The organism is Clostridium sardiniense (assembly GCF_050584765.1).
GTDB lineage: Bacteria > Bacillota > Clostridia > Clostridiales > Clostridiaceae > Clostridium > Clostridium sardiniense_A.
The window spans coordinates 10,553-68,223 of the sequence record NZ_JBNOOR010000002.1 but is presented as its reverse complement, the minus strand read 5'-3'; the positions used below and the strand labels follow the sequence as shown (position 1 = coordinate 68,223).

Below are 57,671 nucleotides of genomic sequence, written 5' to 3'. Positions count from 1 at the left end.
CCGTCATATCTGTCTACAAATCCAGCAAATAATATTAATAAAGCAGCTTGAACATATCTACCCTGTCCGTCAAATGTTGATAAAATTGATAATACCCCACATGATAAATTAATAAAGGTAAATATATTAGGAATACAACTTTTTCTCATATAACCACTCCTAAAAATCATAAATAACTTACAGTAAGTAATTATAGCATACAAACTAGGATAATATAAAGGCTTAAATAAGATTTAAGAAAAAATTTAGGTAGTATTAAGGAATAAATTATATAGTATTTAGTGTTATATTAACCGGTGGACAACCAGTAGACAACATATGAAACCAAATGTATAATATAAGTTAGTTCTATCATAAGGAGGAATAATAATGCGAAAGGTACGCTTCATTTATAATCCGTATTCGGGGGAGAATTCAATATTAAGTGAGCTAGATAATGTTATAAAAATTCATCAAAACTATGGATATCAAATAGTTCCATATAGAATAGAACGTGGTAGAGAGATAATTGAAGCTCTAGATTATATTGATAAAAGTTATGCATATATACTTATAGCTGGAGGCGATGGTACTGTAGATTCAGTTTTAAATGCTATGATGAAAAAGGGAATAAAACTTCCAATAGCAATATTACCAGTCGGAACAGCAAATGACTTTGGTAAATTTATAGAAATGCCTCAGAACGTAACGGAAGCTTGCAAAAGAATAGTTAAATCAAAGCCACAACCAGTAGACATAGGTAAAATAAATGATAAATATTTTATAAATGTTGCAAGTACGGGACTTTTTACAGATATATCACAAAAAACAGATGTACATCTTAAAAATGCTATTGGAAAACTAGCTTATTATATTAAAGGATTAGAGGAATTACCTAATTTTAGAAAACTTGATGTTAAGATAAGATCAAAAGAATATAATTATGATGGGCAAATGTATCTATTATTATTATTTAACGGAAAAACAGCAGGGAATTTAAATTTAGCAACAAGAGCAGATATACAAGATGGAATGCTTGATTTAATCTTATTTAAAGCAGTTCAAGTAATTGAGCTTTTACCACTTTTCTTAAAAGTTTTAAGAGGGGATCATTTAGATTCAGAAAAAGTTGTTTACTTTAAAACAAATGATGTTTTAATTGAATGTGAGGAAGATATAGTCACAGATATAGATGGAGAAAAAGGGCCTGAGTTTCCACTTAGAGTTCAGTGTATAAAAGGTGGAATAGAAGTTTTAGGGTTAAAGGAATAAAGCGGAGCTTAATTTAATAAGTATAAATAACAGAAGTATGGTTTTAGGAGTGAGTTTTTTATGAACCTTATATACTATATGAGTTTGTTATTTATACTTTTTTTTATACTGTTTTTAATAGATAAGGATAGAAGTAAGGCTCCTAAGAAAATAAGAGTTTTTCTTGGGGTATCTCTTGCAGTACTTTTTATTAGGAACTTATCATTACTATTAATGTGTGTAATAAAAAATGTAGAGATAATTTATTTACTTAAAAATTTAATATATTTAGATTACTTAATAATACCTATAATTATTTTAACTTTATATTATATTTATTTTAGATTTGATAATATAAATTTCAATGTAAATTATATTGTAAGTGCAGTTTTATGTTTAGTGTATTTAGGGGTTATATGTAATATAGATGGAAGTATAACACTTAGTGCTTCTTTTGGATATTTCATAATACTAAGTTACGGTAATATAATAAAAGGAGTAGTACTTGCTATAATTGGTGTACTTCTTTTAGTTGGAGCATTATTAATAGATAAGCCAAATAGTAATAAAAGGGGAATATTTATAATAATAGGAGTTTTAATATCTATAGTTATTGAACATGTATTAATTATATTAGGATCATGGGTATTCCCATATTGTATAATAAGTGAAATACTATTACTTTTAGCAGTAAATAATTCTCTAAATAGTTTTAAGTAAAAGAAAATAATAAAAAAACTCTCATAAAATTTGTGGGAGTTTTTTATTACTAATTTGTAAGAGTTTTGTTGAAATTATTAATTTGCAAGATAAATGTCAGATTAGTTATGAAAAAATGTTGCCTTTTGAGAGGAATATAATATAATGGAATTATAAAGATTTTTTATTATATAAAACTAATGGTGGTTTTGTTGTATACAAAGCCTTTTTTATTGTATAGGAAATTGCAAATTTTAGAAATAGGGATGGTGTTTATAAATGGAGGGTGGACCTCAGTTAAGTGAGAAGCCAAAACTCAATAACATGTCTTAGAGTAAACCTCTATTTAATTATTAATAATTGATTTTTTATAACTGTCAATAATTATTAGGATTCATTTAAGGTTCTCTAAGGCAATTAGGAGGAACGTAGTATGAAGCAGTTGACAGTTTTTTTATACACAAATATATTAGGAAATAAGATATATGATGAATTTGATGATAGCCTTGGTACATTAAAAGATGTTTATGTAACTACAGAAGAGGGGTATCCAAGAGTCATTGGTTATAAAGTTAGAAGAGATGGCTCTATATATCATTATGAATTTAGAGATATAAATTTTTATGATGATGACGGAAAAGTAGTCATTAAGACAAAAGGAAGCAAAGAAATTCTTCCAAGGACTTATAGTTATCTTTTATCAAGACATCTTTTAGATAAGAAAATAGTTGATATAAATGGTAAACAAGTTGTTAGGGTTGATGATTTAAGAATTGCAAAAATTGCAGGAGAGTATAGAGTAGTTGCAGTAGAGACAGGTCCTCTTGCAAAATATAGAAGAATGGGAATCGGATGGGCTGTAAAGTTTATTTATAAAATAATAGGTAAAAGCTATGATGATACAGTTTTAATGTGGGATGATGTTGAATCATTAGAAATGAGAAATAATAACTTAAAACTACAAGTTCCATATCAAAAGTTATCTAAACTTCACCCAGCAGACCTTGCAGATATTTTAGAGGAACTTGATAGTAATTCAAGAAAGAAAGTATTTGAATCATTAGATGAAGATTTAGCAGCAGATACTTTAGAAGAATTAGATCAAGAATATAAGGGTACTATCATTAAGGAATTATCAGAAAGTAAGGCAGCAGAACTTTTAGAAAATATGCCAAGTGATGAGATAGCTGACCTTTTAGATGAACTTGATGAAGAAGAGAGAGAAAAGATATTAGTAAACCTTGAAAAAGAAGATGCTGACGAAGTAAAAGAACTTCTAGAATATGAAGATGAAACAGTTGGTAGTATAATGGCGAAGGATTTTATTTCTCTTAATCTAGATATTACTGTTAAAGAGACAGTTGATATATTAAAAGAGATGGAACCAGATGAAGAAGTTATGTATTATATTTATATAACTGATAATGAGGATAGAATTCAAGGTATGATATCTTTAAGAGACTTAATATTAAGTCCTGGGGAAAATAAATTAAGAGATATAATGGATACTAATTTTAATGTTTTAAAGCATGAAGATGATGTTGATGAGGCAATAGAACTTGCAAATAAATATGATCTTTTATCAGTTCCAGTAGTTGATGAGGATGAGAAGTTAGTTGGTATTGTTATAATTCATGATATTATAGATGAGTATTTATACCCATTATGGAAGAAGAAAAATAGAAAATTAAAAGAAAAATAGGAATAATTTATATTTTATATATACAAGTGATTGGGAGCGGATTCTCAATCACTTTTTTATATGTTTGCAATATAAAAAAGTGTGTGTTTATATAAAAGTATAATTTTACAGGATTATTTAAATACTTTATAATAATTTAAAAAAAGTGTTGACAATAATAGAAGAAAGCATATAATAGTAAATATAAACCATACAAGATTACTCTGAATTAAAAACTATGAAAAAGGAAAGTAGTATAGAGGAAGATTACAGAGAGAAGAGGTAGCTGAGAACTTTTCATCTAGAATTTATATGAAGTGCCCTTTGGAGTTGAAGTCCCAAAATTATAGTAAGACTATCCGGGTTCACCCGTTACAGTGATAAAGTATATTTTTGTACTTGAAATTAAGAGGGATTAATTTATTAAGATTAATTCAATTAGAGTGGAACCGCGAATGTTACTTCGTCTCTATAGTTTTAGAGAAGGAGTTTTTTTTATACCCAAAAAGGTATAACAATTGATAATTAACAAAATATAAAATAGTTAATAGTTTAGAATTTTTGATAGTTTGTAAATTATCAATTGATATTAGTAATAAATTTATTTCAGAGAGAAAAATAAAATTTAAATGGTAAAACGGAGGTATTAATATGATTTACAAAAGTAGCTTAGAAATGATTGGGAACACACCAATACTTAAGATGAAAAATTTAGGTGAAAATAGTGCAGATGTATATGTAAAACTTGAAAAGTTTAATGTTGGTGGTAGCGTAAAGGATAGAGCAGCACTTGGAATGATTGAAAAAGCTGAAAGTTTAGGATTATTAAAAGAAGGTTCTGTTATAGTTGAACCAACAAGTGGAAATACAGGTATAGCACTTGCTATGATTGGAAAATTAAAAGGGTACAAAGTAATAATAGTTATGCCAGATACTATGAGTAAAGAAAGAAGAGCTTTAATACAAGCGTATGGAGCAGAGCTTATATTAACTGAGGGAACTAAGGGAATGAAGGGTGCAATTGAAAAAGCAACAGAACTTTCAAAAGAAGATGGATATTTCATGCCACAACAATTTGAAAATGTAGCAAACCCAGAAAAACATTATGAAACTACAGCTGAAGAGATAGCAAAAGATATTCCAGATTTAGATGTATTTGTTGCAAGTGTTGGAACAGGTGGAACAGTTACAGGTATATCTAGAAAGTTAAAAGAAAAAATAAAAGACCTTAAAACAGTTGCAGTAGAACCTTCAAATTCACAAGTATTAAGTGGAGGAAAACCTGGACCTCATAAAATACAAGGTATTGGAGCAGGATTTATTCCATCAATATACAAGTCAGAATATGTTGATGAAATAAAGGATGTAACTGATGAAGAAGCTTTTAAAGCTGCAAAAGATTTTGCAACAAATGAAGGCGTATTAGTTGGTATTTCAGCTGGAAGTGCAATATTTGTAGCAATGCAAATAGCAAAGGAAATTGGAGCTGGTAAAAAGGTTCTTGCAATAGCACCAGATGGTGGAGAAAAATATATTTCAATGGGATTATATGAATAAAAGAATAGAGTATAAAGACTTTAGAAGCCAATCTAAAAAGTAATGTCTTAAATTTAAAGGAGGAAACTCTGTGTTTAAAAGTTTAAAATATGATTTAAATAGAATATTAAAAGAAGATCCAGCAGCTAGAAGCAAAATAGAAGTATTTTTCTTATATCCATGTATTCATGCTCTAATAGTATATAGATTAGCTCATAAACTATATACACATAAATGGTTTTTCTTATCAAGATTAATATCTCAAGTAAATAGATTTTTTACCGGAATAGAGATACATCCAGGAGCAAAGATTGGAAGAGGGCTATTTATTGATCATGGTATGGGGGTTGTTATTGGAGAGACTGCTGAAGTTGGAAATGATGTTACAATATATCATGGTGTAACTTTAGGTGGAACTGGAAAAGATAAAGGGAAGAGACATCCGACTATTGGGAATAATGTTATAATAGGAGCAGGAGCTAAAGTTTTAGGACCAATTACAATTGAAGATAATGTAAAGATTGGAGCAAATTCTGTTGTATTAAAAGATGTTCTAATTAATTCAACAGCTGTAGGAATCCCTGCCAAAGTGTTGAAAAAAACAGAAGCGAGAATTATAGAGATAAGAGATATTAAAGGCGAGTATATACAAATATATAATGATATGGTTATTTAATTAATTTAATTTGTATGAGAAAAATAATAGAAAGAGTGCGAAGATGGAGCTTAGAAAAGAAATTTTAGAATTTTGTAAAAGCTTAAATTTAGATTTAGTTGGCTTTATAAAATGCAGAGAGTTTGAAGAACTTAGAGATTTTTATAATAAGAGAAAAGAACTTTTATTAGAAAATGAATTTGAAGAAAAAGATATAGATAAAAGAATAAAACCAAATATATATATGAAAGAGGGAAAGACTATAATTTCTATAGCTTTCCCTTATGCTACGCCTGAGAGCTTTTTAGATAATGGATTCTCAGTGTATACAAAAGGAATGGATTATCATAGAGTGGTACATAATTATTTAGAAAAGATATGTAAATTCATTGAAGAACATGGGGGAGAGGCGAAAGCTTTTGTAGATAGCAATTCACTTCCAGAAAGATATATTGCAAGTTTAGCTGGTATTGGATTTGTAGGAAAAAATAACATGATTATAACTAAAAAATATGGGTCATATGTTTTTTTAGGTGAGATTATAACCGATTTAGAAATATATGAGGATGACAAAACTACATTTAATGAATCAAGAGAATATAAAGAGTGTGCTGAATGTAGTAATTGCTTAAAAGAATGTCCTACAAAATCTATAAATAATTTTAGAAGAAATCCAAATATATGTGTTTCATATTTAACTCAAAAGAAAGATTTAAATGATAAAGAAATTAATTTATTAAATGGAAGGATTTTTGGTTGCGATAGCTGTCAGATGAAATGTCCTTATAATGAAAATATTGAGTACACTAAACTGAATGAATTTAAAGTAAATGAGTTTATGAAAAATGATGAGGAAGACTTTATAATAAATCTTAATAATCTAGCTTTTAAGGAAACTTATAAGAATACATCATGTGGGTGGAGAGGTAAGAATACTTTAATAAGAAACGCTATAATAAGAAAGAAAAAATATAAGAACCAAGAAATAAAAGATGTAAAAACTGAATCACCATATATAAAAGGCTATATGGATAGACTTTTATAAGTATCTAGAATATAATATATTGTAGACTAATATTTTAGGAAGTAGGTGAAATATCTTATGTTATCACCATTTATGGCGAAAATTATGGAAATATTGCCTGAGAGTGTAGTAGTATTTGCTGGCAAAAAGATAACAGATAGATACATAAAGAATCATGCAAATATTCACATTGAAGGGTATGAAAAATTAAGAAATATTCAAGGACCTATAGTGTTTATATGCAATCATTTAAGTAACTCAGATGGATTAGTTTTAAATAAAATATTAAAGAAAGACTTTGATCCATATTTTGTAGCTGGAGTAAAACTATCAGATGATCCTGTAACAAATATAGGTATGAAGATGGTTAAAAATATACCAATAAGACCTAATACTGCAGATAAAGAAGCTATGACTAGAATGGTTAAGGCGGTAAGAGGTGGAGAAAGCCTTCTAATATTCCCAGAAGGAACAAGAAGCAGAACTGGTGCTATGATAGAGGGTAAGAAAGGTGTATTACTTCTTGCTAAGATTAAGAATGCAACAGTTATCCCAATAGGAATGAGTGGAACAGATAAATTACTTCCAATATGTCCAGAAGGAGATATGGGAGGAGAAAAGTGGCAAGATGCTGATGTAACTATAAAGTTTGGTGATCCAGTAATTCTTCCAAATAAAGAAAAAGATGAAACTAAGCATGAACATGATGATAGATGTATGGAAACTCTAATGAAATCTATAGCAAATCTTTTACCTGAGAGTTATAGAGGAGTATATAAATAGAATAATAACATAATAATATACTTAGTTAAATTTTATTTGATGTATTATTATGTAAAATTAGAATTTAAACTCGCTCTTTAAGGGGCGAGTTTCTTTACAATATAACTTAAAAGAAACAGTTTGAGTTACATAAATTAAAAAAAGATAGACTAGAGGTGTAAAAATGAAAAAGAGAACTAAAGAGATACTAGATATACTTAAAGAAACATACCCAGATGCTCATTGTGAGTTAAATCATGAGTCAGCATTTCAACTTTTAGTTGCAACTATTTTATCAGCGCAAACAACTGATAAAAAGGTTAATGAAGTTACAGAAACATTATTCAAAGACTATCCGGATTTAGATGCTTTTTTAACTTTAACTAATGAGGAATTAGAAAAGAGAATAAAACAAATAGGATTATATAGAAATAAAGCAAAGAATATAGTACTTATGTGCAGACAACTTAAAGAAAACTTTAATGGAGAAGTTCCAAATACTATGGAAGGTATAACTTCCCTTGCAGGTGCTGGAAGAAAGACAGCAAATGTTGTACTATCTAATGCCTTTGGAGTGCCATCAATTGCAGTTGATACTCATGTGTTTAGAGTTTCAAATAGATTAGGTCTTGCAAAGTCAGATAATGTATTAGAAGTTGAAAAGCAACTTCAAAAAGAATTACCTAAAAAAGAATGGTCCCTTGCTCATCATCTTTTAATATTCCATGGAAGAAGATGTTGTACATCTCAAAGACCTAAGTGTTTTGAGTGTCCATTAAATCATATATGTAAATGGGAAGATAAGAAAAAGTACATGTAATATATATTTTTGAAATTCAATTGTAATATAAATTTTCAATCATATATATTAACCATATAATAATAAAAGGCTCTTAGATTTAGAATCTAAGAGCCTTTTATTATTAAAAACATACGTATAAATAACTGATTATTCTAAAGTGATGTACTTTTAAAATAAATATAAATTATATATACTTAGCTAGCACTTTTTTTAAGTTTATTAGCCATCTTGTTATTATACATAAACATTCCGGTAGATGCTAATATTACAATTGCATAACCAATAAAGCTAAAGGCTGTTGGTATTTGGCCGAAAAGTGTAAAACCAATTAATGCAGTAAATACTATTTGAGTATATGAGTATATTGATATTTCCCTAGCTGGTGCATGTTTATATGCAGCTGTAAGTGCAAATTGCGCAATTGATGCTGCAACACCTGCCATTAATAAGTAGAATAATTGAATCATAGTAAATGGCTTAAAATCTACTAATACAAATGGTAGAGTTGTAACTATTGAGAAGAAGGAGAAGAAGAATACTATAGTAGGTCCTTTTTCACGTCCTCCTAAAAATCTAACAAATGTATAAGCAGCACCTGCAAATATTGCAGATGAAAGGCCAATTAAAGCAGGGATTATTTCTAAACTAAATGTAGGCCTTATTATAAATAAACTTCCTGCAAATGCTATAAGTAATATTATAATTTGATTCTTTGTAATTTTTTCTCTTAAGAATAGACTAGAGAATATAATTGTAAAGAATGGTGAAAGCTGATTTAGCATATTAGCATCAGCTAGTATTAGATGTTCAATTGCATAAAAATTAGCTATAATTCCTATAGTACCAAGTAAGGCTCTGCCTATTAAATACTTTCTATTTTCCTTTTTACCAAATAGACAATCGCCACTTTTTTTGACTAAATAAAATGCGACTATACAACTTACTACATTTCTAAATAAGCTTTTTTCTATTGATGGTAAGTCACCTGAAAGTTTAACAAAAGTACTCATTACTGCAAAGGCAATAGCTGAAACTATCATTAATATAATTGCTTTGTTTTTTTCTTTCATGTCTAAAAATGTCTCCTTATATATTTTTATATGATTACATTATACCATTATCCATATAAATGCAAATTAAGAATAAAAGCTATATATTTTAAATTAAGAGAACCACTAGAAGTAAAAAAATGATTATTAGTGGTTCTTCATTTTGATAGAGTCTTTATTATAATAGTAATATAGGTTAAAATAATATAGTTATTAAAATAATGTATTTATAAATAGAGAATTTAAGTATGATAGTATATTTTTTGGAGGTACAGTATGAAAATTGGAGTAATAATGGGGGGTATCTCATCAGAAAGAGAGATATCTTTAAAAAGTGGGGAGTCAATTTTAGAAAATATAGATACTAAAAAGTATGATGTAGTTAAAATTGTAATAGATAAAAAAGATGATATAGTAAATAAGGTAAGAGATGAAAAAATAGATTTTGCATTACTAGCACTTCATGGACAATTTGGAGAAGATGGAACTGTTCAATCAGTATTACAATCTTTAGAGATACCATATTCAGGGTGTGGACCATTAAGTAGCGCAGCATGTATGGATAAGGATATGTCAAAGAATCTTTTAAAATCATCTGGAATAAGAACAGCACCATGGATAAACTTAAGAGATGTTTCAGAGCTTAACTTTGATGATATTGAAAAATTAGGCTATCCAGTGGTTATTAAGCCGACTCATGGTGGATCAAGCGTTGCAACATTTATTATTAAAGATAAATCTGAAGTTCTAAATGCAGTAGAAGAAGGATTTAAATGGGATAATGAAGTAATGATTGAGAAGTTTGTTAAAGGAGAAGAGATAACTTGCCCAATCTTAGGAAATAAAATGTACCCTGTTGTAGCGATTAAGCCAAATGCAGAATTCTTTGATTATGCAGCAAAATATAATGATGGTGGATCAGATGAATTTGTAATTGAACTTGAAAAGGATCTTCATGAAGAAGTTGAAAGTATGGCACTTGCAACATATAGAGCATTAAAGTGTTCTGTATATGCTAGAGTTGATATGATAGTTACAGAGGATAAAGTACCGTATATACTAGAAGTAAATACTCTGCCAGGAATGACTAAAAATAGTTTATTCCCAAAGAGTGCTGCTGGAAAGAATATGACATACAGTGAGTTACTTGATAAAATAATAGAAGAATCATTAAAAGAAAAGAGATAATTATAGTTTATAATTATATTAAATAAGCTAGGCCTAAAAGGTCTAGCTTATTTTTGTTTTTAATAAGTAGTATTGCATGTACCATATTACATAAGTATACTAAAAGAGAATTTAAGATATAATTTGTAAAATATGTATCTTAAGAATATATTAAGAATTTGTGAGGTAATTATTTAAGAAGTAAAATTTATAATTTACTTATGATAAAGAGAGTATCCACAAATATAAGGAAGGGGTATTAAATTGAGTAAAGAAAAGATTTTAATTGTAGATGATGAAAAAGAAATAAGAGATTTAGTTGAAATATATTTAAAAGGTGAAGGATATGAAACTTTAAAGGCTGCCGATGGAGAAGAGGCTTTATATTTATTAAGAGGAAATGAAGTTGATTTAGTTATATTAGATGTAATGATGCCAAAGTTAAATGGGATAGAAACTTGCCTAAAGATAAGAGAGGAAAGTGAATTACCAATAATAATGCTTTCAGCAAAATCAGAAGATATAGATAAGATATTAGGACTTAACATGGGAGCTGATGATTATTTAAGTAAGCCATTTAATACATTAGAACTTATAGCAAGAGTAAAATCACAGCTTAGAAGATACAAAAAGTTTAATAGTTATCAAAGCAAAGAAGAAAGTGATCTAACAATAGTAATAGATGATTTAGTAATTAAATTAGATACACATGAAGTATTTCTAGGGGATAAGAGTATTAGATTCACTCCAACTGAATTTGATATATTAGTTTTACTTGCAAAGAATACAGGAAAAGTATTCTCAATGGTAAATATATATGAAAGTGTATGGAATCAAGAGTATATGGAATCAGATAATACTGTTATGGTTCACATTAGAAAAATAAGAGAAAAGATAGAGGAGAATCCAAGAAGTCCAAGGTTTATAAAAACTGTTTGGGGGGTAGGATATAAAATTGAAAAATAAAAAAAATAAATCGGAGACAACTAAAGAAAAGTTTAGAGTCAGAATAGGTAATAAAATATCTAATCTTAGAATAACAAAAAAGGCTAAAGAATTAGTAGCGTATATAGATAAGAAAATAAAAAAGAGTATTAGATTTGAACTTATGATTCTATTTGGAGTATGTTTTTTAGTGGCACTATTATCTTATGGAATCTTAAATGATATGTTCAGAGATGTTAAGACTAATGCAGAGATACGATATAACTATAGTAATATTGAATCAAATGCTCAAAATATAATCAATGAAATTGAATATAAAAAAGAACATGAAGATAGTGGTGGAAAACAGTATAACAAATTAAAGATTACAGATAGTAAGTTTTTCGAAGATGTTTTAAATAATACTTCAAGAAATTCCGATAAAGTTTATATAACAGATATAGATGGAAAAGTAATATATAGAAATTCCAGTGCATCTGAAGAAAAACTTGATATATTTAATATATTAAAAAATGTATCAAGAAGTTATAAAGATGAACATGATGCAAGTGAATATACAGTACTATATCCAATTGATATTGAAAATGGAAAGTACTATTTAATTTATAGTGGAATACCTGAAGCTAATATAGAGTATGTTCAGTACGAAGTTAATAATTCATATCTTGCATTAATTCTTTCAATAATTATATTTGTTGTATTATTTTTAATTGCAAGTAATAAAAAGACAAAATACTTAGACGAAATTGCAAGGGGAATTAAATATATTGCAGATGGGGATTTAAGTTATAAGATACCTGAAAGTGGAAATGATGAAATAGCTAATATTGCAATGAACGTAAATAATATGGCAAAAGACATAGATACAAGAATAAAAGCACAACAAAATTCAGAGCAAACAAAGGCGGATTTAATTACTAATGTCTCACATGATTTAAGAACACCTTTAACATCTATAATGGGATATATTGGTCTTGTTAAAGATAAAAAATATGGAGATGAAGAAACAAGAAATGAATACTTAAATATTGCTTATAATAAATCAGAAAAACTTAAAATTTTAATAGAAGATTTATTTGAATACACAAAGCTTAATAATAATGGAATGAAACTTGATAAAGCTGAGGTTAATCTTGTAGACTTTGTATCACAAGTATCGGAAGAGATGAAGCCTTATTTTGAAAATTCAAATATAGAGCAGGTCAAAACATTAACTGATCAAAAGATTATTGTAAGCATTGATCCAGGAAAGATGGTTAGAGTAGTTGAAAACTTATTAACTAATGCAGTTAAATATTCATATAAGCCTGGCGCAGTTATTATTGGAGTATATTCAAAGGATGGGTATGCAACAATAGCTGTAAAAAATAGAGGCGAAAATATTCCACAAGCAAAACTTGATAAGCTATTTGATAGGTTCTACAGGTTAGACGAATCAAGAAGTACAGAATTAGGTGGTTCAGGCCTTGGCCTTGCTATATCTAAGAATATAGTAGAAATGCATGGAGGTAAGATCTGGGGAGAATGCTATGGAAATGATATAAGTTTTTATATAAGGTTAAAAATATAAAAATATATATTGCTTAGAAATAAAGAAAATAATTACAAATATTTAATATTATTCCAACTATAAAACTTACAATATAACTTAAAATATGTTTGCCACTATAATACTAAGAAAAGCTATAATTTATAGATTCTTAGTATTATTTTATCTTTTTTTCTATTTAAGGAACATTATATCTTGGAAAATAATACTTTAATAAAGAATAAGTATTTTCTTTGGAGGAGTTATGCAAGATAGAAATGCTAGAAGCACTTTTGGTGTAGATTTAAATGAATATAGCATGGGAGTTAATTTTAGAACATTAGCAACTACAGTTGATTTTTTGTACTTAAGGTCATCAGGTTCTGGATCGGGAAGATTTAGAGAGGATAAAAGATTTCTAGAATTTGCAAGGGAAAGTAGAAGTTATGGTATACCAGTTGGAGCATATCATTATGCACTACCATCCTATAATATTTTAACAGCTGATTCTCAATGTGACGATTTTATTGCCATACTTCAAAGGGGGTTTGGAAATAAAAATTACGGCGATTTATTCCCTGTATTAGATGTTGAAGCACCAATAGACCCTAAAATGGATACAGATGCTCTTTTGAATTGGATAGATAGATTTAGAGATAGGTTTGAAAAAAAGACTAGAAGAAGGCTTATGTTGTATACTGGTTTATTCTTTATAGAGCTTTATGATAATTTTAGAAAGAGTGATGGAACTTATCCTTTAAGCAATATGCCATTATGGATAGCCATGTATAGAAATGTTCCAACTAATCCACTAGTTCCGCCGAATATAGGAGGATGGAGAAGGTGGAGAATATGGCAATATAGCGAAAATGAAACTGTAAATGGTGTTGGTAATCCAGTAGATGCAAACTGGGGACCTGATAATTTAGATCTTCTAATGCAGCCAAAACAAGTAAGAGGATTAACTGTTACACATGATAATAAATATATTTATGTAAGATGGAATAAGAATAGTGATGTAGATTTATTAGGATACAATATATTTGTAGATAATTATTGGGTAGGAACAGTTGATAAAGATGATACTAGTTTTAGAATTCCTTTAAGTACAATTTATAAGCCATTCAATAGAGTATTAAATATATCTATAGAAGCTTTTGATTACGATGGGGAAACATCACAAGTTAGAAGTCACTATAAACTTAAAGTATAGATAATTCAGATGAAATTTTGAAGTTAGGATACTAATTTGATATAAATTAGAATAAAAATATAGAGCCTTTTAAGACAACTTAAAAGACTCTATATTAATGTATTTATATAATATTATATAAATATATTATATTTTTAGTAATTATAATATATAATTACCTTATAACCAATTTATATATAAATTTAGAAATTATTACAAAAGGGAGGACGAAGGGTGAAGAGTCGAATGGAGAAGCGTGAGACGGGACACAAGAAAGATGGGAGTGACCCAAATAAAAGAAAGCATATAGTAATAGCAACTGTTGCAGTGGTTGCTATGATCGGTATAGGGACAGGTGCATATATTGCATCAATCAATAGTACAATAAATGAATGGAATAATAAAATTTATCCAAAAGTTATAGTTCAAGGTATCGATATTGGTGGAAAAAGCAAAGAAGAAGCTACTGAAGTACTTCAAAAGGAAGTTGCTAATAAAATAAATAATAAAGAAATTATTATAGATGTTAAGGATAAAGATAAAAAGTATGAAGCTAAATATTCAGAAATAGATCCTAAATATGATATTGAAAAAACTGTAAGTGAAGCATTTGACTATGGAAAGGATTTAAGTATTTTTAAAAAGAATTCATTAATAAAAAATAAAGATGGTACAAGCCATGATATTCAACTTAATTTTAGTTATAGTGATAATAAATTAACTGAATTAGAAGATAAGGTAATAAAGAAACTTAGCATAGCACCACAAAATGCTAAAATTAATATAAGTAATTCAGGAAATATTTCAATAACACCAGGGAAAGTAGGGTATGGAATAAATAAAGAGGACCTTAACAAAGAGCTTAAAGCTAAAATAAATGGTAATGTTGGTGAAGTAACAAAAGTAGAAGTAATGGATAAAGAAAATAAACCTAAAGTAACAGAATCGGAATTATCTAAGATAAATGGTGTTATGGGAGAATTTACTACTTCATTCCAATCATCAGATGCAAATAGAGCAACAAATATTGATGTATCAACTGAGTTTGTAGATGGAACACTTTTAATGCCAGGTGATGTATTTAGTTATAGTGATATTAGTCAAACTGATAAAAGTAGATATAAAGAAGGAAACGTTTATATAAATAATAAAGTGGAAAAAGATATTGGTGGTGGAATATGCCAAGTATCATCAACGCTTTATAGAGCTGTAATGAGAGCAAATATTAGAGCAACAGAAAGACATAATCACTCATTAACAGTTGGATATTCAAAACCAAGTCTTGATGCAACTGTAGCATGGGGATATTTAGATTATAAATTTAAAAATCCATATGATTTCCCAATTTATATTCAAGGTATTACTCATAATAAAAATGTTACATTTAAAGTTTATGGAGACGTTAAAGGTTTAGGTGGAAAGACTTATGACATGACAAATGAAGTTATAAAGACCATAAGTCCAACAGAAGAAATTATACAAGATCCAAGCTTGCCAAAGGGAACAAGGATTGTAGAATCATCTGGGCAAACTGGATATGTTTCAAAGGGATATCAAGTTACTTATGAAAATGGCAAAGTTATAAACAAAGAATTAGTTTCAACAGATAATTATGCTATGGTGCCTAAGAAGGTAAGAGTTGGAACAAAATAAGATTAAAAAAGTTAAATATAGCTTAATTAATTAAAAATATGTGGAAAAATTTGAATATTTCTCTTAGAATAATATATAAGAGAGATTATATAACAAAGCAAGTTATAATATTATAACTTGCTTTTTGTAGTATATAGTAGATGATGGAGATGAAAATATGAGTTATAAAATGGTATGTATAGATATGGATGGAACTTTGCTTGGAAAGAGAAAGTCTATTTCGGAAGAAAGCAGAAAAGTAATAAAAGAAGTTGCAAACAAAGGAGTTCAAGTGGTGATAACAACTGGAAGACTTTATAATAATGCAGCATACTATTCAGAACTTGTAGGTGCATCAGCGGCGGTTATAGCAGGTAATGGAGCCGTTGTTAGGGAAAAGAGAAGTAGTGAGATTATATTTAAAAGTAAAATTAATGAAAATACGTGTAAGAAGTTACTTGAAATAGCGGATAAATGTGGAGTGGTTTTGCATTTACATACAATAGATAAAATTATAACTAATAGTTATATTAGCAAATTAATAACTAGGATAGTGATTCCAGGAATGAAAAATAAAGACTTTTCAATAGGTGTGGAAACTATAAAGGGAGAGCAAAAGTGGAGTGAAGCATTAAATAAATATAAAGGTGAAATCACAAAATGTATAATGTTTTCTATTTTCCCAGAAAGAACAGAGATGTTTAGAAAGGAACTTGATAATATAGATGATATTGTATATTACAGTTCTGGGCATAGAAGTATAGAGATAAATGCACATGGAGTATCAAAAGGAAATGGGGTAAAGATTTTAGCAGAGCATTATGGAATTAAACGTGAAGAAATAATCTGCATAGGTGATAATGAAAATGATATATCAATGATTGAGTATGCAGGTCTTGGAATAGCTATGGGAAATGCAATTGATAAGCTTAAGGATAAGGCAAATTATATAACAGATACAAATGTAAATGATGGTGTAAGAAAAGCTCTTGAAAAATTTATATTAAATACAAGATAGAAGTATAAATACTTTAAATTTAAGAAAATACTACTTTAGAGGTGATTTTATGTTTAAGCCAGCTAAAGTTATTTTTGATGAAAAGTCATTAGAATATCCATTAGGAAAAAGATTGTTTTCTTATTTTAATAAGGGAGATACAGAAGTTATAGTAAATAAAGGTGGAAGGTTTATTGGTAAGAAGGCAGAAAATCCTATACAAAGCTTTATTTCAGGTAAAAGCTCTCTGGTTGTAGGCGTTAGAAAAATAACAGAGTTTCAAAGTTGTAAGCCATCAGCTAATTATCAATTACCTCTGATTAGTGGGTGTAGTGGTATGTGTGAATACTGTTATTTAAACACCCAATTAGGTAAAAGACCTTATACGAAAATTTATGTAAATGTTGATGAAATATTAGAGAAGGCATTAAATTATATTAATGAAAGAAAACCTAAAACTACAACTTTTGAAGGAGCAGCTACATCAGATCCAATTCCTACAGAAGAATATACAGGAGCAATGAAAACTGCAATAGAATTTTTTGGCTCAAATGAATATAGTTATTTTAGATTTGTAACAAAATTTTCAAATATAGATTCTTTAATAGGCGCAAAGCATAATGGAAGAACTACTATAAGATTTAGTTTAAATACAAATAAAATAATAAATGAATTTGAACGAGGTACTGATAGCTTTATAGAAAGAATTGAAGCTGCTAAGAAGCTATATGATGATGGATATAAAGTAGGATTTATCATAGCACCAGTATTTATATACGATAATTGGATGGATGAATATGAAAGGCTTATTAAGAGAATAGGAGAGAATTTTAATGATATTGATAAAAAGATTGAAATAGAAGTAATATCTCATAGATATACAGAGAGAGCTAGAAATCAAATTTTAAGTGTTTATCCTGAATCAAAACTTCCAATGGATAAAGAAAATAGAACTCTTAAGTACGGTCAATTTGGATATACAAAGTATGTTTATGATAAAGAGGAATTAGAAAGGATGAAAATGTTTTTTAAAGATAAAGTAAGTAAATATATTAAAAATTGTATAATAAAGTATATTATTTAATGATAAGTTTATTTGTTTTAAAATGTAAAAATAACAAATTAAGTATATATAAATTCTTTGACTAAAAAGAAGTGATGTAGTATTATTTCTATTATAGTCTAAAATAGAATAGGACTATGAAAGCGTAAGATGAATGTGAATTCATCTTCTTTTTTCTCGTATTCGATAATGGAAGGTGATTTTTTTGAATTTAAATATAGTTATGTATCAACCAGAGATACCACAAAATACAGGTAATATAGCAAGAACTTGCGTATTAACAGGAGCTAAGCTTCACTTAATAAAACCACTAGGTTTTGATATAAGCTCAAAGCAAGTAAAAAGAGCAGGTCTTGATTACTGGGATGAGTTAGAATTAGAAGTTCATGAAAGCTATGAAGATTTCATGAAAAAGTATGGAGATAATAAAATATATTTAGCAACAACCCATGGTGGAGAACATTATGATGAAATTGAATTTAAAGAAGGTGATTTCATTATGTTTGGAAGAGAGACATGTGGAGTTCCAGAAGATGTACACAATGCTCATGAAGGAATAAGAGTTCCAATGATTAAGACTAGCACAAGAAGTTTAAATCTTTCAAATACAGTTGCAATAATTGCTTATGAAGCATTAAGACAGTTTGGATTTCCTAATATGAAATAAAGCAAAGGGGAATGAGGGAATGGAAAAAATTAAGATTATAACAGATAGTACTGTAGATTTACCGAAGGAACTTTTAAGAGAATTAGACATAGAAGTATTACCAGTTCTTATAAATTTTGGAGAAGAAAGTTACTTAGATGGGATAGAAATAACTTTAGATGAAGTATTCAAAAGAATAGATGAAGGTGATGTTTTCCCAACAACAGCTCAAATTACTCCAAATAGATTTGTAGAAGTATATGAAAAATATATAAACCAAGGCTATAAAGTTTTAGCAGTTTTAATGTCATCAGGAATGAGTGGAACATATCAATCAGCATGTCTTGCAAAACAAATGCTAGAGACAGAAGATGTACAAGTTGTTGATTCTCAGACAATAACATCAGGACTTGGTTTACTTGTAATAAAAGCAGTTAAACTTAGAGATCAAGGCCTAAAAGTTGAAGAGATAGCTAAAGAGTTAGAGGAAATTAAGCCTTATTTAAGCAGTTCTTTAAGTTTTGATTCATTAGATAACTTAGTTAAAGGTGGAAGACTTCCAAAGGCAGTAAGTGTTGTAACAGGAATGCTTGGAATTAAGTTAGTACTTGAAGTTAAAGATGGGGTTATTGCCCTAAAAGGTAAGGTAAGAGGTAGTAAAAAGGCTGTTAAGAGAATTATAAATGATATGGAAGAATTAGTTCCAAGAAAAGATTTACCAGTAGTTATAGCAAACGTAAATCATGATGAGGTATGTAGTGGATTGAAAGAATATCTAGAAGAACACGATATTGATTACATAGAAGGACCAGTTGGTTGTTCTGTAGGAATACACTCAGGTGATAAAGCTCTTGGTGTATTCTTCGTAGGTGAAAAATTATAATTTGTTTTTATTATGTTATAAAGAAGTATCAAATTTTTGATACTTCTTTTATTTTGTATTAAAAAAAAGTAATTGGAAAAAATAAAATTGATAAATTTTATTGAGGTGAACTTATATGAATAAGCTAAAAAGAAATAAAGAAATTTCGATTTTATTGGTTTTATTAGTCTGTTTATACATATTAATGCTTACTGGGGGGTGTGTTGCAAAATTTAAAAAGTCTACATCAAGAAAGATACATATAGGACTTATAGCTCAAAATTTTAAGGATGCATCTTTTGGAGAGCTTGCAAAAAAGGGAATAGAAAAATCAAAAGAAGAAATGCAAATTATTCCAGAATATGTTGAGACTAAAGAGGATAAAGAAAAGATTGATGAAGGACTTAGAAAGCTTGCGGAAGATAGTGATATGACAGTTGCTATGGGAGTTGAAATGAAAACGGCTGTAGAAAAAGTCGCAAGAGAAAGAAGAGATAAAAGCTTTACTATTGTAGATGAAAAAGTTGAAGAGCCAAATGTGAAATCAGTTTTATTTAGACATCAAGAAGGTGCCTTTTTAATGGGAGTTGTAGCTGGAGATGAAACCAAAGCAAATAAAGTAGGCTTTATCGGAGGTATGAATAATGAAATAGGACTACAATTCTATAGTGGATATGCAGCTGGTCTTAAGACAGTTAATGAAAAAGCGGCTATGGGAATTATAGATGGAAGTAATGCAAGATTTATTCAAAGTTTCTCAGATGAAAAGAAAGCTTATGAGAATGCAATAGAACTTTATGATGAAGGGTGCGATATTATATTCCAAGCATGTGGTAAAGCAGGCTTTGGAGTGTTTAAAGCAGCAAAAGAAAGAGGTAAAAAGGTTATTGGAGTAGATACTGATCAAAGAGTTACTGTACCTGAGTATAAGGATCAAATAATATCTTCCATGATTAAAAGTGTGGATAAAGCAATATTTAATCTATGCGAAAATGTAAAAAATGGGGAGTTTAAAAGTGGAATTCAAAATATTCAAGAACTAGGAATTAAAGAAGAAATGATAGATTATGCTCCATCAACTAGCGAGGGTGTATCAGGAAGGACTATGGAGGATTTAAAAACATATAAAGAAAAAATAAAGACAGAAGAAATAAAAGTGCCAAAAATGATATTTGAAGTTATAGAGTTTAAAGCATAATATAATGCTTGGGATGGGGGGCAAAACCATTACAGTCTTATTTATTACTAAAAATTTCTATGATATAATTAATTGTAAAAAAGAATATGTGTATAAATAAACAGATGAGCGGGGATGGGTGATATTATGAAAATGGAGTATTCGATTAATCTAACTCAAGAACAGAAGTTAGTTATGACTCAAGAGATGCAAATGTCTATAAAAATGCTTCAAATGTCAGTAAATGATTTGCGTGAGTACATAGATAAAGAATATGAAGAAAATCCAATACTTGATATGAAAGATAATAATCAGGAAAAATCTTCTATTAGTGAGGATAAGGTCATGGATAAGTATGATTACAAAGAAATGATAAAATATTTCGAATTTGATAACTATGGAGCGCAAAGTTATGGATCATATGATGATGAGGAGGTATCTCCTTTTAATTTTATATCAGAAATGAAGTCGTTAAAGGAATATTTACATGAGCAATTAATGGAGTTATCAATAGATGAATATACCAAAGAAATTGGAGATTACATAGTAGAGAATTTAGATCATAGAGGTTATTTAGAATGTGACTTGAAGGATATTTGTGAGGAACTTAAAATTTCTTTAGATAAGGGTGAAGAGGTTTTAAAAATAGTACAAGATTTGGAACCTTATGGTATAGGGGCAAGAAATATAATAGAATGTTTACTTATACAATTAGATAAATTAGCCTTAGATGATGATATTATGGTTGAAATAGTAAAAAATCATTTAGAGGATATAGCAGAGAATAGATATGTACTACTAGGCAAAAAGTTAAGTATATCACCAAGAGAGGCACAAAGATATGGAGACGTTATAAAAAAGCTAGAGCCCAAACCATCAAGAGGATTTTATACTGGTGAAGAAGTTAAATTTATAATACCAGATGCAGCAATTAGAGAAATTGATGGAGAATTCATAATAATAATGAATGATAGTGTCATACCAAAATTATCCATAAATAAAACGTATAAGCAAGTTATTAATAACGATGATAACGCAAAGGCATCAGAATACGTTAAAGAGAAGCTTAATAAAGCATTGTTTTTAATTAAAAGTATTGAACAAAGAAGAAGTACTTTATATAGGGTTCTAGAAAAAATAATTGAAAGACAAAAGGAATATTTTAAAAAGGGATATAATTACCTAAAACCTATGACATTAAAAGAAATTGCAGAAGAGTTAGAAGTTCATGAGTCAACAGTAAGTAGAGCTATTAAAGATAAATATATAGCAACTGATAGAGGCACTGTAAAAATAAAAGATTTATTTAGAGTAGCTGTATCTTCAAGCAATGAAGATCTTGGAGTAATAAAAATAAAAAATACCATAAAAGAGATGATTGATTCAGAAGATAAGAAAAAACCACATTCTGACCAGTTTATATGTGATAAGTTAAAAGAAGATGGTATGAATATATCAAGGAGAACTGTGGCAAAATACAGAGAGGAACTTGGGATCAAATCTTCAAGTAAAAGAAAAAGATTATAATTGCAATGGATTACTGTAAATATAAGGTTTGAGAGTAGTTTCTAAACAAAAAAATAGGTATAAAAATCAAAAAAAATTAAATTTATACTTTAAAAATTAGTCAAGATAACTTATAATGTTCTTGTGGGACGAAAATAATAAGTGTGGGACGCTTTGTGACCAAAAGGAGTGTTGAAAGTTGCAGGAAATATTAAGATTGCAAAAGAAGATAGTTCCTGAACTTGTAGAGGTACTCGAGAAAAGGTACAATATACTAAGGACTATATTTTTAAATCAGCCCATAGGAAGAAGAGTTTTAGCAAATGAGCTTTCTTTAAGCGAAAGAGTTGTTAGAACAGAAGTAAGCTTTTTAAAAGGGCAAGGATTAATAGAGGTTAATACCCCTGGCATGAATGTAACTAAAAGTGGAGAAGAGATAGTTGATAAGCTAAGTGGATTTATTCATGAAGTTAGAGGCTTATCTGATATTGAAAAAGATATTAAAGAAAAGCTTTCTCTAAAAGATGTTTTAATAGTTCCAGGTGATGTAGATAGCAATTCGTCAATCCTTAAGGATATAGGTAAAGCTGCTTCAAATTATTTGAAAAAAATAATAAAAAGCAATTCAGTAATTGCCTTAACGGGAGGAAGTTCTGTTAAAGAAGTTGTTGAAGCTTTTGAAACCATTAGAAATATATCTAATGTATTGGTAGTTCCAGCAAGAGGTGGAATGGGAAGAAATGTAGAAGTACAAGGAAACACATTAGTAGCCTCCCTTGCAAAAAAAGTTAATGGAACTTACAAAATGCTTCATGTTCCTGAAAGTGTTAGTTTAGAAATTTTAAATTCTTTAAAAGAGGAAAAATCAATAAAAGAAGTTGTTGAAAGTATACATAATGCAGATATTTTTGTATACGGAGTAGGTAATGCTTTTGAGATGGCTCATAAAAGAGGACTTTCAGATGAAAGTATTTCTAAATTAGCAGAGCTTAAAGCTGTAGGAGAAGCATTTGGATGTTATTTTGATAAAGATTCAAAAGTGGTTTCAAATACAACCGCTATTGGAATAAATATTGATGAAGCCAGAAAAATTAACACGCATATTGTTGTGGCTGGTGGAAAAAATAAAGTAGAGTCAATTATTGTGACTCAAAGAAATAATGAAAATGGTGTATTAGTCACCGATGAAGCTACTGGGCGTGAAATCTTAAAAAGATTAAATGGTGCTAAGTAGAAAATTTTATTAATTTGTTTATAAAAAAAATTTTTATAAAAGCTATTTTTAGGAGGTATTTACAATATGGTAAATGTAGCAATTAACGGTTTTGGAAGAATAGGAAGATTAGCATTAAGATTAATGATCAACAACCCTGAATTTAATGTGGTTGCAATCAACGATTTAACAGATGCTAAAACATTAGCTCACTTATTCAAATACGATTCAGCACAAGGAAGATTCGATGGAGAAATCGAAGTTAAAGAAGGAGCTTTCGTAGTTAACGGAAAAGAAATTAAAGTAACTGCAGAAAGAGATCCTAAGAACTTACCATGGGGAGAATTAAATGTAGACATCGTTTTAGAATGTACTGGATTCTTCGCTTCAAAGGAAAAGGCTTCAGCTCATATAGAAGCAGGTGCTAAGAAAGTTGTTATATCAGCTCCAGCTGGAAACGACCTTCCAACAGTTGTATTCAACATAAACAACGAAATATTAAAAGCTAGCGATACAGTTATATCAGGTGCTTCATGTACTACAAACTGTTTAGCTCCAATGGCTAAAGTATTAAATGATCAATTTGGATTAAAAGAAGGATTCATGACTACAATCCACGCTTACACAAATGACCAAAATACATTAGATGCTCCACACGCAAAAGGAGATTTAAGAAGAGCAAGAGCTGCTGCTGCTTCAATCATCCCTAACTCAACTGGTGCTGCTAAAGCAATCGGATTAGTTATCCCAGAATTAGCTGGTAAGTTAGACGGAAACGCTCAAAGAGTTCCAGTAATAACTGGTTCATTAACTGAGTTAGTTTGTGTTCTTGATAAGAAGACTACAGTTGAAGAAATAAACGCTGCTATGAAAGCTGCTTCAAACGAATCATACGGATACACTGAAGATCCAATAGTATCATCAGACGTAATCGGAATAAGCTTCGGATCATTATTCGATGCAACTCAAACTAAGATCATGGAAGTTAACGGAGAACAATTAGTTAAAGTTGCTTCATGGTACGACAACGAAATGTCATACACTAACCAATTAATCAGAACTTTAGGATACTTCGCTAACTTAAAGTAATCTATTAATTAGATAGTAAATATAAAAAGTTTTATAAGTCTGGTTTTGTAGTATAAGGCTATAAGGCCAGACTATTTTAAAATATATATATAATTTATAAGAGGTGAAAGAGATGAACTTCAATAAAAAGACTATAGAAGATATAAATGTTAACGGTAAGAAAGTCTTAGTAAGATGTGACTTTAATGTTCCATTAAAAGATGGAGTTATAACTGATGAAAATAGATTAAACGGAGCTCTTCCAACTATCAAGTACTTAGTTGATAATGGAGCTAAAGTAATCCTTTGCTCACACATGGGTAAACCAAAGGGTGAAGCAAAGCCAGAATTATCATTAGCACCAGTTGCTAAAAGATTAAGCGAAATGCTTGGAAAAGAAGTAGTTTTTGCAGCTGACGATAATGTTGTTGGAGAAAATGCTAAAAAAGCTGTATCAGAAATGAAAGACGGAGACGTTGTTTTATTAGAAAACACTAGATACAGAAAAGAAGAAACTAAGAATGGAGAAGAATTCTCAAAAGAATTAGCTTCACTTGCTGAAATCTTCGTAAACGATGCTTTTGGAACAGCTCACAGAGCTCACTGTTCAACAGTTGGAGTTACTGATTTTATAGATACAGCAGTATGCGGATACTTAATCCAAAAAGAATTAAAGTTCTTAGGAAGCGCTGTAGAATCACCAGAAAGACCATTCGTTGCAATCTTAGGAGGAGCTAAAGTTTCAGATAAGATCGCTGTTATAAACAACCTTTTAGATAAAGTAGATACTTTAATAATCGGTGGAGGAATGGCTTACACATTCTTAAAGGCTCAAGGATACGAAATCGGAACTTCATTAGTTGAAGAAGATAGAGTTGATTACGCTAGAGAAATGATCGAAAAGGCTAAAGCTAAGGGAGTTAACTTCTTATTACCAGTAGATCATAGAGTAGCACCAGAATTTAAAGATATGGAAGCTACAATAACTGAAGATCAAAACATTCCTGCTGGAAACATGGGATTGGATATCGGACCAAAGACAGACGAATTATATGCAAATGCAGTTAAAGATGCTAAGACAGTTATCTGGAATGGACCAATGGGAGTATTCGAATTCGATAACTTCAATAAGGGAACTATTGCAGTAGCTAAAGCTATGGCAGAATCAAACGCAACTACTATAATCGGTGGTGGAGATTCAGCTGCAGCTGTAAACATCTTAGGATTCGGAGATAAGATGACTCATATCTCAACTGGTGGTGGAGCATCACTTGAATTCTTAGAAGGTAAAGTATTACCTGGTATAGATGCTTTAAATAGCTAGTTTATTAGCCTAAATAGTTTTTATAAATAAATATTAGCCACTCTATTAATAAGTTAAGAGAGTGGCTGATTTATCAGTATTTTTAAGAGTTTTAATAAACTCAATAATTTTAGAGGTGATTTTAAATGAGAAAAGCAATAATCGCAGGAAACTGGAAGATGCATAAAACTCCAGCTGAAGCTGTAGAATTTATAAATGAATTTAAACCATTAGTAAAGGATGCTACTTGTGAAGTAGTACTTTGCCCAACTTTTGTATGTTTAGATGCTGCTGTTAAAGCTGCTAAGGGATCAAACGTAAAGATCGCTGCACAAAACATGCACTTTGAAGAAAAGGGAGCTTTCACAGGAGAAGTTGCTCCAGGAATGCTTGAAGCTATGGGAGTTGATTACGTAGTAATTGGACATAGTGAAAGAAGAGAATACTTCAATGAAACTGATGAAACTTGCAACAAGAAAGTTAAAGCTGCTTTAGCACATAACATAACTCCTATTCTTTGCTGTGGAGAAACTTTAGAGCAAAGAGAATCAGGAAAATATGTAGAAGTTTTAGCTGGACAAATCAAAGCTGATTTAGAAGGATTAACTAAAGAGCAAGCAGAAGAAGTTGTTATAGCTTACGAACCAATCTGGGCTATTGGAACAGGAAAAACTGCTACATCAGAACAAGCTAACGAAACTATAGCTGCTATCAGAAACGTTGTAGCTGAAATGTTTGGAAAAGAAGTTGCTGATAAAGTAAGAATCCAATACGGTGGATCAGTTAAACCTGCAACTATTAAAGAACAAATGGCTCAATCAGACATCGATGGAGCTTTAGTTGGTGGAGCTAGCTTAGTAGCTTCAGACTTTGCTGCAATAGTTAACTACTAAGATTAAGTAATATTAATAGGTAGAATTAACATATAAGCAATAGTCATGATTGAATAATACTAATTCTTTCATACTATTGCTTTTTGTTGTTTAAGACGTTTTATTATAGTATAATATAAGTGGAAAAATGACATATAATAAGAAAAAATAAATCATTTTTAATATAGATATAAAATGGAGGTAATAGTTATGGCAAAGAAACCAGTAATGTTAATGATATTAGACGGATTTGGAATAGCAGAAGCTTCAGAAGGTAATGCTGTTTCATTAGCTAAAAAACCAAACTTTGATAAATTAATGAAGGAATATCCTCATTCAATGCTTGAAGCTTCAGGAATGGCAGTTGGTCTTCCAGAAGGACAAATGGGTAATTCAGAAGTAGGTCACTTAAATATAGGTGCAGGTAGAATAGTATACCAAGAACTTACTAGAATAACTAAAGCTATAGCTGATGGTGAATTCTTTAAGAACGAAGAGCTTTTAAAAGCTATAAAAAATGCTAAAGAAAATAATACAGCATTACACTTAATGGGATTATTATCAGATGGAGGAGTTCACTCACACATCAATCATTTAAAAGGACTTTTAGAATTTGCTAAAAAAGAAGGATTAACAGAAGTTTATGTTCATGCATTCATGGATGGTAGAGACGTTGCTCCTTCATCAGGTAAGGAATTCATAGAAAAGACTGAAGAAATGATGAAAGAAGTTGGAGTAGGAAAAATCGCTACAGTAAGTGGTAGATACTACGCAATGGATAGAGATAACAGATGGGAAAGAGTTGAACTTGCTTATAATGCAATAGTAAAGGGAACTGGTAATACAGCAACTAGTGCAGTAGAAGCTATACAAGAATCATATAATGATAAGAAGACTGATGAATTCGTAGTACCTACAGTAGTATTAGAAGATGGTCACCCAACTTCAACTGTTAAGAGTGGAGATTCAGTAGTATTCTTTAACTTTAGACCAGATAGAGCTAGAGAACTTACAAGAGCTTTAACTCAAAAAGACTTTGATGGATTTAATGCTGAAAAGTTAGATTTAACATTTGTTACAATGACTCAATATGATAAGACTTTCGAAGGTGTTATGATAGCATTTAAGCCTCAAACACTAGAAAATACTCTAGGAGAATTTGTTGCAGACAAGGGATTAAATCAATTAAGAATAGCTGAAACTGAAAAGTATGCTCACGTAACATTCTTCTTCAACGGTGGAGTTGAACAGCCAAATGAAAATGAAGATAGAGCATTAATTGCATCACCTAAAGTTGCAACTTACGACTTAAAGCCAGAAATGAGTGCGTATGAAGTAACTGAAGAATTACTAAATAGAATAGATAGTGATAAATATGATATGATCATATTAAACTATGCTAACCCAGATATGGTTGGTCATACAGGAGTAATTCCAGCAGCAGTTAAAGCAATAGAAACTGTTGATGAATGCTTAGGAAAAGTAGCTGATAAGATATTAGAAAAAGGTGGATCATTATTTGTAACTGCTGATCACGGAAATGCAGAAACAATGATAGACTTTAAGACTGGAACACCATTTACTGCTCACACAATTGATCCAGTACCATTTGTATGGGTAAGTAAGGATACAGAAGGTAAGACATTAGAAAATGGTAAGTTATCAGATATAGCACCAACTATGTTACAAGAAATGGGACTTGAAGCTCCATCAGAAATGACTGGACACTCATTAATAAAGTAATTAAATAAAATTATTTAAGAACTCGTATACTATATACGAGTTCTTTTTTTGTATATTTTTTTGAAAGTATTTTCACGTAAATATATATAAAAGAAAATCAAATCTAAAGTCACTGAAAATGTTTGCAAAGAGAAAAAAATGTGTAATAATGAAATCATCAAATGGGAGGTGCAATAAAATGAACAAAAAAATTGTAGCAGTTACAGCTTGTGCAGCTGGGATAGCACATACATATATGGCAGCTGAAAGTATAAATAAGGCTGCTAAGAAAAAGGGTTATATAGCCAAAGTAGAAACACAAGGTTCTATAGGAGCTGAAAATGTACTTAATGAAAAAGATATTAAAGATGCAGATGTAGTAATAATTGCAGCTGATATAGATATCGATTTGTCAAGATTTGCAGGAAAGAGGGTATTGCAAACAAAATCAATAGATGCTATAAAAAATGCTAGTTCATTAATTGATAGAGCATATGATGAAGCTCTACTTTATGGTAAGAAAGGTTCTAAAGTTGGAGGTGTAACTTTAGGAAAAACTGATAATCAATTTATAAAACATATAATGAGTGGTATATCTTATATGGTACCAATGTGTATAGCAGCTGGACTTCTTTTAGCAATAGCTAACATATTTGCATTCCAAAAAGATGAACTTGGAAGAATAGTAAATTGGGGATTTGATAATACAACAGCAATGGGATACTTCATGTCAAAATTATTTGCTGTAGGACAAGTTGGATTTAAATTAATGATTCCATTATTTGCAGGTTTTGTTGCTAATTCTATAGCAGATAAGCCAGCAATTGCACCAGCAATGATTGGAGCATATTTAGCAAATGATCCAGAGTTTTTAGGAACTCAAACAGGTGGAGGATTCTTATCAGCTATATTAGTAGCATTTATTGTAGGATACTTAGTAAAAGGACTTAAGAGTATAAAGTGGCCAAAGATACTACAACCTTTATTAGCAATTATGATTATTCCATTAATAGCTACTTTTGCAATTACAGTAATAGTATTATTTTTAATTGGACAACCAATAGCAGGAGCAATGGATTGGTTATACAATGGACTTACAGTATTAAATGAGAAATATTCAAGTGCACCATTTATAATTGGAGCTATTATTGGAGCTATGATCGGATTTGACTTTGGTGGACCAGTAAATAAAACAGCTTTAATATTTGGTACAGCAGTATTTACAGATACAGTTGCAAAGTTTGGTATTCAAAATGCAAACTTTGTTCCAGGAACAGCAGCACAAGCTGCAATATCAGTAGCACCACTTGGAATATGGCTTGCATCAATATTATTTAAAAATAAGTTTACTAAAGATGAGAAGGTATCAGCAAACTCAGCCTTTGGTATGGGTATGGTAGGAGTTACAGAAGGTGCAATACCTTTTGCGGCAGCACATCCAGTACAAATGATTACAGCATCAGTTGCAGGTTCAGCACTTGCAGGAGGATTAGTTGGATTATTTGGATGTAAGTTTTATGGAGGTATAGGTTCACCTCTTGGAACATTTATAGGATATATTGAACAACCAATTCCTTTCATAACATGGATAGGATCAGTTTCAGCAGGTATACTTCTTACAGCAGTATTATTAGGTATTCTTAAGAAACCAGTAAGTGAAGAAGCAGATGTATATGAAGATGAAGAAGAAATAAATGAAGAGAAAATTGCAGAAGAAATACTTTTAGATATAAAGGATATAGATAGTGAAGTTTTTAAAGAAACTCATATATATGTAGATGAAAATTCAAAGACACAAGATGAAGCTTTTAGATTCTTAGCTTCAATTGCATATGAAAATGGCTATGTATCTAATAAAGAAGAATATCTTAAAGGATTATATGAAAGAGAAAAAGAAGCTACAACAGGATTTAATGATGGAATAGCAATTCCACATTGTAAAGGTAAAGTAGTTAAAAAGTCTGGAGTATTTTTAATAAAGTTTAAGAATCCGATTGAATGGGATTCACTTGATGGCAAACCAATAAAAGTAGCTTTTGGACTTACAATACCAGAAGATGGTGCAGATAATCATATAAAGATATTAAGCGCTATTGCAACAAAACTAATAGATGATGATTTTAGAAATAAAATAGCAAGTGATATTGATAATAGAGAATTATATAGCTTAGTGTCACAAATAGAATTTTAAATAATTAAATCAAAGCCTAAGTAGAATATTCTATTTAGGCTTTTTAATAAAAAGGAGAAATATATGAAGAAGGTACATGTTTATTCTCATACACATTGGGATTATGAGTGGTATTTTACAGCAAATGAAACAATAATACAGTTAATATATCATATGGATGAAGTTATAGGAGCACTTGAGAGTGGGAAAGTTAACAAGTACTTATTAGATGGTCAAATAAGTATATTAGAAGAATATATAAAGTTCATGCCAGATAAATTTGAAGTCGTTAAGAAACTTGTTAATGAAGGAAAGTTATTAATAGGACCATGGTACACTCAAACAGACGAATTAATAATCTCTGGAGAATCTATCATAAGAAACTTATTCTATGGAATTAAAAATTCATCTAAGTATGGAGACTATATGAAGATAGGGTATCTTCCAGATTCTTTTGGACAAACAAAAGACCTACCTAAAATACTAAATGGATTTGATATAAAGAGATCAATATTTTGGAGAGGTGTCTCAAAAGATGAATGTCCAAATAGAGAGTTTATATGGAATAGTGAAGATGGGAGTAGCGTGTTAGTTTACAACATAAAAGATGGATACTATTATGGTGGAAACCTTATATATAATGATGATGTTAAATCTGTTGAAGAAAAAATTCTAGATGGATCAGCTACAGAGAATATATTACTACCAGTAGGTGGAGATCAAAGGTATGTAGATTTTAATATAAAAGAAAGAATTAAATATTATCAAGATAGAACAGAGAATAATTTTGAATATATAGAGAGTTCTTGTGATGAATTTTTTGATGACTTAGAAAAGGAAAAGAATTTATTGCAAGTAGAAGGGGAATTTATAAACCCATCTAATTCTAAGATACATAGATCAATTTATTCATCTAGGTATGACCATAAATATCTGAATGATAAAGTCGAAAGAAGACTTATATATGTATTAGAACCTCTAATGGTAATGGCTCAAAATATAGGATTAGATCCTAAAGTAAGTATGCTTGAAGAGATATGGAAGAAGTTACTTATGAATCATGCTCATGATAGCGCGTGTGGATGTAATAGTGATAAAACAAACGATAGTATATTATCAAGACTTATTGAGGTAGATCAATTATCTTATTCAGCTTGTGATTATATAGTAAGAAAAATAAGTGAATCAATTAAAGATAGAGAAGAAAATGATTTAATTTTATTTAATACTTTATCAAGAACTAGAGATGAGGCTTTTACTATAAATATAACAACTAAGAATAAGGAGTTTAAGATTATAGATGAAGATGGAGTAGAAATTCCACTTCAAATAATAGATAGTAAAAAAGAATATAGTGGAAGTATAAAAAGAAGTACAGAAGAACATGATGAAAGCTTATATTTCTATGTAACTAAAGCAGTAATAAAGTGCAAAATTAATCCATTTAGTATAAAGAGACTAAGGGTTGTTGAAGAAAAAAGCAGCTATAGTGAAGAAGAGATTTTAGAAAATATAATTGAAGATAATTATTATAAAGTTGAATTTAACAATGGGAAAATAGATATAACTAATAAATTAACTGGAGAAATCTTAAAGGATTGTATATCAATTGAGGATTCAGGTGATGATGGAGATACCTATGATTACTCGCCACCTTCTAATGATATAAGACTTAAATTTGATTTTAAAGATTCAAAGTGTGCAACTATAAATGGAGAGTTATATAAGGAACTTAGCATAAGTGGAGTATTTGATATTCCTAAAAACTTAGAAGATAGAAATATTTCTAGAATAAATTCAAGTATTCCATATACTATGAAATTATCTTTAAATAACAAGAAAATAGTAGATTGTCATTTAGAGATTAATAATAATGCAGAAGATCATAGAATGAGAGTTATAATAAAGACAGGAGTTACATCAGATCAATCAATAACTGATACTCCTATGGGAATAATTAAAAGAGATAATACTCCAAAACATATTGATGATTGGAGAGAGCTAAATTGGAAGGAAGAACCTTCACCTATTTATCCAATGTTACACTTTGTATCATTGAATGATACAAAATCATCAGCTACAATAATAACAAAAGGAATTAAAGAATATGAAATATTAGATAATTCTAATATAGCATTAACACTTTTTAGAGGAGTTGGATATTTAGGAAAACCAGATCTTATAAGAAGACCTGGAGTAGCATCTGGAAATGAATTTAAATATATAGAAACTCCAAAGAGTCAACTTAAGGGTAAGCTTAAGTTTAAGTTTGCAATAAATTTTGATAAAGAATTAGATATAACTAAAATAAAAAATATATTTGAAAATTATAGTATAAGTACTCCATATTATCAAATACAAGAGATAAATAGATTTACGAATACATTAAAATATTTTGTAAGTCATCCTCTTCAAGATGATATATCTATTATTGATAGTTTAATAAATAGTGATGAACTAAAAGGAATTAATATAACTTCAATAAATGCAATAGATGAAAAATCATTTATTATAAGATTTTTAAATTCTTCAGGTAAAGAAATAAATGATTCAGGAAGAATAAAAGTTAAGAAAGCTAAGAGCTATCAATTAGTTAATTTAAATAATAGAGAATTAACAGAAGAGCTAAATGTAGATAAAGAAGAGATACTTATGCCATCATTTAAAAAAGGAGAAATTAAAACTATAAAAATAAATTTATAGTTAATGATGAATCAAGTATTGGAGGAAGTATGAAGAAGGAAATTGTTTTAAGGATAAACCATTCCAAAATTAATTTTACATTTGTTGAGGAGAGAATAGCTGAATATTTTCTAGATGAAAAACCAGTTTTGCCTATAAATAAATTATCAAAAGAATTAAATGTATCTAATGCATCAATAACAAGGTTTTGTAAGAAGATAGGACTTTCTAATTATAAGGAGCTTATATATCTATACAATGAGCATCTTAAAAATAAAAAAGACCATAGTTTAAATAATATAGCAATTGATTTACAAACTGAATATTTTAATTTGTTTGATGATATAGATAAAAATTTTGATGAGGAAAAAATAGAGAGAGTTTGTGAAGAGATACACTCACATAGGCTTATAAATATATTTGCACTAGGACTTAGTGCAACAGCTGCTCAGGATTTTAAATTTAGATTTTCAAGAATGGGAAAATTCATAGAAGTTATACATGATAGAAGTGCAATAGAAATGGCGACTAAGATATTAGAGAAAGGTGATTTAGTATTCTTGTTTACTCTTAGAGGTAATAAAGCTTTAGAGAAGATTGGCGAGGAATTAAAAGAGAAAGATATAACTGTAATAACTATAACAGCAAACAAAAAATCATCTTTAAATGAGACTTCAGATATAACAATAAATACTTCAAACTTTAAGGGCGAGGAAGCAACAGGTATATTATCAGCCCAAATTCCAATACTTGTTCAAATTGATTTAATTCATTATTACTATATAAGAAAATATAAGGAAGTTTTAAATAGTTGGGTTTCAACGGAGAAAGTATTTAATAAAGAGTAGGAGAGAATAATATGATAAAATTTTCAAATGATTTTTATTTTGGAAGCGCATCTTCAGCCACTCAAAGTGAAGGTGCTATAGATGTAGGAAATAAGGGAGAGAATATTTGGGACTATTGGTTTAAGACAGAGAAACATAGATTTCACAATGGTATAGGAACGGAAGATACTTCAACATTCTATAAAAACTACAAAGATGATATAAAGTTAATGAAAGAGACTGGGCATAATTCATTTAGAATGTCTATAAGTTGGTCTAGAATGTTTAAAGAAGGATATGGAGAAGTAAATAAAGACGGAGTAGAATTTTATAATAACGTTATAGATGAATTAATCAAAAATGGAATAGAACCTTTTGTAAATTTATTTCATTTTGATATGCCAATGGAACTTCAAAAGATTGGTGGCTGGGAAAATAGAAAAGTAGTAGATTATTATAAAGAATATGCAAAGACTTGTTTTGAGCTTTTCGGAGATAGAGTAAAACGTTGGTTTACATTTAATGAACCTATGGTACATGTTGAATGTGGATATTATTTAGGGTATCATTACCCATGTAAATTTGATCCAAAAGCAGCTGTACAAGTAGCATATCACACAGCAATAGCTAATGCATTAGCTATTAAAGAATTTAAAGAGTTAAATACTGATGGAAAGATTGGTATAATAATAAATCTTTCTCCATGCTACCCAAGAAGCGAAAATAAATGGGATTTAAAAGCGGCTAGAATAGCAGATTTATTTGCAAATAAGAGCTTTTTAGATCCAGCTGTAAAAGGTGAATTTACTACAGAGCTAGTAGAAATTATAAAAAAACATGATTTAATGCCTAATTATACAAATGAAGATCTAAACATAATAAAAGAAAATACAATAGATTTTCTAGGGGTAAATTACTATCAACCAAGAAGAGTTTGTGCAAAAGCTAATAAACCTAATGATGAGGCACCATTTACTCCAGAATATTATTATGACCATTATGATATGCCAGGAAAGGTTATGAATCCGTATAGAGGGTGGGAGATATATCCTAAAGGAATATATGATATAGCTGTAAATATAAAAGAAAACTACAATAACATTGAATGGATGATAACTGAAAATGGTATGGGAGTTGAAGGTGAAGAAAGATTCATAGCAGATGGCGTTATAGAGGATGACTATCGAATTGAGTTCTATAAAGATCATTTAACGTGGTTAAATAAAGCCATTCAAGAAGATGCAAATTGCATTGGATATCATGTTTGGACATTTATTGATAATTGGTCATGGCTTAATGCTTATAAAAATAGATATGGACTTGTATCTTTAAATCTTGAAGATGGAAAGAGGACAATAAAGAAAAGTGGAAGATGGTTTAAAGAACTATCTAATAACAAAGGATTTTAAATTAAAGGGGATGAGGACATGTTTGCTTGTTTAGATATAGGAGGTACATCTATTAAAGTTGCACTTTCAGATAAGGATGGAAACCTTATAGAAAAAGATACATTATATCCATCACATGAATTAAAAGAATTCATTGATACAATTGTAGATTGGGTTAGTGGAATGAAAAATCAATATGATATAAAAGGTGTTGCTATAAGCTCTCCAGGTGCTGTGGATACAAATAGTGGAATTGTAGGCGGAGCTAGTGCAGTTCCATGTATTCATGGACCTAATTGGAAAGATATATTATCAGATAGATTAAATCTTAATATAAGTATAGAAAATGATGCAAATTGTGTAGCACTTGCAGAAATTTTTTCAGGATCTGCAAAAGAAGTAAATGATATATTATTTGTAGTATGTGGCTCTGGAATTGGTGGATCTATAATTAAAGATAAGAAAATTCATCATGGAAAGCATCTTTATGGTGGAGAATTTGGATTTATGATCATGGAAGATAATGACGGAGAATATAAAACATTTAGTGAAGTTGCATCTACAATGTCTTTTGTAAGAAAGGCTAGAAAGCATTTTAATGATGATAGTTTAGATGGTAAGGATGTATTTAATAAGGCGCAAGGTGGAGATGAATTCTGCAAGGGAGTAATAGATACATTTTATGGGGAGCTTGCAAAAGGAATCTATAATCTTCAGTATATGTATGATCCGGAGCTTATCCTTATAGGTGGTTCTATAAGTGATAGAGATGATTTTGTAATAAGCTTAAATGAAAAAATAGATGAAATATTAAAGAAGATTAAGATTGCAGAAATAAAACCAGAAATAAGAACGTGCACGCATAGAAAAGATGCAAATCTTATAGGAGCTTTAGCTCATCACCTTAAAGAATATAATATATAAATTTACATTAATTAAAAATATATTATAGAAGGTAATTACAATTAATGTAAGTAAAAATATTTGTTTGAATTAATAAAAGCTACATTCATTTATAGAATGTAGCTTTTAAATTTCTTTATGGACAAGAGAAGAGAAGTATAGTAATATTTAAATGAATAATTAATATTTATAAATATTAATTATTCATTTAAATATGTTTGTGGGAATGTGAAGAAGGGGGTGTAACTAATGAAGAAGCTTATAAATACAGCTTTTGTTTATGCTATTATTGCTCTTGCAAGTGGTGTTTTTTATAGAGAATTTACAAGAATGAATGATTATACAGGTAAGACATCATTAGCAGTAGCACATGTACATTTACTAGTTTTAGGTAGTTTAATGTTTCTGATTTTAGTTTTATTTGAAAATGCATTTAAGATCACTAAAAATAAATTCTTTAGTAAATTTTATATAATTTATAATGCTGGACTTATTTTTATGACTGGAATGTTTATATGGAGAGGCGTAGATCAAGTTTTAGGACTTAATGGTGGAGCTATGATATCCGGTATAGCTGGATTATCTCATATAATTATTACTGTAGGAATTATAATGATGTTCATCGTACTTAGAAATGAAGTTATAAAAGCTGAAGAAGCAAGTAAATAACTATAATTACAATTTAGCCTAAAATATAATTATAGTTATAGAAATTATATCAAACTTAATTTTAAAACAAAAAATAGTTATATACTTAAAATAAGTATATAACTATTTTTTATGTCTTTATATATTCAAGTATAAAAATAAATAGGATTATTATAAGATCTAGAACGCTATCACAATAAATAATAAGTTTAATAGTATATATTGAGAGAAATAATATATAGGATGATTAAATGAAAGGAAATTACGCCTATTCTGTTTGTTTTGATGAGAAGACAGAAAAGTTATTTAGAAGAGCAAAATATTTAGGACAAGGAAATAACGGGATAGTATATGAACTTCCAAACAATAGAGTTATAAAGATTTTTTTAAAAGAAAAAATTTGTAGGGCAGAGGGTGATACTCTTAAAAGAACGAAAAAATCAAAATATTTTCCTAATATATACGCTCGAGGCGAACTTTATATTGTACGAGAAATGGTTTGTGGAGTACGTTTAGATAAATACATAAAAAGAAACGGGTTAAGTAAAGAGATGTCTATGAAGATATATAGGCTATTAAAAGAGTTTAAAAAACTTGGATTTGCAAAATTAGATACAAGATGTAGAGATGTATACGTAACTGAAAAGTTAGAGCTTAGAATGATAGATCCTAAAGGATGCTATACAAGAAAAGTTGATTTTCCAAGACATTTAATGAAAAAATTAAATGGACTTAAAGTATTAGATACATTTTTAAAGCATATAGAAGAGAGGGATCCTAAGTTATGTAGGTATTGGAAGAGTCAACTTGATAAATACTTTGAGAAAAACAACATAGAATACAATTAAATAATAAGATATATTTACGTAAAATAAAATTAAGATATAAGTAGTTAAGATATATAAGTATAATAATTGAAATAGAAAAGTCCTTTAGGGCTTTTTTATTTTGCTAGGAATTATAACAGCTAAGTTAGTGTATATTAATTAAGTATGTGATTATAATCAAAATATTGGTAAACAAAAAATTACTAATGTTATAAATTAATATCTAATATTAATAAATTGAAAAAAATTATCAATTGATTGAAAATATCAACAGAATGGATTATAATGTATTTAAATAAAAAAAGCAATTAATTATTTAATAAAAATATAGGATGTTGTAAATAATATCTAATGTATTTGATTGTTAAGGAGGAAAAGTAAATGAAACAATATGCAGAAATAGTAGATGTTTTAGCTAGAGAAATTTTAGACTCAAGATCATTCCCAACAGTAGAAGTTGAGGTATATTTAGAAGATGGAACAGTAGGAAGAGCAGCAGTACCATCAGGTGCATCAACTGGTGTATTTGAAGCTGTAGAACTTCGTGATGGAGATAAATCAAGATTCAATGGAAAGGGTGTTCTTCAAGCAGTAAAGAACGTTAATGAAGTTATTGCTGATGAATTAGTTGGATTAAATGCTTTAGATCAAATTTTCATCGATAAAACTTTAATAGAATTAGATGGAACTAAGAACAAAGGTAAATTAGGAGCAAACGCTATACTAGGTGTTTCACTTGCTGTAGCTAGAGCTGCTGCAAACTATTTAGGATTACCTTTATATCAATATGTTGGTGGAGTTAATGCAAAAGTATTACCAGTACCAATGATGAACATCATAAATGGTGGAGAACATGCTGATAACTCAGTAGATTTACAAGAATTCATGATTATGCCAGTTGGAGCAGAAAGCTTTGCAGAAGCATTAAGAATGTGTTCAGAAGTATATCATGCACTTAAGAAATTATTAAACGAAAAAGGATATTCAACAGGTGTTGGTGATGAAGGTGGATTCGCACCAAACTTAAAATCAAATGAAGAAGCTATTGAAGTTATTATAGAAGCTATCAAGGCAGCAGGTTTAGAACCAGGAAAAGAAATGTTTATAGCACTAGATCCAGCTTCATCAGAATTCTTCGAAGATGGTAAGTATATCTTAAAACATGAAGGTAAGACATTATCACCAAAAGAAATGGTTGATTTCTATGAAAACTTAGTAAATAAATACCCAATTATTTCAATTGAAGATGGTATGGCAGAAGAAGATTACGAAGGTTGGAAGATCATTACTGAAAGATTAGGAAAGAGAATCCAATTAGTTGGTGATGACTTATTCGTAACTAACACAGAAAGATTAAAGATGGGTATCGAAATGGGAATTGCAAACTCAATTCTTATAAAGCTTAACCAAATTGGTACATTAACAGAAACTTTAAATGCTATAGAAATGGCTAACAGAGCAGGATACACTGCAGTAATCTCACACAGATCAGGTGAAACAGAAGATACAACTATCTCAGACTTAGTTGTTGCTGTAAATGCAGGTCAAATCAAGACTGGTGCACCAGGAAGATCAGAAAGAGTTGCTAAGTACAACCAATTAATCAGAATAGCTGAAGAGTTGGATGATGTAGCTGAATACAGAGGAAGAGATGCATTCTTCAATATAAAGAAATAATAATTAATTTCTATGTATGATTGAAATTAATTTAAATTTAATCTTAGAATGATATTTATCGCTTTCAGATAATTTTTGGAAATTAGTGTAGAAATAAATTATTCTTTATGATATACTAATTGAGTTAAATAGTATAAAATAAGCGTTTAAATATTAGGAGGTGTTCCCATGCAAACAGCGTTATTAGTACTTGAGGTAATATTAGGAATAGTTATTGTAGTTTCAGTACTTATGCAACCAAGTAAATCAGATGCCTTAAGCGGATTGATTCAAGGTAGCAACAATGATACATTCTTCTCAAGAAACAAATCAAGAACAAAAGAAGTTATGCTAGAGAGAGTAACAATAATAGGAATGTTACTATTTGCTATAAATACAATTGTTTTAAATTTAATATAACATGTGTGGGAATCACAAGTTAGATTTATTAGCCAGTCTTTATGACTGGCCTTTTTTTTATTAATCATAAATTTTACTTAAAAATATAGCACAAAAAATTATCCAAAATGGTGCAAGTAAGACGAATAAACAGATATATTCATTTACGCAAAATATAGACATAAATGTCATGGATAAAGTAAATTCAAATAAGATTATAAATTTAATTCTAATAGAAAAATTTATTTCATAATTATATAGTAGTGCCCTAGGTACTAAAAATAATTATGAGAGGTGTAACTATGGAGTTATTAGCATTACCATTAGTCTGTGGGATTATTTCATTAATTGTTTTAATTTTTATTGCAAAAGGTATTATTAAAAAAGATCCTGGAAATAAAAAAATGAAAGAGATAGCATCACATATAGAGGAAGGAGCTATGGCCTTTATAAAAAAGGAATACAAGTATCTTTCAATATTTGTGGTGTGTATTTTTGTATTAATTTCAGCATTTCTAAGTTATAAGACAGCTATAGCATTTTTAGTAGGTGCCATATTCTCAATGCTTGCAGGATTTATAGGCATGAAGATTGCTGTTAAAGCAAATGTAAGAACAGCAAGTGCAGCAAAGCATGGAATGAAAGAAGCACTAGGCGTAGCTTTTTCAGGTGGTTCTGTTATGGGGCTTTCAGTTGTAGGACTTGGAGTTGTTGGTCTTACTATTTTTGCAGTTGTTTTTGATTTAAACGCAGAGTATATAACAGGCTTTGGACTTGGTGCATCATCAATAGCACTATTTGCGAGAGTTGGTGGTGGTATATATACAAAGGCAGCAGATGTTGGAGCTGATTTAGTTGGAAAAGTAGAAGCTGGTATACCAGAAGATGATCCAAGAAATCCAGCTGTAATTGCAGATAATGTTGGAGATAATGTTGGAGACGTTTGTGGTATGGGAGCTGACCTTTTTGAATCTTATGTTGGATCAATAATTTCAGCTATAACACTTGGCGGTTTCGTATCAATAACAGCAGGACGTGAAGCTATGATTTATCCTTTAATACTTGCTGCAATTGGAATTATTGCATCACTTATAGGTATATTTGTAGTTAAGAGTTATAAGGGGGATGACCCTCAAAAGGCTTTAAACATAGGAAGTTTTTTATCAGGAGGAATAGCCCTTATATTAAGTGCAATTGCATGTAATTATTTATTTAAAGACTTAAAATTCTTTATTCCAGTAGTAGTGGGTATATGTGTTGGCTTATTAATTGGAAAAATCACAGAAGTATACACATCTTCAGATTATAAATCAGTAAAATTTATTGCGAAAGAATGTGAGACAGGAGCAGCTACTAATATAATAGCTGGTCTTGCAGTTGGTATGAAATCAACAGTTATACCTATACTTTTAATAGTAATTGGAATATTAATTTCATTCTTTAAAACAGGTGGTGCAAGTGATTCTCTTATAGGATTATATGCAATTGCATTATCAGCAGTAGGAATGCTTGCTACAACAGCTATAACGGTTGCTGTTGATGCATATGGACCAATAGCAGATAACGCTGGTGGAATAGCTGAAATGAGTGGGTTAGATGAAGGTGTTAGAGAGATTACAGATAAACTTGATTCAGTTGGTAATACAACAGCGGCTATTGGAAAAGGCTTTGCAATAGGTTCAGCAGCACTTACTGCTTTAGCTTTATTTGCATCATATACTCAAGCTGTAAAATTAGACTCAATAAATCTTTTAAATCCATTAACATTAGTTGGAGTGCTTATAGGTGGGATGCTTCCATTCTTATTTGGAGCACTTACAATGCAATCAGTTGGTAAGGCAGCAGGTCAAATGGTAGAAGAAGTTAGAAGACAATTCAAAGAAAAGCCTGGAATATTAAAGGGTACAGATAAGCCAGATTATTCAACTTGTGTTGAGATTTCAACTAGAGCTGCTTTAAGAGAGATGCTAGTGCCAGGATTTATTGCAATTTTATCGCCTATAATTGTAGGATTACTTTTAGGTGCAGAAGCACTTGCAGGATTAATAGCTGGAGGAGTTGTAACTGGAGTTATGATGGCTATAATGATGGCAAATGCAGGTGGTGCTTGGGATAATGCTAAGAAGTATATAGAAGGTGGAGCATATGGTGGAAAAGGAAGCGAATGTCATAAAGCAGGTGTAGTTGGAGACACAGTTGGTGATCCATTTAAAGATACATCAGGACCAGCTATGAATATATTAATAAAGCTTATGACAATAGTTGCAGTTGTATTTGCACCACTTATAGTAGAGTTTGGTGGACTATTATTTTAAAATATATATCTAATTAAATTAAAGAGTTATTATTTAGTATATCAACTAAATAATAACTCTTTTCTATATAAATTTCTAATAGAGGAATTATAACTCATAATGTGTTACTATATAAAGAGAATAATATATAACAGCGGTGGATAAAATATATTAAGAATATAGATAAATTAAATTGGAGGAATAAGATGGGAATAAAGAACACATTATTGGATTTTATGCGTGAAGATGCATATAAACCAATGGATTTAAAAGAATTAACATCAGTATTTGATATAAAATCAGATGAATATAGAGCTTTTAAAAAAGTATTAAAAGCAATGGAGAAGGAAGGTCTAGTTGTCAGAAATAAAAGCGATAAATACACCGTTCCAGAAAGAGTAGGATTAGTTGCAGGAAAACTTCAAGGACATCCAAGAGGATTTGGTTTCTTAATACCTGAAGCTGAAGGGGAAAAGGATGTATTTATATCATCATCTTCTATGAATGGGGCTATGAATGGAGATAGAGTCTTAGTTCATATAACTAGAGATGACAAAAATGGTAAGAAGAGAGAAGGAGAAGTTGCTGAAGTAGTAGAAAGAGCCAATAAGACAATAATTGGTGTCTATGAAAATAGTAAGAACTTCGGTTTTGTTGTGCCAGAAGATACAAGATTACACCAAGATATATTTGTATCTAAAAAAGATAGAAATGGTGCAAATGATGGAGATGTTGTAATAGTAGAAGTTACAAAGTGGCCAGAACAAAGAAGAAGCCCTGAGGGTGTTATAAAAGAAGTATTAGGACAAAAGGGAGATAAGGGACTTGATATTCTTACAATAATTAAGAAGTTCGGTCTTCCAGAAGAGTTCCCTGATAAGGTATTAAATTTTGCAGATAGAATAGAAGAAGAAATAGATCCTAAAGAGTATAAAAGAAGAACAGACTTTAGAGATTTAAAGATGGTAACTATTGATGGTGAAGATGCTAAAGATTTAGATGATGCAGTTTCAATAGAAAGATTACCAAATGGAAACTATAAATTAGGGGTTCATATAGCAGACGTTACTAATTATGTTAAAGAGGGTAACCCTCTAGATAAAGAGGCTCTTAAAAGAGGTACATCAGTATATCTTATAGATAGAGTTATACCAATGCTTCCAAAGAAACTTTCAAATGGTATATGTTCACTTAATCCTAAAGTAGATAGATTAACATTAAGTTGTATCATGATAATTGATAAGAATGGTAAAGTTATAGAGCATGAAGTTCATGAAGGTATAATTAAAACAAATGAAAGAATGACTTATACAGATGTGACTAAGATACTTAGAGATAAAGATGAAGAGCTAATCAAAAAGTATGATTACTTATATGATGATTTCTTAGCTATGGAAGAACTTGCGAATATTTTAAACAAGAAGAGAATGAGAAGAGGAGCTATTGATTTTGATTTTGAAGAAGCAAAAATCACTTTAAATCCTCTAGGTAAGCCAATTGAAATAAAACCTTATCCAAGAGAAATTGCAAATAGAATAATAGAAGAATTCATGCTTGCATGTAATGAAACTATAGCTGAATATATGTACTGGACTAATTTACCATTCGTATATAGAGTTCATGAAAATCCAGATGAAGAAAAGCTTACAAAGTTCAGAGAGTTTATATATAACCTTGGATACACAATGAAGTGGAGTCAAGATGTACATCCAAGAGCACTTCAAGAAGTTTTAGAGAAAGTTAAGGGTAAGAAGGAAGAAGCTGTAGTAAGCACACTTCTTTTAAGATCAATGATGAAGGCAAGATATTCACCAGAAAGCCTTGGTCACTTTGGTCTAGCTGCAAGATATTATTGCCACTTTACTTCACCAATTAGAAGATACCCGGACCTTCAAATCCATAGAATTATAAAAGAACAAATAAATGGTAAGATTGATGGAGGAAGAGCTAAAAAGTTAATTGGAATAGTTGATTATGCATCAAAACAATCTTCAGAAACAGAAAGAGTAGCTCAAGAAGCTGAAAGAGAAGTTGATGATTTAAAGAAAGCAGAATACATGCAAGATAGAATTGGAGAAGAATTTGAAGGAATTGTTTCTTCAGTTACATCATTTGGTATGTTTGTTGAACTTCCAAGCACTATAGAAGGATTAGTTCATATAACTGCTTTAGAAGATGACTATTATGTATATGATGAAAATCATTTAGCTTTAATTGGAGAAAGAACAAAGAATATTTATAGATTAGGTGATGAAGTTAAAGTTAAATGTAGTAAGGTAGATATTGCAAATAGAGAAATTTACTTTGATTTAATAAAAGAAGAAGAGGAAGAAAAAGAAGAAGAAGCTTTAAAAGAGTTCCAAGAGAGACTTCCTCAAGTTAAAAAGGAAGTAAAAGAAGCATTAGCAAGAGTTGAAGAAGCAGAGGAAGAGATTGAATCTGAGTTAGAATAATTTAACAAATTAAAAAAAGGAGCTATCATTGAGTTATTTGAAAGAGTAATTATAAATGATAGCTTCATTTATTTAAAGAATATTTAAAAATATATAATGAGACACTTTTTATATATAATTGATAATAGGCTCAATATATAATATAATTTTATTAAGTTATATAGTGGTAAATAAAAAGTAGGTGAAAAAGATGGTAAGAAAGAAAAACTCAAATACTTTAGCAGAAAATAGAAAAGCGAGACATGATTATTTTATAGAAGAAACAATTGAAGCTGGATTAGAACTAGTTGGAACAGAAGTTAAATCTATAAGAAATGGTAGAGCAAATCTTAAAGAATGTTATGCTGAAGTTAGAACTGGTGAAATATTTATAAGAGGAATGCATGTAAGTCCTTATGAGCAAGGAAATATATTTAATGTAGACCCATTAAGAGATAGAAAGCTTCTTCTTCATAAAGAACAAATAGGAAGACTTGCAGGACTTGTATCTAGAGAAGGTCTTACACTTATACCTTTATCTCTTTATCTTAAAAATGGAAGAGTTAAGGTTGCACTTGGAGTTTGTAAGGGTAAGAAAGACTATGATAAGAGAAACTCATTACTAGAAAAAGCTCATAATAGAGAAATGCAAAGAGAACTTAAAAATAGAAATAGATATTAATAAAAAGAGTATTCTAATTAAATTGGAGTACTCTTTTTTATTATGATTAATAATATCTATTTAATTAATTGATAGTTAAAAAGCTCAAGCTATTTGATGATGTGTTTTGCTGTAATGTTTTTATTATACTGATTTATTAGTTAAAGTAAAATTGTAAATCCAATTTGTAAACTTTGATAAATAAATTAGAATTTAAGAAATTTAGTATTATAATAGTAAAGAAGGATTTTTTTTCTAAAATGAGACGTTGTAGCAGGGGGAATTTTATATGGATATTGATAATAAAAATACAATAATGAGTTCTCACAAGAGAAGTAGAGAATATGGAATAAAGGAAGATAATAAAGGACCTAAAAGAAGTATTAAGAATAGCGAATTAAAAATAGTATTAGAAGAAAATGTAGAACTTATAAAAATAGCAAAGATATATATGAATATGTTCAAAGATGTCCTTAAAGATGAGAAATTTATAATAGTGCTTACAGATAAAGATGGTTGTATATTAAACATAAGTGGAAAAGAAAATGTAGTAGAAGAATATGCAAAGTTAAATATAATTGCAGGAATGTATATGGATGAGAGAAATATTGGAACGAATGCTATGGCAGTTGCAATAGAAGAAGATAGAGCAGTTCAAGTAACAGCAGATGAGCATTATATAGATATTTTTAAAAGACTTACATGCTCAGCTGCACCTATACATGGAAAAGGTGGCAAAATAATAGGGACATTAAATCTAACGTCAGAATGGGAGAATAAACATCCTCACTCCTTAGGATTAGTTTTATTTGGAGTTAAAGCTATAGAGAATGAATTAGTAAGACTACATGTAAATGAAGTTCTTAAGGAAGCTTACAACTATGTAGGAAGTGTTATAAATAACGTGGATAAAGGAATAATAACTTTAGATTCCGATGGATATATAAATAATGTTAATGAACTTGCTTGTGAAGTCATTGGATTAAAATCTTTAGATCTATTAAATAAAAGGGTTGAAAACATAATACCTGGATGGAAAAATATTAATTTAAGTTTTAAAAAAAATAATTATAATACATATATAAAAGAGATAAAATTTTTAAATGATACAAGCAATAGGATCTTAATAACAGTAAAGCCTATAAGACTAGAGGAGAAAATTATAGGTTCTGTAATTATTATGAGTAAAGAAAAAGAAAATAGAGAGAATAAATCTTCAGGTGCGTATAAAACATTTGATGATATAGTAGGCTCTAGCGATGCAATATTAAATGTTATTACTAACTGTAAAGTAGTAGCAAATAGTCCATCTACTATTTTAATAGAAGGAGAAAGTGGAACTGGTAAGGAAGTATTAGCACAAGCTATACATAACTTTAGTTATAGAAGAGATCATAGATTTGTTGCTATAAACTGCGGAGCTATTCCGAAAAATTTAATTGAAAGTGAATTATTTGGATACGAAGAAGGAGCATTTACAGGAGCTAAAAAGGGCGGAAAGATAGGTAAATTTGAATTAGCTAATGGAGGAACAATATTCTTAGATGAAATTGGAGAAATGCCTCTTGAAATGCAAGTACATCTTCTTAGAGTTATCCAAGAAAGTAGAATTAGCAGAGTAGGTAGTGACAAAGAAATACCTATAGATGTTAGGATAATTGCAGCTACTAATAAGGATTTGAAAGAAGAGGTTAGAAACGGAAAATTTAGAGAAGACTTATTTTATAGGTTAAGTGTTATTCCTATAAATCTTCCACCTCTTAGAGATAGAAAAGGAGATGTAGAAAAACTTATTGAGCATTTCTTAAGAGTAAAAGCATTTAAATTAAATAAAGAAGTGCCAAAGATAAATGCTAAGCTTTATAATAAATTAATTAATTATTCGTGGCCAGGAAATATTAGAGAGCTTGAAAATTGTATTGAAAATATAGTTAATCTAGATGGAGATATATCATATAAGTTTGTTGGTAATATAGATGAAGAGTCTAAAAGCTATGATATACAAAAAGAAATTGCAGTAGGGTGCGTAGAATCTAATACTTCATCAAAGGATGGCATATATATAGAAATAGGAAATGATTTTAATATAAAAGATATAGAAAAAACATTAATTGAAAAGGCTATTAAATGTAATGATTATAATATGAGTAAAACTGCAAAGGCCCTTGGGATAAGTAGAAATACATTATATTATAAGCTTGATAAATATAATATATATTAAGTGTCCTAAATTCTAACAATGTACTAAAATTTAACAAAAAATATAAAAAAGTGTAGTAAAATAGTACATGTGGAGTATTTGTAAAAATAAAAGATTGTTAAAAAAATGACGCAGTTGTGAGGAAATCGTTAAATTTATAACATTGGCATGGTAATTGCTAATATATAATAACGTAAATGAAAACAATTTAAATTATTTATAAATATAGTGTGTTTAGGAGGAGTTTGGTTATGGCACGTTTTACATTACCAAGAGATATTTATCATGGAAAAGGTTCAATTGATGTATTAAAAGAAATTGAAGGTAAGAAGGCAATGATAGTAATGGGTGGAGGCTCAATGAGAAGATTTGGTTTCTTACAAAAAATTGAGGATAATCTAAAGACAGCTGGACTTGAAGTTATGGTATTTGATGGAGTTGAATCTGACCCATCAGTTGAAACTGTAATGAAAGGTGCAGAAGCTATGAGAAGCTTTGAGCCAGATTGGATAATTGGATTAGGTGGAGGTTCACCAATAGATGCGGCAAAGGCTATGTGGATATTCTATGAGTACCCAGATTTTACTTTTAAAGAAGCAATAGTTCCATTTGGATTACCTAAATTAAGAAAGAAAGCTAAATTTATAGCTATAGCATCAACTAGTGGAACAGCTACAGAAGTAACTGCTTTTTCAGTTATAACTGATTATGCAGCTAAAATTAAATATCCTTTAGCTGATTTTAATATAACTCCAGATATAGCAATAGTAGATCCAGACCTTGCAGAAACAATGCCACAAAAATTAGTTGCACATACAGGAATGGATGCTATGACACATGCAATGGAAGCGTATGTTTCAACAATAGCAGATAATTTCACAGATCCATTAGCTTTAAAAGCAATTGAAATGGTTAGAGATAATATTAAAAAGTCATATGATGGAGATAAACATGCAAGAGCAGAAATGCATGATGCACAATGTTTAGCAGGTATGGCATTTAGTAATGTTTCTCTTGGAATAGTTCATTCAATGGCTCATAAAATCGGTGGTGTGTTCCATGTACCTCATGGATGTGCAAATGCTATAATGCTTCCTTCAGTAATAGAATTTAACGCTGCTGTATGCGGAGAAAGATACGCTAAAATAGCTAAAATGTTAAATTTAGAAGGAAATAATGATAAGGAATTAACAAAGTCATTAGTTAAATTAATAAGAGATTTAAATAAAGAATTAAATATACCAGCTACATTCAAGGAATATGGAGTAGATGAAGCAGAGTTCTTAGAAAGCTTAGCTTTCATGGCTGAAAATGCAGTTGCAGATGCTTGTACAGTAACTAATCCAAGAAAAGTAGTTTCAGAAGAAATAGAAAAGATATACAAAGCATCATTCTACGGAGAAGAAGTAGACTTTTAATTTAAAAATATAAAAAATATCTAAAAGCTCCCAGAAAGACTTTTGATGGGAGCTTTTAGTAAGTCAAATAGGCAAAATATATTAAAAGGAGTAGGGCTAACATGTATAAGATAGTTTCAAAGAGAGAGCTTACAAACAACATATACTTAATGGATATAGAAGCGAAGAGAGTGGCAAAATCAGCAAAGCCAGGACAATTTATAATAATTAAAAATGATGAAAAAGGTGAAAGAATACCTTTAACAATTGCAGATTTTAATAAAGAAAAGGGAACTGTAAGCATAGTATTTCAAACAGTTGGGGAAGGAACTAAAGAATTAGCAAAATACGAAGAGGGGGATTACATAAAAGATTTTGTGGGACCTCTTGGAAGACCAAGTGAATTTGTTGCAGAGGATTTAGAGAAGCTTAAGAATAAAAAATTAATATTTATAGCTGGTGGTGTTGGGGCAGCACCTGTATATCCACAAGTTAAATGGATGAAAGAGCATGGTATAGATGTTGATGTAATAATAGGAAGTAGAACTAAGGATCTTTTAATATTAGAAGATGAGATGAAAGACGTAGCTAAGAATCTTTATGTTGCAACAGATGATGGATCTTATGGATTTAATGGAAGAGTTACTGATATGTTAAATCATTTAGTTAAAGAAGAAGGAAAGCACTATGATGAAGCAATCGTTATAGGACCTATGATAATGATGAAATTCATGTGCATGTTAACTAAAGAATTAAATATTCCTACAATAGTTAGCTTAAATCCTATTATGGTAGATGGTACTGGAATGTGTGGAGCTTGCAGAGTAACTGTTGGAGATGAAGTGAAATTTGCCTGCGTTGATGGTCCAGAATTTGATGGACACCTAATAAATTTTGATGAAGCTATGAGAAGACAGACTATGTATAAGACAGAAGAAGGCAGAGCTATCCTTAAGGAAAAAGAAGGAGATACTCATCATGGTGGATGTGGACATTGCGGAGGTGAAGAATAATGAAGATGGAAGATAGAATGAAGAGAGTTCCAGTTAGAGAGCAAGATCCTAAAGAGAGAGCAAGAAACTTTGATGAAGTATGTTTAGGATATAATGAAGAAGAAGCAGTTAAAGAAGCTAAGAGATGCCTTCAATGTAAGAATCCAAGATGTGTTACAGGATGCCCAGTATCTATAGATATACCAGGATTTATTAAAGAAGTAGCTGAAGAAAATTTTGAAGAAGCAGTTAAAGTTATTTCAAAATATAGTGCTCTTCCAGCTGTTTGTGGAAGAGTATGTCCACAAGAAAGTCAATGTGAAGGTAAATGTGTACTTGGAGTAAAGGGAGATCCAGTTTCAATTGGTAAGCTTGAAAGATTTGTAGCTGACTGGGGTCGCGAACATAATGTAGACATTTCAGAAAAAGAAGAAGATAAAAATATAAAGGTTGCAGTAATAGGAAGTGGACCTGCTGGACTTACTTGTGCTGGAGATTTAGCTAAAAAAGGTTATGATGTAACTATATTTGAAGCTCTTCATGAAACAGGTGGAGTTTTAGTTTATGGTATACCAGAATTTAGACTTCCAAAAGATACTGTAGTTAAGAGTGAAATTGAAAATATTAAGAAATTAGGAGTTAAGATAGAAACTAATGTAATCGTTGGTAGAACTATAACTATTGATGAGTTATTAGAAAATGAAGACTTTAAAGCTGTATTTATAGGGTCAGGTGCGGGACTTCCAAGATTCATGGGAATAAAGGGAGAAAATGCAAATGGAGTATGCTCAGCAAATGAATTCTTAACAAGAGTTAATTTAATGAAAGCATTTAAAGATGATTATAAAACTCCAGTTAGAACAGGAAATAAAGTTGCTGTTGTAGGTGGAGGAAATGTTGCTATGGATGCTGCAAGAACAGCCCTTAGACTTGGAGCTGAAACTCATATAGTATATAGAAGAAGTGAAGCAGAACTTCCAGCGAGAGTTGAAGAAGTTCATCACGCAAAAGAAGAAGGAATAATCTTTGATATTTTAACTAATCCTACAGAAATTTTAACAGATGAAAATGGATGGGTTAAGGGAATTAAATGCGTTAAGATGAAACTTTTAGAAGCTGATGAATCAGGAAGAAGGAGACCAGTTGAAATTGAAGGTTCAGAATTTGTAATGGATGTAGATACAGTAATAATGTCTTTAGGTACTACACCAAACCCTCTTATTTCAGCTACAACAGAAGGTCTTGAAATAAATAAAAGAAAATGTATAGTAGCAGAGGAGCATTCAGGTAAAACAACTAAGGAAGGCGTATATGCAGGTGGTGATGCAGTAACAGGAGCTGCAACAGTAATACTTGCCATGGGTGCAGGAAAAGATGCTGCAAAAGCAATCGATGAATATTTAAGTGAAAATTAGGGATAATAAGCATATACCACATTAACTTCATTTGTGTATAGCTTAAAATCCAGTTAAGCAAAGAATAATAAACCTTAAAATCCTTCTATCTATAACTTTACGGTCTGGTTATTGATAGAAGGATTTTCTATTTATTAGTAATAAATGTGACTAAAATGTAAACAATAACAATAAACTTAGAAAAAAATAAAAAATTATAGTAGAATAGTAAAGGGTTAATGTAAACCTTAGCACAAAAGAGAAAAATAGTTTATTATGAAAGGAAGAATTACATGAACAACAAGAAAAAAGGAATCACTCTTGTATTAATTGCAACATTATTCTGGGGAATGATGGGTGTAACTAGTAGAACTCTAGGAAATGCAGGAATTGATTCAATGAGTATATCATTCTTTAGATGTTTAATTGCATCAATTGGTTTTGGTATATTTTTATTTATTTTTAATAAAAAAGCCTTTAGGGTGGATTTAAAAGGAATTATAATTAGTGGTATATATGGTATTGTAACATTTGGATTATCATTTACAACATTTAATATTGCAGTAGAGAGAGTTCCAATTGCTGTTGCAACAGTTCTTATGTTTACTAATCCAATATGGGTAACAATTTTTAATGCTATATTCTTTAAAGAAAAGATAACTTCAAAAAAAGCAACTGTAATTGCTCTTGCAATAATAGGATGCCTTTTAATTTCAAATATATTTGGAGTTGGATTTGAAAATCTTGATATAGTTGGCTTATTAGTTGGACTTTCAACAGGAGTATTATTTGCCCTTCAACTTGTAATACCAAGATTTTTTGATGGAAAGTACTCAAAAGATAGTATGTTAATTTATGGATTTATATTTAGTACAATAGCTTTAGCATTCTTTACAAATTTTACTGGAATAAACACTGCTATAACTACAAATTCATCACCTATGTTTGTAATACTTAACATATTATCAATTGGTATATTAAGTACATTTATAGCTAACATATCATATGTAAAAGCTACAGATTATATAGAAACAGGTGTTGCATCAGTATTAGTTGCATTAGAGCCAGTTCTTGGAAGTTTATTTGCTTATATGGTTTATGGAGAAACATTAACAGGACTTCAACTACTTGGAGGACTATTAATAGTTATTGCAGCTATATGGCTTGCAAGAACAGCTGATTAATTTTATAAATAAATAGATATAATAGCTATTAGAGAATAAGTTTACAATCCTCTAATAGCTTTTTTTGTCGTTTAGGAGGATAATAAACTTAGAGATTGGGGGAGGAAATATGAAAAACGGCAGAGAAAAGCAAAAAATAGTAATGCTATCTCTTATTAAAAATACATATAAAAACTTTAAGTTTAATTTCTTCGCATGTACATATTTTGAAATGTGCTATAGAATTTTAACTGCATTTATATTTGGGCCAATAATATTTCTAATATTTAAATACTTTATAAAGACAGAAGGAATGGCTAACCTTACGAATAAAGATTTTATAACCTTTGGACTTAGTCCTGAGGGAATTATATGTATAGCCATACTACTAATATTAGCTTTCTGTATGATATTTATAGAGATTGGTGCCTTAACATATATAGGAGCAGAATCTCATAGAGGTAAAAAGGTTAAAATTATAGATGGGGTATTTAATGTATTTGGAGTATTAAAAGATACGTTTAATATTGGATTAATACCACTTATTCTGATTACTGGGGTAATTGGGCCATTAACTGGAGTTGGACTTTGTAGTTCTTTAATTAGAGATTATTCTATACCACCCTTTATAACAATAGAACTTTCAAAGACACTTTGGGGAAAGGTTTTGCTTGGATTAATAGCAGTTGTGGTAGTCTTATTATTACTTAGATGGATATTAGCTATTCCAATAGTTGTAATAGAAAAGGTAAAAGGAAAAGAAGCTGTAAGTAAAAGTAATAAAATATACAAGAAAAATAAATGGACTCTTTTAAAAGGAGTAATTTTATGGGAAGTTGTTTTTGTTATACTCATTTCAATTGCAATAAGTATATTTTTAGGAGCTGGAATCGGAATCGGTGGATATATTTTTTCACCAAACTCTATTGAAAGTAAGATATTATTAGGGATTTTATTAGTATTATTTTATATAGGTTTCATAGTGGTATCGCTTTTAATAACTCCATTATTTGTTTCATTCTTAGTAGAGCTTTATTATGCACTTAGAGATGATACAGTGGAGGAGGAGAGAGATTTTAAATCCTATGAAGATTACAAAAATAATAGTTTATATAAAATATCAAGAAAAGGATCAAAAATATTTGTAGCCATACTTATACTATGCTTTGTAGGATATAGTGGATTTATAGGATATAGGACAGTGTTTAATAAAGTAATAAATGATAAAGTCCAAATAACAGCTCATAGAGGAGCAAGTGAAATTGCACCAGAAAATACATTATCAGCAATAAAAGAAGCAGAAAAACAAGGAGCTAATTATGCTGAAATAGATGTTCAAACTACAAAGGATAACCAAACTATACTTCTTCATGATAGTACATTTAAAAGAACAGCCGGAATTAATAAAACACCTAGAGAATTAACTCTAAAAGAGATTGAGCAGCTTGATAATGGTTCATTCTTTTCAAGTAAATACAAAGGAGAGCCTGTTCCAACATTAGATGCAGTATTAAAAGAAGCTAAGGGAAAGATTAAATTAAATATTGAACTTAAGCCAAAGGGTGATGATGACCCATTAGTTCAAAATGTAAATAAATTAATTGTAGAAAATGGTATGGAACATGATGTTGTAATATCATCATCCAACTTTAAAGCATTGCAGGAAATGAAAAAACTTAATCCTAATATAGAGGTTGGATATATTGTACTTGCAGCAGTTGGAGATTTTGAAAAGTTAAACGTGGATTTCTTTAGTTTAGAATATTCTCTTGTAGATGCAAAGACAGTTTATGGACTGCATGCACTTGGAAAAGGAGTTCATGTATTTACTATAAATGATAGAGACCGCGCAGAGAAGATGATGTATTTAGGAGTAGATAACATAATAACAGATAATGTTCCTATGGTACTTGATGTTAAGAAGGAAATGGAAAGTGAGGAACATTATGATTATGTGACCTTCTATTATGAATCTATATTAGGAATAATAAATTATGCAAAAATTTAAAAAAAAATAGTTGCAAAAAACTATAAATCTGATAATATATAGTATAAGAAAATTAAATAAAGATAATCTATTGATAAGGAAGAGTAGGTAAGTTAAGCTTCGTTAAAGAGAGCTAGGGGTGGTGAGATCTTAGCAAGAAGAGATTTAGTGAATGGACCTTGGAGGAATAAAACGAAATCTAATTTTTAGAGAGTAGCATTTATGGTGGGCTGCACCTTATAGCGGATAGAGTATGTTAGTACTTGAATTTGAGGTGGTGTTTAATTTATTACATAAATTTTAAACACAATTTAGGTGGCAACGCGGAAAGTTTATAATCCGTCCTATGTTTTTAGCATAGGACGGTTTTTTATTTGTCTAAAATTAATACTTAAGAATTTAAAAAATTCTAAGATAGAGATATATGAAAGGTGGTGATCAAAGTGTTATGAAATGATGAAATTCTAGGAGAGTGGCAAATAAATAATTATTTTAAATTAAAAGGAGAGAAAATTATGAATAGAAATGGAAATACTAAAAAAATGATAATTAATGCATTATTACTTGGAATAGGAGCTATACTTCATCAAATTACACCGGCACTTGGATTACCAATGCAACCTGACTTTGCACTTGTAATGCTATTTATAATAATGATTATAAATAGTGGAGATTATAAGACTTCACTAATTGCAGGAATTATAACAGGAGTATTTACAGCTATGACTACTAAGTTCCCGGGAGGACAAGTCCCTAATATGATAGATAAAATAGTTACTGTAAATCTTGTATTTATTATTATGTTTGCTATGAATAAGATTAAGATGCTAAAAGATATGTCAGAAAGTAAGAGAAGAATGATTCAAAGTGCAATTATATTCCCAATAGGTACTTTAATAAGTGGAGTGACTTTCTTAGGTTCAGCTAGTATATTAGTTGGATTACCAGCAGGATTTGAAGCTTTATTTATAGCAGTAGTAATTCCAGCAGTAGCTATAAATTTAATTGCAGGATGTATGTTATTTAAGATAGTAAGCACTTCAATGAAGAGAGCTTTAGCATAGAGTGGATATATTAATTATATAATATATATGTAACGATAACTTAAGGAGAATATAGATGGGAGAGTCAAGAGTCAATAGTGTATCTAACCTTAAGAATAGTTTTGGAATCTTAATAGCTATAGGAGCTATAGTTGGAATGTTAAGTGGATTTATATTTCAAGATATTGAAGTAGATGCAGGACTTTGTATTGGTGCTTCAATAGGAGTGCTTCTAGAGAGTGTGTTAGGAGGAAGAAACAATAAAAAACAGGGAAAAATTAAATGAATGTATCTGAAAATAAAGTCTTATTAAGTCTTAAGAAAAGTTTTGGAAGCTTAATAATAGTTGGAATGATGGCAGGCTTACTTATAGGAATCCTACTTAATCAAATTGGAGTTTGGATTACTATAGGAGTAGGTGTTGGAGCTGGACTTGATAATTCAATTAAAAATTCAGAGGAAAGCACAAAAGAATAATTATATAAAAAAAGCTACTAGAATTTAATATATTCTAGTAGCTTTTCAGTTAATTAATATAAAAGTTATTTAGAATATATAAATTTAATATTGTATGGTTTTATTACAAATTTAATTGTATTGTCCTATAATTATCCATAATATCTCATATATTATTGAAGAAGAGAAAAAAATATCTTATAATGATAAATGTTAATAAACAATGAATAAAGAGTTGATTAATGATGAATATAAAGAGTGTGGGATTATAGGGGGAGAAGTTTTAGGATATGAATAGAAAGAAATTAAATACAATAGTTAAAACAACATTACTTATGGCAGCTATATCAATTGCACCATTATTTGCTGGTGGAACAGCTGCAAATGCAAGTGCTGCTACTGAACAAGAATTTTTATCAGCAATAAGTAAGTATAATCAAAAAGAGGTTATTGTTGAAAATGGTATATCTTTAAGAAAAGGAGAATCATTAGATTTATCTAAGTATCCAGGTTGGGATATGTCAAATAATGAAACAGTAACTATAAATGATAAGGGAATTGTTACTCCTAAAAATAATGGTACAGTTTATTTAAGTAAAAAAATAGGGGACAAGGTTCATGTATTTGAAATATATGTACCTAAAAATAGTTCAAGTACTTATTCACAAGCAAAATCAAATACAGTAGATAGAAATTATTATAAAGTATTTATAGATGCAGGTCATGGTGGACATGATAATGGGTCTTATGGAAATGGAGTATATGAAGATGAATTAAATCTTCAAATTGCTTTAAGAATTCAAAAAAAATTAGAAGCTAAAGGTATAGAAGTAAGAATGAGTAGAACATCTGATGTATATCTTTCATTAGAAGAAAGATCAGAGCTTGCAAATGGATATAAGCCAGATGTATTTGTATCTAATCATATAAACTCATTTGAGCAAGAGAGTGCAAATGGAATAGAAACATTCCATCACAGAGATAAGACTCAGTACAAGCCTCTAAGTGATAACATACAAAATAATGCAATTAAATCAACAGGTGCAGTAAATAGAGGCGTTAAGTCTGCAAATTTCGCTGTACTTAGAGAAACTAATATGCCTTCATCATTATTTGAAGCTGGATTTATATCAAATAAATCAGAATCAAGTAAATTAAAGACAGCTGAGTATCAAGAAAAATTAGCTACTTCAATTGCAGATGGAGTTGAAAAGTATTTAAAAGATAATATTAAATTAAATGGTAATATAGAGAAACCAGAAGAAAAGCCAGAAAATAAACCAGATACTAAGCCAGAGGTAAAACCTGAGACTACAAAGACAGGAAAAGTAACTGCAAGTGCATTAAATGTAAGAAGTGGAGCTTCAACAAAACATTCAGTAATAGGAAGCTTATCGAAGGGATCAAATGTTGAAATAGTATCAACATCAAATGGATGGCACAAAATAAAGTATAAGAATGGCTTTGGATATATATCAGCAGAGTATGTTACTATAAACACAACTCCGAGTAAGCCTGAAAATAAACCAGATACTAAGCCAGAAGTTAAACCAGAAGCAACAAAAACAGGAAAAGTAACAGCAAGTTCATTAAATGTAAGAAATGGAGCATCAACAAAGAATAAAGTAATAGGAAGTTTAACAAGAGGATCTAAAGTTGAAATAGTATCAACATCAAATGGATGGCACAAAATAAAATATAAGAATGGCTTTGGATATGTATCAGCAGAGTATGTTACTATAAGCACAACTCCGAGTAAGCCTGAAAATAAACCAGATACTAAGCCAGAAGTTAAACCAGAAGCAACAAAAACAGGAAAAG

Annotated in this window: 48 protein-coding genes and 2 other annotated features (1 of these 50 cut by a window edge); of the genes, 46 read left to right on the top strand and 2 right to left on the bottom strand. The window is 29.7% G+C overall.

From position 1 onward, the window contains the following. Positions 1 to 149, bottom strand: partial view of a CDP-diacylglycerol--serine O-phosphatidyltransferase gene (gene pssA / locus ACQPUW_RS10030; protein ID WP_430837354.1) — the beginning only. The gene continues 388 nt to the left of window position 1, outside the view; the window shows 149 of its 537 coding nt (coding positions 1-149); the start codon lies at positions 147 to 149; its stop codon lies off the left edge, out of view. Between the two features lie 220 nt (positions 150 to 369). On the opposite strand from pssA, the gene ACQPUW_RS10025 reads away from it, so the two are divergent. The 8 genes from ACQPUW_RS10025 to nth all read left to right on the top strand — a co-directional run bounded on the left by ACQPUW_RS10025 (position 370) and on the right by nth (position 8,407). Further along, positions 370 to 1,251: a YegS/Rv2252/BmrU family lipid kinase gene (locus tag ACQPUW_RS10025; protein WP_430837353.1), complete on the top strand. Its 882-nt coding sequence runs from the start codon at positions 370 to 372 to the stop codon at positions 1,249 to 1,251. 60 nt (positions 1,252 to 1,311) lie between these two features. After that, complete coding sequence (locus ACQPUW_RS10020; protein ID WP_430837352.1) at positions 1,312 to 1,950, top strand: hypothetical protein; 639 nt, start codon at positions 1,312 to 1,314, stop codon at positions 1,948 to 1,950. 412 nt (positions 1,951 to 2,362) lie between these two features. Then, positions 2,363 to 3,631: a magnesium transporter gene (locus tag ACQPUW_RS10015; RefSeq protein ID WP_430837351.1), complete on the top strand. Its 1,269-nt coding sequence runs from the start codon at positions 2,363 to 2,365 to the stop codon at positions 3,629 to 3,631. Between the two features lie 208 nt (positions 3,632 to 3,839). Further along, positions 3,840 to 4,084 (top strand) — a binding site (T-box leader). A gap of 177 nt (positions 4,085 to 4,261) precedes the next feature. Beyond that, positions 4,262 to 5,167: a cysteine synthase A gene (gene cysK, locus ACQPUW_RS10010; RefSeq protein WP_430837350.1), complete on the top strand. Its 906-nt coding sequence runs from the start codon at positions 4,262 to 4,264 to the stop codon at positions 5,165 to 5,167. Between the two features lie 70 nt (positions 5,168 to 5,237). Then, positions 5,238 to 5,822, top strand: a complete 585-nt coding sequence (gene epsC / locus ACQPUW_RS10005; RefSeq protein ID WP_430837349.1) for a serine O-acetyltransferase EpsC — start codon at positions 5,238 to 5,240, stop codon at positions 5,820 to 5,822. 43 nt (positions 5,823 to 5,865) lie between these two features. Further along, the gene (gene queG / locus ACQPUW_RS10000) at positions 5,866 to 6,846 is read left to right on the top strand and encodes a tRNA epoxyqueuosine(34) reductase QueG (RefSeq protein ID WP_430837348.1); all 981 of its coding nucleotides are present in this window, start codon (positions 5,866 to 5,868) and stop codon (positions 6,844 to 6,846) included. A gap of 57 nt (positions 6,847 to 6,903) precedes the next feature. Next, positions 6,904 to 7,608 (top strand): lysophospholipid acyltransferase family protein, encoded by a 705-nt coding sequence (locus tag ACQPUW_RS09995; protein ID WP_430837347.1) that lies wholly within the window; start codon positions 6,904 to 6,906, stop codon positions 7,606 to 7,608. Positions 7,609 to 7,771: 163 nt separating this feature from the next. Then, complete coding sequence (gene nth / locus ACQPUW_RS09990; RefSeq protein ID WP_430837346.1) at positions 7,772 to 8,407, top strand: endonuclease III; 636 nt, start codon at positions 7,772 to 7,774, stop codon at positions 8,405 to 8,407. Positions 8,408 to 8,583: 176 nt separating this feature from the next. On the opposite strand, the gene ACQPUW_RS09985 is transcribed toward nth, so the two are convergent. Further along, positions 8,584 to 9,459, bottom strand: coding sequence for a DMT family transporter (locus tag ACQPUW_RS09985; RefSeq protein ID WP_430837345.1), 876 nt, complete (start codon positions 9,457 to 9,459; stop codon positions 8,584 to 8,586). A 255-nt stretch (positions 9,460 to 9,714) separates the two neighbouring features. Between ACQPUW_RS09985 and ACQPUW_RS09980 the strand changes: the two genes are divergently transcribed. From ACQPUW_RS09980 to ACQPUW_RS09795, 38 genes are all read left to right on the top strand, one after another. Then, positions 9,715 to 10,626, top strand: coding sequence for a D-alanine--D-alanine ligase (locus tag ACQPUW_RS09980; protein ID WP_430837344.1), 912 nt, complete (start codon positions 9,715 to 9,717; stop codon positions 10,624 to 10,626). 243 nt (positions 10,627 to 10,869) lie between these two features. Beyond that, positions 10,870 to 11,571, top strand: a complete 702-nt coding sequence (locus ACQPUW_RS09975; protein WP_221861864.1) for a response regulator transcription factor — start codon at positions 10,870 to 10,872, stop codon at positions 11,569 to 11,571. Beyond that, the gene (locus ACQPUW_RS09970; RefSeq protein WP_430837343.1) at positions 11,561 to 13,120 is read left to right on the top strand and encodes a sensor histidine kinase; all 1,560 of its coding nucleotides are present in this window, start codon (positions 11,561 to 11,563) and stop codon (positions 13,118 to 13,120) included. The genes ACQPUW_RS09975 and ACQPUW_RS09970 overlap by 11 nt, the downstream gene beginning before the upstream one ends. Before the next feature lie 223 nt (positions 13,121 to 13,343). Then, positions 13,344 to 14,291 carry a glycoside hydrolase family 25 protein gene (locus tag ACQPUW_RS09965; protein WP_430837342.1) on the top strand — a complete coding sequence of 316 codons (948 nt, stop codon included), beginning with the start codon at positions 13,344 to 13,346 and terminating at the stop codon, positions 14,289 to 14,291. Positions 14,292 to 14,504: 213 nt separating this feature from the next. Further along, on the top strand, positions 14,505 to 15,923 hold the full coding sequence (locus tag ACQPUW_RS09960) for a VanW family protein (protein WP_430837341.1): 1,419 nt from the start codon (positions 14,505 to 14,507) through the stop codon (positions 15,921 to 15,923). Positions 15,924 to 16,080: 157 nt separating this feature from the next. Further along, complete coding sequence (locus ACQPUW_RS09955; protein ID WP_430837340.1) at positions 16,081 to 16,920, top strand: Cof-type HAD-IIB family hydrolase; 840 nt, start codon at positions 16,081 to 16,083, stop codon at positions 16,918 to 16,920. 49 nt (positions 16,921 to 16,969) lie between these two features. Then, the gene (gene splB, locus ACQPUW_RS09950) at positions 16,970 to 17,983 is read left to right on the top strand and encodes a spore photoproduct lyase (RefSeq protein ID WP_430837339.1); all 1,014 of its coding nucleotides are present in this window, start codon (positions 16,970 to 16,972) and stop codon (positions 17,981 to 17,983) included. Positions 17,984 to 18,167: 184 nt separating this feature from the next. Further along, entirely contained in the window at positions 18,168 to 18,629 is a 462-nt protein-coding gene (locus ACQPUW_RS09945; RefSeq protein ID WP_204594866.1) for a tRNA (cytidine(34)-2'-O)-methyltransferase, read from the top strand. Positions 18,630 to 18,648: 19 nt separating this feature from the next. Beyond that, complete coding sequence (locus ACQPUW_RS09940; RefSeq protein ID WP_430837338.1) at positions 18,649 to 19,491, top strand: DegV family protein; 843 nt, start codon at positions 18,649 to 18,651, stop codon at positions 19,489 to 19,491. A 115-nt stretch (positions 19,492 to 19,606) separates the two neighbouring features. After that, positions 19,607 to 20,668: a BMP family lipoprotein gene (locus ACQPUW_RS09935; RefSeq protein WP_430837337.1), complete on the top strand. Its 1,062-nt coding sequence runs from the start codon at positions 19,607 to 19,609 to the stop codon at positions 20,666 to 20,668. Positions 20,669 to 20,794: 126 nt separating this feature from the next. After that, positions 20,795 to 22,174, top strand: coding sequence for an RNA polymerase factor sigma-54 (gene rpoN, locus ACQPUW_RS09930; protein WP_430837336.1), 1,380 nt, complete (start codon positions 20,795 to 20,797; stop codon positions 22,172 to 22,174). 178 nt (positions 22,175 to 22,352) lie between these two features. Further along, positions 22,353 to 23,387, top strand: a complete 1,035-nt coding sequence (locus tag ACQPUW_RS09925) for a sugar-binding transcriptional regulator (protein ID WP_430837335.1) — start codon at positions 22,353 to 22,355, stop codon at positions 23,385 to 23,387. A 66-nt stretch (positions 23,388 to 23,453) separates the two neighbouring features. Next, positions 23,454 to 24,455 carry a type I glyceraldehyde-3-phosphate dehydrogenase gene (gene gap, locus ACQPUW_RS09920; protein WP_430834687.1) on the top strand — a complete coding sequence of 334 codons (1,002 nt, stop codon included), beginning with the start codon at positions 23,454 to 23,456 and terminating at the stop codon, positions 24,453 to 24,455. A gap of 112 nt (positions 24,456 to 24,567) precedes the next feature. After that, on the top strand, positions 24,568 to 25,758 hold the full coding sequence (locus ACQPUW_RS09915; RefSeq protein ID WP_430837334.1) for a phosphoglycerate kinase: 1,191 nt from the start codon (positions 24,568 to 24,570) through the stop codon (positions 25,756 to 25,758). A gap of 125 nt (positions 25,759 to 25,883) precedes the next feature. Then, positions 25,884 to 26,630, top strand: coding sequence for a triose-phosphate isomerase (gene tpiA, locus ACQPUW_RS09910; protein ID WP_430837333.1), 747 nt, complete (start codon positions 25,884 to 25,886; stop codon positions 26,628 to 26,630). Positions 26,631 to 26,819: 189 nt separating this feature from the next. After that, positions 26,820 to 28,352, top strand: a complete 1,533-nt coding sequence (gene gpmI, locus ACQPUW_RS09905) for a 2,3-bisphosphoglycerate-independent phosphoglycerate mutase (RefSeq protein ID WP_430837332.1) — start codon at positions 26,820 to 26,822, stop codon at positions 28,350 to 28,352. Between the two features lie 178 nt (positions 28,353 to 28,530). Next, entirely contained in the window at positions 28,531 to 30,522 is a 1,992-nt protein-coding gene (locus ACQPUW_RS09900) for a fructose-specific PTS transporter subunit EIIC (protein WP_430837331.1), read from the top strand. 63 nt (positions 30,523 to 30,585) lie between these two features. Then, positions 30,586 to 33,204, top strand: coding sequence for a glycoside hydrolase family 38 C-terminal domain-containing protein (locus ACQPUW_RS09895; protein WP_430837330.1), 2,619 nt, complete (start codon positions 30,586 to 30,588; stop codon positions 33,202 to 33,204). A gap of 29 nt (positions 33,205 to 33,233) precedes the next feature. Then, positions 33,234 to 34,031, top strand: coding sequence for a MurR/RpiR family transcriptional regulator (locus ACQPUW_RS09890; RefSeq protein ID WP_430837329.1), 798 nt, complete (start codon positions 33,234 to 33,236; stop codon positions 34,029 to 34,031). An 11-nt stretch (positions 34,032 to 34,042) separates the two neighbouring features. Next, positions 34,043 to 35,419: a glycoside hydrolase family 1 protein gene (locus ACQPUW_RS09885; protein WP_430837328.1), complete on the top strand. Its 1,377-nt coding sequence runs from the start codon at positions 34,043 to 34,045 to the stop codon at positions 35,417 to 35,419. A gap of 18 nt (positions 35,420 to 35,437) precedes the next feature. Continuing rightward, positions 35,438 to 36,322: an ROK family protein gene (locus ACQPUW_RS09880; protein WP_430837327.1), complete on the top strand. Its 885-nt coding sequence runs from the start codon at positions 35,438 to 35,440 to the stop codon at positions 36,320 to 36,322. A gap of 228 nt (positions 36,323 to 36,550) precedes the next feature. Beyond that, complete coding sequence (locus ACQPUW_RS09875; protein ID WP_430837326.1) at positions 36,551 to 36,970, top strand: DUF2871 domain-containing protein; 420 nt, start codon at positions 36,551 to 36,553, stop codon at positions 36,968 to 36,970. A 230-nt stretch (positions 36,971 to 37,200) separates the two neighbouring features. Beyond that, entirely contained in the window at positions 37,201 to 37,797 is a 597-nt protein-coding gene (locus ACQPUW_RS09870; RefSeq protein ID WP_430837325.1) for a protein kinase, read from the top strand. Positions 37,798 to 38,157: 360 nt separating this feature from the next. Continuing rightward, entirely contained in the window at positions 38,158 to 39,453 is a 1,296-nt protein-coding gene (gene eno / locus ACQPUW_RS09865; RefSeq protein WP_430837324.1) for a phosphopyruvate hydratase, read from the top strand. A gap of 168 nt (positions 39,454 to 39,621) precedes the next feature. Continuing rightward, positions 39,622 to 39,852, top strand: coding sequence for a preprotein translocase subunit SecG (gene secG / locus ACQPUW_RS09860; RefSeq protein WP_204594883.1), 231 nt, complete (start codon positions 39,622 to 39,624; stop codon positions 39,850 to 39,852). Positions 39,853 to 40,133: 281 nt separating this feature from the next. Next, entirely contained in the window at positions 40,134 to 42,146 is a 2,013-nt protein-coding gene (locus ACQPUW_RS09855; protein WP_430837323.1) for a sodium-translocating pyrophosphatase, read from the top strand. 185 nt (positions 42,147 to 42,331) lie between these two features. Next, entirely contained in the window at positions 42,332 to 44,578 is a 2,247-nt protein-coding gene (gene rnr / locus ACQPUW_RS09850; RefSeq protein WP_430837322.1) for a ribonuclease R, read from the top strand. 190 nt (positions 44,579 to 44,768) lie between these two features. Beyond that, the gene (gene smpB, locus ACQPUW_RS09845; RefSeq protein WP_204594885.1) at positions 44,769 to 45,239 is read left to right on the top strand and encodes an SsrA-binding protein SmpB; all 471 of its coding nucleotides are present in this window, start codon (positions 44,769 to 44,771) and stop codon (positions 45,237 to 45,239) included. 268 nt (positions 45,240 to 45,507) lie between these two features. Continuing rightward, a complete protein-coding gene (locus tag ACQPUW_RS09840; protein ID WP_430837321.1) occupies positions 45,508 to 47,439 on the top strand; it encodes a sigma-54-dependent Fis family transcriptional regulator in 1,932 nt (643 codons plus the stop codon). Positions 47,440 to 47,669: 230 nt separating this feature from the next. Further along, positions 47,670 to 48,836, top strand: coding sequence for an iron-containing alcohol dehydrogenase (locus tag ACQPUW_RS09835; protein ID WP_430837320.1), 1,167 nt, complete (start codon positions 47,670 to 47,672; stop codon positions 48,834 to 48,836). Positions 48,837 to 48,937: 101 nt separating this feature from the next. Further along, entirely contained in the window at positions 48,938 to 49,828 is an 891-nt protein-coding gene (locus ACQPUW_RS09830; protein WP_430837319.1) for a sulfide/dihydroorotate dehydrogenase-like FAD/NAD-binding protein, read from the top strand. Continuing rightward, on the top strand, positions 49,828 to 51,222 hold the full coding sequence (gene gltA / locus ACQPUW_RS09825; RefSeq protein ID WP_430837318.1) for an NADPH-dependent glutamate synthase: 1,395 nt from the start codon (positions 49,828 to 49,830) through the stop codon (positions 51,220 to 51,222). Before ACQPUW_RS09830 ends, gltA begins: the two co-directional genes overlap by 1 nt. Positions 51,223 to 51,494: 272 nt before the next feature. Then, on the top strand, positions 51,495 to 52,385 hold the full coding sequence (locus tag ACQPUW_RS09820) for a DMT family transporter (protein ID WP_430837317.1): 891 nt from the start codon (positions 51,495 to 51,497) through the stop codon (positions 52,383 to 52,385). A gap of 109 nt (positions 52,386 to 52,494) precedes the next feature. Continuing rightward, positions 52,495 to 54,372 (top strand): glycerophosphoryl diester phosphodiesterase membrane domain-containing protein, encoded by a 1,878-nt coding sequence (locus ACQPUW_RS09815; protein WP_430837316.1) that lies wholly within the window; start codon positions 52,495 to 52,497, stop codon positions 54,370 to 54,372. Between the two features lie 61 nt (positions 54,373 to 54,433). Continuing rightward, positions 54,434 to 54,701: a binding site (T-box leader), on the top strand. Positions 54,702 to 54,866: 165 nt separating this feature from the next. Continuing rightward, positions 54,867 to 55,415: a tryptophan transporter gene (locus ACQPUW_RS09810; RefSeq protein WP_430837315.1), complete on the top strand. Its 549-nt coding sequence runs from the start codon at positions 54,867 to 54,869 to the stop codon at positions 55,413 to 55,415. Between the two features lie 55 nt (positions 55,416 to 55,470). Continuing rightward, on the top strand, positions 55,471 to 55,680 hold the full coding sequence (locus ACQPUW_RS09805) for a hypothetical protein (protein WP_430837314.1): 210 nt from the start codon (positions 55,471 to 55,473) through the stop codon (positions 55,678 to 55,680). Beyond that, positions 55,677 to 55,871 carry a hypothetical protein gene (locus ACQPUW_RS09800; protein WP_430837313.1) on the top strand — a complete coding sequence of 65 codons (195 nt, stop codon included), beginning with the start codon at positions 55,677 to 55,679 and terminating at the stop codon, positions 55,869 to 55,871. Before ACQPUW_RS09805 ends, ACQPUW_RS09800 begins: the two co-directional genes overlap by 4 nt. A gap of 269 nt (positions 55,872 to 56,140) precedes the next feature. Then, positions 56,141 to 57,671: N-acetylmuramoyl-L-alanine amidase (locus tag ACQPUW_RS09795; protein WP_430837312.1), on the top strand; the 1,531-nt coding region annotated here is incomplete at its 3' end.

Coding starts and splice junctions, on each gene's coding strand:
- ACQPUW_RS09840 (WP_430837321.1), top strand. CDS start 45,508: ATGGATATTGATAATAAAAATACAATAATGAGTTCTCACAAGAGAAGT.
- gpmI (WP_430837332.1), top strand. CDS start 26,820: ATGGCAAAGAAACCAGTAATGTTAATGATATTAGACGGATTTGGAATA.
- ACQPUW_RS09875 (WP_430837326.1), top strand. CDS start 36,551: ATGAAGAAGCTTATAAATACAGCTTTTGTTTATGCTATTATTGCTCTT.
- ACQPUW_RS09935 (WP_430837337.1), top strand. CDS start 19,607: ATGAATAAGCTAAAAAGAAATAAAGAAATTTCGATTTTATTGGTTTTA.
- ACQPUW_RS09810 (WP_430837315.1), top strand. CDS start 54,867: ATGAATAGAAATGGAAATACTAAAAAAATGATAATTAATGCATTATTA.
- gap (WP_430834687.1), top strand. CDS start 23,454: ATGGTAAATGTAGCAATTAACGGTTTTGGAAGAATAGGAAGATTAGCA.
- secG (WP_204594883.1), top strand. CDS start 39,622: ATGCAAACAGCGTTATTAGTACTTGAGGTAATATTAGGAATAGTTATT.
- ACQPUW_RS09965 (WP_430837342.1), top strand. CDS start 13,344: ATGCAAGATAGAAATGCTAGAAGCACTTTTGGTGTAGATTTAAATGAA.
- smpB (WP_204594885.1), top strand. CDS start 44,769: ATGGTAAGAAAGAAAAACTCAAATACTTTAGCAGAAAATAGAAAAGCG.
- ACQPUW_RS09915 (WP_430837334.1), top strand. CDS start 24,568: ATGAACTTCAATAAAAAGACTATAGAAGATATAAATGTTAACGGTAAG.
- ACQPUW_RS09955 (WP_430837340.1), top strand. CDS start 16,081: ATGAGTTATAAAATGGTATGTATAGATATGGATGGAACTTTGCTTGGA.
- ACQPUW_RS10015 (WP_430837351.1), top strand. CDS start 2,363: ATGAAGCAGTTGACAGTTTTTTTATACACAAATATATTAGGAAATAAG.
- ACQPUW_RS09870 (WP_430837325.1), top strand. CDS start 37,201: ATGAAAGGAAATTACGCCTATTCTGTTTGTTTTGATGAGAAGACAGAA.
- ACQPUW_RS09985 (WP_430837345.1), bottom strand. CDS start 9,459: ATGAAAGAAAAAAACAAAGCAATTATATTAATGATAGTTTCAGCTATT.
- nth (WP_430837346.1), top strand. CDS start 7,772: ATGAAAAAGAGAACTAAAGAGATACTAGATATACTTAAAGAAACATAC.
- ACQPUW_RS09800 (WP_430837313.1), top strand. CDS start 55,677: ATGAATGTATCTGAAAATAAAGTCTTATTAAGTCTTAAGAAAAGTTTT.
- ACQPUW_RS10020 (WP_430837352.1), top strand. CDS start 1,312: ATGAACCTTATATACTATATGAGTTTGTTATTTATACTTTTTTTTATA.
- ACQPUW_RS09835 (WP_430837320.1), top strand. CDS start 47,670: ATGGCACGTTTTACATTACCAAGAGATATTTATCATGGAAAAGGTTCA.
- ACQPUW_RS09855 (WP_430837323.1), top strand. CDS start 40,134: ATGGAGTTATTAGCATTACCATTAGTCTGTGGGATTATTTCATTAATT.
- ACQPUW_RS09890 (WP_430837329.1), top strand. CDS start 33,234: ATGAAGAAGGAAATTGTTTTAAGGATAAACCATTCCAAAATTAATTTT.
- ACQPUW_RS09815 (WP_430837316.1), top strand. CDS start 52,495: ATGAAAAACGGCAGAGAAAAGCAAAAAATAGTAATGCTATCTCTTATT.
- gltA (WP_430837318.1), top strand. CDS start 49,828: ATGAAGATGGAAGATAGAATGAAGAGAGTTCCAGTTAGAGAGCAAGAT.
- ACQPUW_RS09995 (WP_430837347.1), top strand. CDS start 6,904: ATGTTATCACCATTTATGGCGAAAATTATGGAAATATTGCCTGAGAGT.
- splB (WP_430837339.1), top strand. CDS start 16,970: ATGTTTAAGCCAGCTAAAGTTATTTTTGATGAAAAGTCATTAGAATAT.
- ACQPUW_RS09805 (WP_430837314.1), top strand. CDS start 55,471: ATGGGAGAGTCAAGAGTCAATAGTGTATCTAACCTTAAGAATAGTTTT.
- ACQPUW_RS09820 (WP_430837317.1), top strand. CDS start 51,495: ATGAACAACAAGAAAAAAGGAATCACTCTTGTATTAATTGCAACATTA.
- rpoN (WP_430837336.1), top strand. CDS start 20,795: ATGAAAATGGAGTATTCGATTAATCTAACTCAAGAACAGAAGTTAGTT.
- ACQPUW_RS09895 (WP_430837330.1), top strand. CDS start 30,586: ATGAAGAAGGTACATGTTTATTCTCATACACATTGGGATTATGAGTGG.
- eno (WP_430837324.1), top strand. CDS start 38,158: ATGAAACAATATGCAGAAATAGTAGATGTTTTAGCTAGAGAAATTTTA.
- queG (WP_430837348.1), top strand. CDS start 5,866: ATGGAGCTTAGAAAAGAAATTTTAGAATTTTGTAAAAGCTTAAATTTA.
- rnr (WP_430837322.1), top strand. CDS start 42,332: ATGGGAATAAAGAACACATTATTGGATTTTATGCGTGAAGATGCATAT.
- ACQPUW_RS09885 (WP_430837328.1), top strand. CDS start 34,043: ATGATAAAATTTTCAAATGATTTTTATTTTGGAAGCGCATCTTCAGCC.
- ACQPUW_RS09940 (WP_430837338.1), top strand. CDS start 18,649: ATGGAAAAAATTAAGATTATAACAGATAGTACTGTAGATTTACCGAAG.
- ACQPUW_RS09980 (WP_430837344.1), top strand. CDS start 9,715: ATGAAAATTGGAGTAATAATGGGGGGTATCTCATCAGAAAGAGAGATA.
- ACQPUW_RS10025 (WP_430837353.1), top strand. CDS start 370: ATGCGAAAGGTACGCTTCATTTATAATCCGTATTCGGGGGAGAATTCA.
- ACQPUW_RS09880 (WP_430837327.1), top strand. CDS start 35,438: ATGTTTGCTTGTTTAGATATAGGAGGTACATCTATTAAAGTTGCACTT.
- cysK (WP_430837350.1), top strand. CDS start 4,262: ATGATTTACAAAAGTAGCTTAGAAATGATTGGGAACACACCAATACTT.
- ACQPUW_RS09900 (WP_430837331.1), top strand. CDS start 28,531: ATGAACAAAAAAATTGTAGCAGTTACAGCTTGTGCAGCTGGGATAGCA.
- tpiA (WP_430837333.1), top strand. CDS start 25,884: ATGAGAAAAGCAATAATCGCAGGAAACTGGAAGATGCATAAAACTCCA.
- ACQPUW_RS09830 (WP_430837319.1), top strand. CDS start 48,938: ATGTATAAGATAGTTTCAAAGAGAGAGCTTACAAACAACATATACTTA.